A 43,451-nucleotide genomic window follows, 5' to 3' on the forward strand; every position below is an offset into this window, starting at 1 on the left:
TTAGTGGTGCATTATGTGAATGGTGAAGAGGTTTTACGGTATGAAAGACCACAGTCTGACCCCGTTGGCGGAGCCGAAGAAGGTGCGCTCATAAAAGGCGGCAGCATTTCCCTTCAAAGCGAAAGCCATCCTGTAGATTTCAGGAAGGTAGAGCTCATAGATCTTGAAAAGTACGCCAAAAATCCGGCAGAATTACAAGAGGTGATCAAAAAACTAATGGCAGAAAAGAGGGTTGCCAAACAATAATTTTTGGCTTATTCCATCCCGAAGGTTTGATTCTTGTAATTAATCGTTTGAATTTTACAATGCTTTGCTTCGGGTTTCATTTATTTTTACATCAATAATTAGCATATTATGATAGCAGCAAAAGCATACGCGGCGCAAAGCCCCGAAACGAATCTGGCTCCCTGGAATTTTGAAAGACGTGAAGTAGGGCCTCACGATGTACAATTTGACATTTTATTTTGCGGCGTTTGCCACTCGGACCTGCACCAGATCAAAAATGACTGGTTTCCCGGAATATTCCCGATGGTTCCCGGTCATGAGATCGTTGGCCGTGTGACTAAGGTAGGTAATCATGTAAAAAACTTTAAAGTGGGTGACCTGGCTGGCACAGGATGTATGGTTGATTCCTGTCAGGTCTGTGAAAACTGTAAACAAGACCTCGAACAGTACTGCCTGGAAGGCAATACACCAACTTACAACGGTTTTGAACGGGACGGTAAAACGCCCACATATGGCGGCTATTCAAACACCATTGTTGTCAGAGAAGAGTTTGTGCTGCACATATCAGATAAACTGAACCTCGCAGCTGTAGCCCCCTTATTGTGCGCTGGTATTACCACCTACTCACCACTGAGATACTGGAAGGTAGGTAAAGGTCATAAGCTTGCGGTATTGGGCCTGGGCGGACTTGGCCATATGGCGGTTAAATTTGGAGTGGCTTTTGGTGCCGAGGTAACCGTACTCAGTACCTCACCTAAAAAAGAGGAAGATGCGCGAAAACTTGGCGCCCATCATTTCGTAGTGACCACAGATCCTGACCAGGTAAAGGCAGCCGGAGGTACATTTGATTTTATACTGGACACGGTGTCTGCTCCCCACGATTTTAACATGTACCTCTCTTTACTCAGAACCAATGGCACTATGATTTGTGTAGGCGTGCCACCTGAACCGGCGCAAGTGGCTGCATTTAGTTTACTCGGCGGTCGTAAAAGCCTGGCGGGATCTGGTATTGGCGGTATTGCCGAAACCCAGGAAATGCTGGATTACTGTGCGGAGAACAACATTGTCTCGGACATAGAAATGATTGATATGAAAGATATTCAAACTGCTTATGATCGAATGATAAAGGGAGATGTCCGTTACCGGTTTGTAATTGACATGGCTACTTTATAGCGCTGGTTTATTTATTTACGAAAGCTATTGCCATCCCATCGTATTCCTTAGCTCCTACGGTTTGCAATATGGTGGCAGTAACTTTCGTATTTTCAGACAGCACCTGGTTTAGACGCCTTACTCCTGCTACCCGGTCATCGCTGCTATTCTCGTCCAACACTTTTCCTTCTCTGATCACGTTGTCACAGATAATCACTGCTCCTGGTCTTGCCAGATCTAGCGCAGCTTCAAAATATTCTTTATAAGGCGGTTTATCGGCGTCGATAAATATCAGATCAAAGTTTGTTTCACCGGACTCTTTGAGCTGCTCCATCACTTCAGATGCTTTTCCAACGCGTAAATCCACCTTCTCCAAAAGTCCCGCATTTTCTATATTTTTCCGGGCAATACTGGCATGATGGGGATCGAACTCAACTGTAACGATCTTGCCACCTGCAGGAAGTGCCCTGGCCATCCATATTGTACTATACCCGCCGAGAGTTCCAAGCTCCAGTATTTTTTTAGCATTGCACATTAATGCAATGACCTGCAAAAATTTTCCCTGGTTTGCGGTGACGCTGATTTGTGGCATATCAGCTTCATCCAGTGACTTTATCGTCTGCTGAAGAACTTCATCTTCAGGCGCCAGCAACTGGCTGATATAAAGGTCTACTTTTTCAAACATTTGTTGATCCATACACAAATATAAAATTCAATCATTAAATTGCCTTTATAATTATGAAAAAGTCATCGCTCTTCTTGTTCGTTTGTATCGTGTTGCTGATGACAGGATGTGATCAGAAATCTCAAAAAGAAAGGATCTCGGGCATTCCGGACCCCAAAAAGCTCAATGAAACTTATGTAAGTAATCCGGATCAGTTGCTTAGCCCGGAAACTGTTTCTGGTCTCAATGCAAAGTTAAGTGCCCTTGATCAGGCAGGGACTGCACACATTGATGTCGTATTTGTAAAAACCATCGGAGAACTCGTTCCAAAAGAAGTTGCGCATGAGTTATTCAATACCTGGAAGATCGGAGACAAAGAAACCAATAATGGTCTGCTGATCCTGATTGTTCAGGATCAGAAACGGATTGAGTTTGAAACAGGTTATGGCCTTGAGGGTGTTCTTCCTGATGTAATCTGCTACCGGATCCAGCAGCAATATATGATCCCATACGCAAAGCTAAATGACTTTAACAGCGCTGTTAAACAAGGAGTTGATGCAGTAATTAGCCATCTCACTTCCAGTCCGGCTCCCAATTCGCCCGACACAACGGGTTCGCAGGAGTTAACGATAGTGCCGCCGGAGTCTCTGCAAAGCCTGACAGATACGGATCTCGCCTATAACAGTCAGGAGCCAGGTGATGTTTATTCATTGATTTTAGCTGTGATCTACTTTGTAATCTCGATCATAACAGGAATTGCCCTTGTCAAAAAAGCGAGTCTGAGAATTCTGATCATTTTGTTTATTTTCATAGCGCCGGTTCTTTTTGTCGTTCACCTGAATCTTAATTATCCGGTTTCCTGGCATAATCTCAGGGCATTAATGATCGCCTATATCTTTCTGCTGATCTATACTCATATTCATATCTTCTTACTCAACTGGATATCAGCACCTTCATTTAAAGCGGGAAACCAGCATGAACAGTATCTGATGCGGCGCAACACTTTTGCGTCTATGGAATGGGTAGTAAAGGTATTTGCTTTTCCTTTCTTGTGGCTGTTCTGGAAAAAACATCAGGATCGATTGGAATCATTGAGGTATGAAAACATCAATTGTGAGCATTGCGGAAGGATAATGATTTTAACGAACGAGGCAAAGGATGATGAATTTCTATCAAAGGGACAGGCAAAAGAGGAGGAAATCCTTTCGGTTGACTATGATGTATGGGTGTGCAAAGATTGCGGATTAAACAAAATTCTGGATTACAGTAATTTGAAATCAAAAGCCAGGGAATGTACACAATGTCATTTCATTACTGCATTATTTTCAAGACGTGAAACAATAGAACCGGCCACCACGTCCAGTCAGGGCTACGGATACGACTATTTTGGCTGCGCGAATTGCGGAAAAGAGACCCATGAACAGTTTATCATACCAAAAATATCTACGTCGAGCAGTTCCTCCTCTTCTTCCGGAAGTTCGTCGGGCAGCAGTTCATCAAGCAGCGGGGGTTCTTCGGGTGGAGGCGGTGCGGGAAGCAGTTGGTAAGCGCTTTATTCCTTCTTCTTAAAGAGACCTTTCAGTTTATCAGACAACGCGCTTTTTACCTTTTCCGTTGCCTGGGTCTTAAGTGTATCTGCTTTAGCCTGCACAACGGCCTTAAGTTCTTCCTTTTTCTCGGAAATGACCTGACTGGCCATAGTTTTAGCTTCTGTTTTAGCATCACCTGCGGCGTACTTCAAGCTGATGGTAGGTTTCAATATGGTACCACCCAGCGTCGCATTCACTTTTATAGTTTCACTGAGCGCCACACTTGTCCCCGCTTTGTTGTTTAGCTTGGAGATGAAGGCATTTGCTGTCTGATTGGCTTTGGCACCAAGCAATGCCCGGGGCACATTTAAACCCAATTGATAATCGATACTCTGATCCAGGCCGTTTGACCCCTGGACGTTCATGACTATACCTTCTTTCTTTATGTCAAACGGGGATACATTTAACCGGCCGTTTTCAATCCTGAACTTAGTAAGTACATTGTTCAGTTCCAGCTTCTTAAATTTATCAGCGCTTAATGCAGAAGCAAGCTTATTCAGTGGCTCAAATCCATCGAGTACCGCCTGGATGATATTCGTTAGTCCTGCTGCATTAATCGACGAATACACCGGCATCATGTGCTCATCAAGGTCTGAATTAAACTTCAGATTGGTAGAAAAAACGCCCTTCGCAAATTTAGCTACAGGAGCGAGCAATTTAACAGTATTAAATGCATTGAATGCTTTTTGAATGTCCATTTTTTCAATGCCAAAATCTATGTCGACCTTAGGTTTTTTAGGATCAATCGTTGCGTAAGAACCATTCATATTGATTTTACCATCCAGCATATTCATGCCCATATCTTTAAAGTATATGGTTTTATCTTTTACAACCAACGTACCCTTTGCATTACTGATATCGTAATTATCATATAAAATACGGCCGGCGTTTGCCGTAAGATTAAAATCTATGTTTCCGGGAACCTCAAACACGGAAAGCTTCGCATCGCTTTTCACTCCCTTTTCCCCCTTCTCCGGAGTACCAACCAATTCATTGACATCAATCAATCCTGATGATACATTGAAATTTCCCTGTAAAGCCTGGTTCTTTTTAAAGAAATAGCTCAGGTAATTATTTACAGATCCATTTGCCTTAAAGTCACTTCTTCCGACCTTAGCTGTTAGTCCGGACAGGATGATATTTTTCGGGCTAAAATTCATTTTTGCAGATGATATGCTTACCGGCATGGGTACATTTTTTCCTGAGTAGTTGAAATTGCCGGCCAGCATCTGTCCCGACGCCTTAAACGCTTCATACCGCCCATTGTCAATTGCTGACTTCCGCCCGGCGGCCTGCACATCGGCATCCAGAATACCGCTCAAAGTCATGTCTTTCATTGGAAAGATGGCCGTCAATTGTTTCAAATCCAGCTTGCCTTTTAATGCCAGATCGACAAAAGGATCCGTGACGGGATTTTTAAGTAACAACCGTCCATCTATAGGTGCCACACCAAATTCCAAATGGAAAGCCGGCACGTTTACTACGGTATGGTCTATTATTCCGTCCAGGTTACTGATCTGAGATTTAACCCGGATGTTATTAATTGCCGAAGGCAAGGAAGGATATTTGATTTTACCGTTTTCTATCGAAAGGTTTACATGAAAAGCCGGAAGTGATTTTTCATTATAGGTTCCCTTGGCTGTACCATCCATCGCAAATTTACCGGTCGCTTCCATATCTTTAAAATTGCTTGCATAAATTGCAGGGATCAGCGAGAGGAAGTTCTTAAGTTCGGACTGCTTTGCGTCAAACTTAAAGTCCATCACTATGTCTGTTTCATTAGGCATGGACAGATAGCCCACAGCCGACAATAACAATTCATTTAACTGAATTTTATTCTCCGCAAAGCTGAATTTCATGTTTTTCATATCCATGTCAATGGGCAGCGCCGCGTTTAACTCTACCTTATTGAGATATGGAATGCCACCATATTTAACCGTCAGTTTTTCTATATCTGACAAGGTCTGCAACTTAAACAGATCTTCTGTAAAGTCACCCTTACCCGAGTGATTCAGGTTTTCCATCTGCATGAAAAAGTCTAATGAAGCATCATCATAGATTACATTTCCTTTTTCAATCGCATATTTCTGCAATGCCACTTTAAAGTTGGCTTTAGCCGTATCGGCATCTGGGGAAGTTAAACTGTCAGGCTTTGCGATGTCCCAGTTTGCTTTTCCGCTTTTTAAAACTTTAGCTAAAATAGTTGGTTGATCCAGATTAATAGAATTAATCTGGTAAGTGTCTCCCTTGACTACACTCATCAGATTGACATTCAATTGCAGCTGTTTGATGTTTGCGAGTGTGTCTTTGGCAAAACTATCCACACCAACAACAGTCAGGTTATTAATCTTAATTCCTAAATCAGGAAAAGTGCTGATCAGACTTAGATCAAGATCTTTAAAATCAACTTTCGCATTGACGCTTTCATTGATCGATGATTTGATCTTTGCATTAATTTCCTTTTTAAAAAATAAAGGAACGGCTACAGCAGCCGCAATTAACACGGCGAATATGACAGCAACGATAATAACTATTTTCTTAAACATGGCTTTCTTACAATAAAAGTTGCAAGATAGGCATATTTACCTTTGTTCAAACTGCTGGCGCAAACGCTGAATTTCTCTCAATGCATCAGCTATGCCCGCCCGCTGCGTTTTCAGCAGATTCAAATGATCTGCGTGTGTTTCGGGATCAACTATAAGCTGGTCATACTTATCCAACGCCTCGTTTTCGCCTGTTTCTACAGCACTTAGAATGGCAACATCTTCTTTAATACTCAAGGCTTGTTTAATCTCGATCCAGGTGCGGTGTATCGCCCCCAGCAGCCCCCCGGTTTCGTTATCGGAGTCACCTCCATGCTGTGCGATGTGGTCTTTCAATTCCATGGCATAGCCCGCCCTCTGGGCCGAAAATTTTAAAAAAACACCTTTTAATTCAATACTGTCTGTATTTTCACTGGCCGTTTCATAGCCTTCTTTTCCGTCATTCAGGATATTTATCAATCCTTTCAGATCGCTGACAATTTCGCTGTCGTTTTCCATAACTTCTGATTTATAATTCAATAACCCCTTTTGCACACTAATGGTTTTGATTAGCTTTACCCGATGGAAAACGTTAACGACAATCCGTATGTGCAGTTCAATGCAAAAATCTGGAATGACTGGAAAAAAGATGGGGTTAAATATGTCAAACTGGTAGAATTGGAAACAGACCTTTCTGTTAAATTTTTTGAACTGATACCAGACTCTGAAATCCCGGATTCAGACGAGACGATTTACCCCATTCATTCAGAAGATATTGAAGAGCTGCTGGAACCGCTCCCTAAGGTCAAATTCCTGGTGCATAAAATATACCTCGACGAAGAAGGGTAAACTTAATCAAATGATTTTTTAGTACTCTTTATCTTGTGCAGGTCCTCCGCAGCATCAATAGAGTGTGATTTATGAATATCTTCATCTTTCTCTGAGATCTCAGCCAGTTTTTCATAATACTTGTGCAGCACATCGAGTTCAGATTCTGTAAGGTCTTCTATATCCACCATCCTGTTACTGGCGTGCCTGCTTGCTGCAATCAACTCGTTCAGTTTCAGCTGTATCGCTTTTGAATCCTTATTTTGTGATTTTTGAATCAAAAAGACCATCAGGAATGTAATGATGGTAGTGCCGGTATTGATCACCAGCTGCCACGTATCAGAATAATTGAATATAGGGCCCGTAATCACCCAAACGATAATGACCAATGAGGCTACACCAAAAGCCACAGGACTGCCTGTCCAATTGGTAATTTTGGTGGAAATATGCTCAAAAAAATTGTGTTTGCTTCTTTTCATTTATTCCTGGTGTTAGAAGATATTTTACAATAACGTCTAATTTTTATTCATAAACAAAGCCCTTTGTATTTTGTTCTAACTCTAAATTATATTTAATGGAACCACATGTTTACTGGATGTTTATTTTGGCTCTTCCTGTCGCCTGCATTGCATGGACGGTAACAAAGGAAGAAGTGTTTAAGGAAATAAGGGAGTACTGCGTCAACAAGTCCAAAACCTGTCGGTATATTTTTGAAAGGAAATTCTTTTATCTTTTCACCTGCGAATACTGCTTCAGTCATTATGTAACCGTCCTGGTATTGTTCATTAGCAAATATACTTTACTCTACCCCGACTGGAGGGGGTATTTTATTGCCGGCTTTTCAATCGTGTGGATCGCTAATGTTTACATGAGCATTTACAACCTTATCCGCATTGATCTGAAAAAAGAAAAGCTTCAGGCTCAAAAAGAAGAGGAAAAATTAAAGAATGGTGACCTTAGCCCCTGATGATTGGTAACAGGTTATTTTATATCTTTATATGGTTATTTTGATTGTAGCGTTACAAATCGTTAATGTGTACGTCTAACATAGAAACAGAATTGTATAAAGAGATATGAAAAAGACCATACTTGATCTTTCTGAAAGTAAGGGGTGTCCTATTGAAGTGGATTCCGCAATCTCTTTTGTACCCTTTATTGAGTATTTAAGGAGAAAAGTCAAGGAAGAAAATACTGTTAAAGCATTCCTTTATAAAAACGCACTCCAGGAATTTGAAGCGCAAATTTCAGATGAGGAAGATATTTCGCTGGATAACATCTATAAGTTTGAGCTGCTGCTTGAGCACATGTATGCCTGTCTGTCTCCTACGCTTGCAACCGAAGACACACTTGCCTGGGGATTATGTTTTCCTGTCCAGCCCATTACCTTTTATGGTACCGATCTGATGTACCATTTACTCGAAACCAAAAACCATGATCACAATGCTTATGTGATATCAAAAACTCCTGAAGAACATTATAAAGAACGCCTGCAGCTTTTGTATTCGTTTATACTTAAAAAACTGTACAATTTTCAGCCTCCGGTCAAAACACACCAGTTTCATACAGGCATAAAAACTGATACTGGTCTGCAGGAATTTTTCCACGTACAGATCAACACCGACTTTATTGACGTAAAGGCTAAAGAAGAGCTGCCGCAATTGACCATCAGAGAGTTACAACAATACCTCTCAGATGAATCGGGGCTTGATACACTTCAGCATCTGCTGCCTTTAAGTCTTTTTGAATTTCGGGGCATTTCAGTGCTTACAGTATCCGATGTAACCGCCTTGCATGCTGTTGAAAATATAAAAAAAGTAAGGCTTACACGGAGCCCGGGTGCCGAAGAGGCATCTTATGCTGAAGTGATCCAATCACTAAAAACCCTGGTACAAAACAACAATATCCATTTTGACCTTTTCCCCTTTGTAAAAGTCAACAATAAAATGGTTTACGGATATGTAAAGGGCGGTAGCGGTGTATTGTTTTCTGTCTGGGGAGAGCAAACCCTCAGTCCTGAAACTTTTCAGCAATATGCAGAAGGTTATGCCGCAAATCCCAACTCTTTCTATTCTCCCGATATTTTGGCAGAAAGCAAGGAAATGTTTCCCTGGCTGGACAAATTCATAGCTCTCGGTGTCAGGTCTCTTGCCCTTATACCCGTATTTTATGACCATGCGGTAGTTGGTGTACTCGGCATGCACACCTGGTCAGGTGAAGCTTTTGACGAAACAACATTATCTCTTCTGGAACCGGCATTGAATCCGATAGCGCAGCTGCTGCAGGTTTATATTGACGAGTTCAACCTGGAAATTGAAAATATAATTAAAGAAAAATATACTTCTATTCAGCCGTCGGTACAGTGGAAATTTAATGAGGCTGCGTGGCATCACCTGCACGACAAGAAAAAACACCTGCCGGCAAGGAATGAAAGTATTGGTTTCAACAATGTATACCCTTTTTATGGAGCCATAGACATTCGAAATTCTACTGCAGAAAGAAACAGTGCCAGCAAAGCAGACCTGGGATTACACCTGAGTATGCTGGAGGAAACTTTGCTGTCTCTAAGATCCCATGATCAATCCTCATTAATTGAAGAAATGTTGTTCAATTGCAAAAAATGGAATGGGATCCTGAAAGAGGGAGAGCTCAATACCACGGAAGAAAATAATCTGAACATATTTTTAAAGGAAGAAACTACTGAATACCTGCGTCACGTAGCCCAAACCCAGCCAAGGGCAAAAGAAATGATTCAAAAATATTTGGAGATCATGTCGTCAGGCAACGGAGAGGTCTACAAAAACAGGCAGGCTCTGGAAGTTTCGATGCAGATGATCAACACCGCCATCAACAATTATTTTGAGGCGGAAAAAGAAAAACTGCAATTGACTTATCCGTGTTATTTCGAAAAATTCAGGACTGATGGCGTAGAATATGATATTTATATTGGTCAGTCCATTGCCCCGGATAGACCGTTTAGCAATTTTCACCTTAAAAATCTCCGGCTCTGGCAACTTTCTTCAATGACCCATGTAGTTAAAATGATGAAACAACTCTTGCCTGATCTGCCTGTTAAGCTGTCAACAACACAATTGATTTTCATACACAATCATACCATTGACATCAGCTTCAGGGCAGACGAACGAAAGTTTGATGTAGAAGGAGCGTACAACATCAGGTACCAGATGATCAAAAAAAGGATAGACAAGGTATTAATAAGGGGCTCGCAGGAAAGACTGACACAGCCGGATAAGCTTGCTTTGATCTATTTTAACAGGAGGGATATTGAAGATTACCTTCCTTTTGTGAAATACTTGCAGGAAACAGGTGTTTTACATGCGGACACAGAAGACCTCGAACTCGAAGATCTGCAGGGACTAAGCGGATTGAAAGCGCTGCGTGTATTGGTACTATAGCCATAGATATGTCAATTATTTGCAAAAACCGAAACATATATAATTTTGTGTATATTTTTGACTATAATAACCATTTAGTCAGAACTTATGAAAAAAACTATATCAGTGCTTTCATTAATTTTATTGTTGACCGCTTGCAGTGAACCCAAAATGAGACTAAGGGCATCTGAACCTAAAGAAGAAAAAAAAGCAGTTGTTTTGGAAAAAAAAGACACCGTTAAAACGGTCAAACCTTAACCCGTCAATTCTTTCATCAGTTTATCGAAATCAGCACGCATGGCAGCCAGCTCTTCCTCTACCCTGGCGAGGCGCTGTTCCAGGTCGCTGGCCGGCCGGCTGTAGTGCTCGTCATCTGGTTCTTCCCGGGTTAAATCAGGTACTCCCCCTAAAAGATGAATGTACCGGGTTTCTTTTTGTCCGGCCCTTTTTGGCAATTGCATGACATACGCAGATTCCGGACCGGCAAGTTTTTCGAGTACAGACTGTACTTCTTCAAGAGATTCAAATTCATAAAGTCTTCCGGAATTGGTATTGATCTCACCAGGAGTTTGTGCCCCTCTAAGCATCAGAAGGCCAATAACCGCAACTTCTGAAGGTAATACCGGGAAGACTATTGCAAAATTATGTTTGTATTTCACTACCCTGCTCGCTCCGCCAGTGGCCGTAGAGATCAGGCTTCTGCGCTTTAAAGTATCAAGGGTAAGTGTAACTGTCTGTTCATCATACTGGACCACTGGTTTTCGCGAAGTCTTTTGGTTGCAGGCAGCAGTAATGGCATTAATGGTCATCGGATAATACTCTGGTGTAGTCCTGGACTTCTCCATCAGTACGCCCAGTACCCTGATCTCTTCGGCATTCAGTACCGGTAAAGTAAACTGTGAGTCCATAATCTTGATTAAGAATTTGATAAAATGCGATCAATATCCTTCAGTTCGGAATCACTAAAATCAATATTATTCAAACATTTCAGGGAATCTGCCAACTGTTCTGGCCTGCTGGCACCAACCAGTACAGATGTTATCCTGTCATCACGAAGGATCCAGGAAAGAGCCATTTGAGCCAATTTTTGTCCCCTGCCCTGAGCAATTGTATTCAATTGGTTCAACTGTTGCAGTACGGCTTCTGTAATCTGATCTGACTGTAAAAATCCGTGTGGTTTTGCTGCTCTTGAATCTGCAGGAATCCCTTTTAAATATTTATCAGTAAGCAGTCCCTGTGCCAATGGGGAGAAAGGGATACAGCCCACACCTTCATTGCCGAGCAAATCCAGCAGCCCATCCTCCACCCAGCGCTCGTACATTGAGTACTTGGGTTGGTGGATCACACATGGCGTACCAAGTTCTTTAAGCAACTGAATCGCTTGAGCTGCCTCTGCCGGTTTATAATTGGATATCCCTGCGTATAACGCTTTCCCCTGACGAACAATCAGGTCCAGCGCTGACATCGTTTCTTCAAGAGGGGTATCAGGATCAGGCCTGTGGTGATAAAAGATATCCACGTAGTCCAGTTCCATTCTTTTGAGACTCTGATCCAGACTTGATACCAGGTATTTTTTAGAACCCCAGTCGCCATAAGGTCCATCCCACATGGTATAACCTGCTTTTGTGGAAATGATCATTTCATCTCTGTACCCCTGAAAATCCCGCTTCATCAACCTGCCAAAATTCTCTTCAGCTGAACCCGGAGGCGGGCCATAGTTATTGGCAAGGTCGAAATGAGTAATACCACTGTCAAATGCAAGTTTTAATATTTCAGCGCAATTTTCCAATTGGTCAACATGACCGAAATTGTGCCAGAGACCTAAGGATACTGCAGAAAGCTTTAATCCGCTTTTACCGCAGCGACGGTATTGCATGTTGTTATATCGCGAAGAAGAAGGTGTATAGGGCATATATGGAAGGAAAATAAAGTAGCGGCCGGTAAAAGCCACTACTTTACTCTTATTAGATTGAAAAATTATTTACCGCTGTTTTTCTTATCAGTAACTTCAGCACGGATTTCCTGTGCAAGCACTTTCAGGTCCTGCATCGCTTTACGCACTCTCGTTCCGGCAGCGTTGTTGCCTGCACTATAAAATTTTTCAGCATCAGCCTCTACAGAAGCCAATAATTCTTTCACTTTTGAAAATTTTTCCATGTTTTTTTGTTTTGTTTTTTAGATGAATGAAAGCCGCTTACGCGGTTTCCATGTTGTTTTGTTTTTTAGTTCAATGGAATCTGCCAAAACATTAGCCCGTACATTTTTCCATGTTTTTTAATTTATAAGCCAAATATATATTATTTTATAAATAACACGGCATTATTTACATCTCATTGCCGTTTTGGTCTTTTATGCTTTTATTTCAAAAACCTTTTATGCCTTCGTTGGTTGTTTTTTAAAACGAAGACTATCAGGCTATGGATAAACTTATACATGTTGTAGAAGATGATGATGACATTAGGTTTATTGTTGAATATATACTTATTGAATCAGGATATCGGGTTGAATCATCAGCTACTGCAAAAGAGTTTAGCGCATACATGACCCATCTCCGGCCAGATCTGATACTTTTGGATGTCATGCTTCCGGACGGAAATGGAATAGAACTTTGCCGTAATCTAAAATCCGATATAGAAACGCATGAGATCAAAATCATTATCATGTCTGCTCATGCAGCAGAAAAAGCAGTATTGGAAGAAGCTTGTGCAGATGATTTTATCAGTAAGCCCTTTGATCTTGATTATCTGATAGATCATGTTAAAAAAATCCTGCCTGCCTAGAATTATTTTCTGCCTGCCATTTTGATCATTCTTTGTGAAAGGTCTTTGCCCAGATAACCGTCTATCAGGCCGTGTACCAGGTATAGGATGGGCGTCATTAATACGGCTACCACAAATTTATAAGTGTAGTTTACTAATCCTATCGCCGCAACCATTTGCCAGCTCCAGTGGTATTGGGGGTTGAGGTAAAAAGCGATAAAAATAACTACAAAGCTATCGATAAATTGAGATACCAGTGTAGACCCCGTGGCCCTGAGCCATAACGCTCTTTCGCCAGTGATCCTTTTAATTCTGTGAAAGATCATTACATCAGCGACCTGGCCTATGATAAATGCAACAATAGAGCCTACTATAATCCACATGCCCTGGCCGAAAACACCGGCGAATGCATTGTTCATGTTAATGGCTTCGCCGTTGATATTTTGCCTGATCCAGAAATCTGACGGAGTTAAATGCATGGCACCTCCAACTACAATAAATGCATAGGAAATGAGAACTGCTGTGAGTATAGAAAGATAACGAACCTGCCTGACCCCAAAATACTCATTGATAATATCCGTCATGATGAAGATAATGGGCCAGGTCAGCACACCGGCAGACATGTTGAAAGAAAGGTTGGGTACTCCGAGCAGATCGATGTCAAATTTTTTAATGCCAAGGGTGCCTTCCACAGTAAATATTTTGACCCCAATAAATTCTGAAAGAATGGCATTGGCAACGAAAAAAGCCCCCAAAACCAATAACAGTTTACTTTCCTTTGTTTTGAAACTCATAGCAGGCTGAAATTATTAAAATATTCTGATATAACGGGATAAATATTATTTCTATTTTAGCCCGGTATGATATCAATACAATCCAAATTACCCGGTGTAGGCACCACCATTTTCACGGTGATGTCCAAGTTGGCCGAAGAGTATAAGGCCATCAACTTGTCTCAGGGTTTCCCTGATTATCCATGTGATCCCAAACTCATTACCGAGGTTACCAAGGCCATGAAAAAGGGCTTTAACCAATATGCACCAATGCCGGGGCTTCCTGCATTAAGGGAACTTATTGCCGAAAAAGCACACCACCTGTACGGGGCACCTTACGACCCGGATACCGAAGTCACCATTACTGCTGGCGGCACGCAAGCGATATTTACAGCTTTGGGCGCAAGTATTAGTCCGGGCGACGAAGTCATCATTTTTGAGCCTGCCTACGACAGCTATGCTCCTGCTGTAAAACTGCTTGGGGGATTGGTAAAACCGTATGAACTTGCGCCGCCCAACTATGAGATCGACTGGGAAATGGTCCGGAAACTGTTCTCTGCCAATACCAAAATGATCATTTTAAATAGTCCGCAAAACCCTACGGGATGTATTTTGTCTGAAAAAGACATTAAGGCACTGATCAGACTGACCAGGAATACGGATATCCTGATCCTGAGTGATGAGGTATATGAGCATATTATCTTTGATGGCCAGACCCACCACAGCATCGCCTTATATCCCGAACTGAGAGAAAGGAGCTTCATTACGGCATCTTTTGGTAAGCTGCTGCATACTACCGGCTGGAAGCTCGGCTACTGCCTCGCGCCTGAGAGATTGATGAAGGAATTCAGAAAAGTACACCAGTTTAATGTATTCAGTGTAAACACTCCTATGCAGCTGGGGATTGCGAATTACCTGAAAGACCCTTCAACCTATCTTGGTCTGTCTGCATTTTTCCAGGAAAAGCGGGACTTGTTCAGATCTCTGCTAAGCGAAACCAAATTTAAATTATTACCTTGTAATGGTTCTTACTTTCAATGCATCAGCTACGCACATTTGAGTAATGAAAAAGATAATGAAATGGCTGTCAGCCTGGTAAGAGATTATGGGGTAGCCAGCATACCGGTTTCTGCTTTTTATACAAAGCATACAGACCACAGCGTTTTGCGCTTTTGTTTTGCAAAAAAGCAAGAAACGCTGGAAAAAGCCGTTCAAAGGTTAATGAAATTATAATTTTACATCCCTTTAGATTAATATATGGAACAACCAAATTACCTGAACATCAATAATCTTAAGATTACCATTTTCCAGGCTTATTTGTTTTGGGAAAATATAGACAAAAACCTCCAGAACCTTGCTTTGAGACTTTCTATGGGCATCAAGGAAAAAACGGACCTGATCATTCTACCCGAGATGTTCAACACGGGTTTTAGTATGAATGCTGAAGCGCTGGCTGAGGAGATGAACGGAAAAACCATGCTTTGGATGGCTCAGACCGCTCAAAAATACGATTGCGTACTAACAGGAAGCCTTATCATTAAAGAAAACGGACAATATTATAACAGGATGATCTGGATGCTGCCCGACGGCACGCACAGTCATTACGATAAAAGACACTTATTTGGCCTCGGCGATGAGGATAAGAATTATTCACCTGGTCAGGAAAAGGTAACCGTTGACCTGAAGGGCTGGAAGATCAGGCTTGCGATCTGTTACGACCTCCGCTTTCCTGTATGGCTACGCAACCAAAATACAGAATATGATATTTTATTGCTGATCGCCAGCTGGCCTGACAAACGTTCCGCACACTGGAATGCATTGATTCCTGCGCGGGCAATTGAAAATCAAAGTTATGTGATCGGAGCCAATCGTGTCGGTCACGATGGTAAAGAGGTTTATCACAGTGGTCACTCACAATGCATAGATCCCATGGGGAAAACAGTTTATTACAAACCAGAGGATGAAGATCTGTATACATTCAGTATCCATTACGATGAACTTGTAAAAACCCGGCGCAGCTTTCCTTTTTTAAGAGATGCTGATCATTTTAAAATTATTAAATAATGCTCAACCGTAGAAAATTTATAAAAGCGTCTGCGCTATCGGCTTCATTGCTGGCTATTGATAAAAAAAATGCACTGGCATTCACCATGGAGCCCAGTCCTGGTTCGCCTGTAGTGATTTCAACCTGGGATTTTGGAATTCCGGCAAATAAAGCAGCATGGAAGGTATTGTCTGCCGGAGGGAGGGCGTTGGATGCGGTAGAACAAGGGGTCCATGTACCCGAAGCCGACCCTAAAATTCAGACGGTTGGCTATGGCGGATTTCCTGATCGTGACGGCCACGTGACCCTTGACGCCTGCATTATGGATGAATTTGGAAACTGCGGTTCGGTTGCCGGTATAGAACACATCGTTCACCCTATTTCAGTGGCAAGATTAGTGATGGAAAAAACACCGCATGTCATGCTGGTTGGCGAGGGTGCGTTGCAGTTTGCGCTTGAAAATGGTTTTAAAAAAGAAAACCTGCTCACTAAAGAAAGTGAGAAAGCATGGAAAGAATGGCTTAAAACAGGCAAATACGAACCGGTGATGAATATTGAGAATAAGTATGACAAGGCTGCACCCAGGAAATTGCCGGGAAACCAATACAATCATGATACGATAGGAATGCTGGCACTGGATGCGAAAGGAAATCTGTCAGGCGCTTGCACCACCAGTGGAATGGCCTATAAACTGCATGGACGTGTTGGCGACAGTCCAATTATCGGAGCAGGATTATATATAGACAATGAAATTGGCGGCGCTACTTCTACCGGTGTAGGTGAAGAAGTGATCAGAAACGTGGGCAGTTTTCTGGTGGTAGAACTCATGCGGCAGGGCCGTTCACCTGAAGACGCCTGCAAAGAGGCCGTAATGAGGATCATAAAAAAGAAGCCGGATATTGCAAAAAACATCCAGGTAGGATTTCTCGCTTTAAATAAAAAAGGTGACTATGGTGCGTATGCGATCCAGAAAGGATTCAATTACGCCGTTTGCACGGCGCAAAAAGACGATTTGCTGGTTGACGGGAAAAGTTACTATTAAAATTAAGCGGGTCTCATCATGATTAATATGGAAGTATGCGCCAACTCACTGCGTTCTGCACTCGCGGCACAGGAAGGTGGTGCAATACGTGTTGAGCTTTGTGACAATTTACCTGAGGGCGGTACTACGCCCAGTTATGCTCAGATTGCGCTGGCAAAAAAAATACTGGATATACAAATCTACCCCATCATCAGGCCGAGGGGCGGTGATTTTCTATATACTGATCTGGAGTTTGAGCTGATGAAGGCAGATATATCCATGTGCAGGTCGCTTGGCTGCAATGGGGTAGTTATCGGTATTTTAAAAGCAGACGGCACAGTGGATGTCACACGGTGCAGGCAGCTGATCAACCTGGCCGGCCCTATGGGTATAACTTTTCACCGGGCTTTTGACATGAGCAATGACCTGTTTAAGGCACTGGAAGACATTATTGAACTGGGTTGCGAACGCATTCTCAGTTCCGGTGGAGAAGCTTCGGCATTGCAGGGTGCTGAAGTTCTGGCCGCGCTGATCAATCAGGCCGGACGTCGAATCAGTATCATGCCGGGCGCTGGCATATCCGCTCAAAATATTTCCGAGCTCATCAGGATGACAGGTGCCAGAGAGTTTCATGCTTCTGCCCGTAAAACGGTGAAAAGCCATATGGAATTCAGGAATCCAAAACTGAACATGGGCGCCCTTGCAGATGAATTCAGCTATGATGTGACGGACAGCCGTACGGTAAAAACCTTAATTGAACTGGCCAATAGTGTAGAATAAAATCTTATCTTTGCGCCACTGATGAAGCATATACGTAATTTCTGCATAATTGCACATATTGACCACGGGAAAAGCACTCTGGCTGACCGTTTATTAGAATACACCAAAACCATTAGCTCGCGCGAAGCTCAGGCGCAGTTGCTGGACAATATGGATCTGGAGCGTGAGCGTGGAATCACAATCAAAAGCCACGCCATACAAATGAATTATAAGGTTGGTGAAATTGAATACAATTTTAACCTGATTGATACACCGGGCCACGTGGATTTTTCTTACGAAGTTTCACGCTCCATTGCGGCCTGCGAAGGTGCCCTGCTGATCGTTGATGCTTCTCAGGGAATTCAGGCACAAACCATTTCCAACTTATACCTGGCTCTGGAGCACGATCTGGAAATTATCCCGATTCTAAATAAAATGGATTTACCAGGGGCAATGCCTGAAGAAGTGAAAGACCAGATTATTGATTTAATCGGCTGCAAACGAGAGGATATCATTCCGGCATCAGGCAAAACAGGCCTGGGTATCCCGGATATCATTCAGGCTATAGTAGACCGTGTTCCTGCTCCGGTTGGCGACCCTGAGGCTCCTTTACAAGCCCTGATTTTCGACTCTGTTTTTAATCCTTTCAGGGGAATTATCGCTTATTATAAAGTAGTAAACGGCCAAATTAAAAAAGGTGATAAGGTTAAATTCATCAATACAGGCAAACAATATTTAGCGGACGAAGTTGGTATCCTGAAACTGGATATGGCGCCACGTGCCGTAGTTAAAACCGGTGACGTAGGTTATATCATTTCAGGGATTAAAGAAGCCCGTGAGGTAAAAGTTGGTGATACGATTACTACAGTTGACAGACCATCTTTAGACTCTATTCAAGGCTTTGAAGAAGTTAAACCAATGGTTTTCGCCGGGATTTATCCCGTTGATACAGATGAGTTTGAGGAGTTACGTGAGGCGATGCATAAGCTGCAGTTGAATGATGCTTCTATTGTTTTTGAACCGGAAAGTTCTGCCGCTTTAGGTTTCGGTTTCCGTTGTGGCTTTCTTGGAATGCTGCACATGGAGATTATCCAGGAGCGCCTGGAACGTGAATTCGACATGACGGTGATTACCACCGTGCCCAATGTATCTTATATCGCACGAACCACTAAGGGCGATGAAGTTATCGTAAACAATCCATCAGATTTACCGGACCCGAGTAAACTTGATTCTGTGGAAGAGCCTTATATCAAAGCAAATATCATTACTAAAGCTGAGTTCGTCGGTCCGGTGATGTCACTTTGTATCCAAAAAAGAGGAATTATCGTCAATCAGTCTTATCTGACTTCTGATCGTGTGGAGCTTGTATTTGAAATGCCTATGGGAGAGATCGTTTTCGACTTCTATGATAAACTAAAAACGATTTCCAAGGGTTATGCTTCATTTGATTATCATCAGATCGGCTATCGCAAATCGGATCTTGTCAGATTGGATATGCTGTTAAATGAAGAACCGGTTGATGCTTTATCTTCCCTGATCCACCGCAGCAATGCCTACGATTTTGGAAAGAAAATCTGCGAAAAACTAAGAGAATTGATTCCCAGACAGCAATTCGAGATCAAGATCCAGGCATCTATTGGTGCAAAAGTTATTGCCCGGGAAACGCTGAGTGCCTTGCGTAAAGATGTTACTGCTAAATGCTATGGCGGTGATATTTCACGTAAACGCAAGCTGTTGGAAAAACAAAAACAAGGAAAGAAACGTATGCGCCAGGTCGGTAATGTGGAAATCCCGCAGACCGCATTTATGGCCGTACTGAAATTAGATTAAGAATGCAGTTACTCGACGGAAAAATCATATCAGAAAAGATAAAACAGGACATAGCAGCCGAGGCCGCTGATTTTTTAGCTTCATCAGGAAGAAAACCACATTTAATCGCCATATTGGTTGGCAATGATGGTGGCAGCGAAACCTATGTGGCCAGCAAAATGAAAAATTGTGAAAAGGTTGGCTTTCAATCTTCACTGATCAGGTACGATAATTCAGTAAGCGAGGCCGAATTGCTGGCTAAGGTAGAAGAAATTAACCAAGATGCAGGTGTAGACGGACTTATAGTTCAGCTTCCTCTTCCTAAACACATAGATCCGGAGAAGGTAACCGAAACAATCGATCACCGCAAAGATGTGGATGGCTTCCATCCCATCAACCTGGGCCGCATGATGCGTAACCTGCCTTGTTTTGTTCCGGCGACCCCTTATGGCATCATGCTGATGCTGCAGGAATATGGTATTGACACCACAGGCAAACACTGTGTCGTAGTGGGCAGGAGCAATATCGTAGGCAGTCCGATGAGTATCCTGATGGGCAGAAATGCCAATCCGGGCAACTGCACAGTGACACTAACCCATAGCAAAACTGCGAATCTAAAAGAAATGAGCCTTCAGGGAGATATCGTCATTGCCGCTATCGGCAGGAAGAACCACATAACAGCAGACATGGTAAAACCTGGTGCGATTGTAATCGATGTGGGTATGAACCGTGAGACTTCCGAAACTACAAAATCGGGTTACAAGCTATATGGAGATGTTGATTTTGAAAATGTGGCACCAATTTCTTCATGGATCACCCCCGTTCCCGGTGGTGTAGGATTGATGACGATTGTCGGCTTGCTGAAGAATACCCTGTCATCGGCAAAGAAAGAAATTTACAAATAAAGGTTAGCTCCAAAGTTTTTTCCAAAAGCTTTCTTTAATGCCTATATAAACGCCGTCAGCTCTGGTTTCAACAGGGTAAGTATCGATATAATCGCCCTGACCTTCTGCACCCCTTCCAGTCTGCAAACTGTATTCCCAGCGATGGATCGGGCAAACCAGGTAACCATTTTTACACCAGCCGCCGCTTAGGATGCCACCGGCATGCGGGCAAGTGTTCTGCACCGCAAATATTCTTTCCTGATGGCGGATCAGACAAAGCTTTTTCCCGGCCAGGTTCACCTGCATTACAAACTCATCATCCGGAATTGGTTTATCAACCTTGTGCCATCGGATCATTCCAAATAATTTTTCATTGCTTAGTCATTAAACACGTTCAATATACGAGGTTTAGCGCTCGCTTACATTATTTTATTTAACTTTGCGCCCTCATTATGGCACATCAAATACCGGAAGACGGCACATTGCTTCCTTTAATGGAAGAATTTTACACAATACAGGGCGAAGGCTTCAATACCGGAAAGGCAGCATATTTTATTCGTTTAGGCGGCTGTGATGTGGGCTGTCACTGGTGTGATGTCAAAGAAAGCTGGGATGCAGAGCTACATCCTTTGACCGCGGCGGATGATATTGTAGCCAAAGCCGATAGCTTTCCGGGCAAAGCAGTTGTGATCACGGGCGGTGAGCCCCTGATCTACAATATGGACTACCTGACTACCGAACTGCAAAAAAAAGGGATCAAAACCTTTATAGAAACTTCCGGCGCCTATCCTCTTTCCGGTACCTGGGACTGGATCTGCCTGTCTCCAAAGAAGTTTAAAGCGCCAAGACCAGACATCACTCCTTTTGCGCATGAACTGAAGGTGATCGTTTTCAATAAGAGTGATTTTGAATGGGCAGAGAAATATGCAGAGACCGTTTCGGACAACTGCAAACTGTACCTGCAGCCTGAATGGTCAAAATCGAAAGATGTCACCCCGCTCATTATTGATTACGTAATGGCCAACCCCAAATGGGAGATCTCTTTGCAGACCCACAAATTTTTAAACATTCCATAGCATTTATTGCCTATTCTCGCTATATTTAACCTAATCGTTAATACGAGCGTTTATGAAGAAATTGTTATTTCTGTTCTTCTTATACTTTGCCGCATGCAGTGTTAACGCTCAAACCTCAGCGGTAAAGAAAGCCCAGAACAGCTTTGACAAGGCACAGGCTCATTTAAAAAATGACCAGTACAACCTTGCTGTAGCTGCGCTGGCTGAGGCCGTAAAAGCGGACCCAAATTTTCAGTTTGCTTTTATACAACTCGGAGACATTAACAGAAGGATAAAAGCGTATGACGCTTCCAGGGCAGCCTTTAAAAGTGCTATAGCATTAGGAAAAGATGCAGACCCCAGAATGTACTATGGGCTGGCCGAGGCAGACATCAATACCGGCGACTATGCTGATGGCCTGAACAATATCAAGCTATTCTTGAATAAGTACAAAGGCACAGATCCGGATTTCATCCGAAGGGCCAATAAATATTTAAAAGATTGTGAATTTGCAATTCTGGCCATTAAAGCTCCGAAGAAATATGAACCTGTAAATCTGGGGGATGCCATCAATTCTAAATACAGAGACTACTTTCCTTCTGTTACGGCAGACGGCGAAAAAATGATCTTTAGCAGAAACATCAATGACAACGAAGATTTCTATATCGCCGAAAAGAAAAGCAATAAGTGGAGTATTCCAGTACCATTAAGCAACAAGATCAATACTGAAAAATTTAATGAAGGTGCGCAGTCAATTTCGGCTGATGGCCGTTACCTTTTCTTTACAGGCTGTAATAGGCCAGATGGATTGGGCAGATGCGATATTTATGTAAGTCACAAAGAAGGCAGCAGCTGGGGAGAAGCATTCAATCTGGGTGCCCCGCTAAATACTCCTTATTGGGAATCACAGCCAACAATTAGCCCTGATGGCAACACCTTATACTTTGTAAGTAACAGGCCGGGCGGACAGGGTGGCTATGACATTTGGAAAAGCATGCTGAAAAGTGACGGCTATTGGAGCAGGCCCGAAAATCTTGGTCCGGAGATCAACACCCCTTACGATGAACATACCCCCTTTATCCATTCCGATGGAAGAACACTTTACTTTTCATCAGATGGCTGGCCCGGAATGGGCAATAAAGACATATTCCTAAGCCGTACCGGTGACAATGGCAAATGGGGTGTACCTGAGAACCTGGGTTATCCCATCAACACATTTAACGAAGAAACAGGGCTGATCGTAACGCCAGACGGAACAGAAGGATTATTCTCCTCAAACCTGAAAGGCGGGTACGGCGATATGGACATCTATCAGTTTAAAATGCCTGCCGATAAAAAACCTATGCCGATTACCTATGTAAAGGGAATAGTAAAAGACAAAGAAACCGGTAAATTTTTAGAAGCAAGGGTTCAGGTGGTAAACCTGAAAAGTAAAAACACAGAGTACGATGATTTTACATCAGCTGAAAACGGGGAATTTTTGGCTGTAATGCCAATAGGCGGAAATTACCTTTTCAATGTAAGTGCAGACGGGTACTTATTTCATTCGGAAAACTATCAGCTCAATGAAGCTTACATCAACACTCCTTTTTTATTGCAGATCACACTTGAAAAGCTAAAGGTCGGCACCAATGTAGTGCTAAAAAACATATTCTTTAATACCAGCGAATATGTGCTGTTGCCTGCCTCAGTCACCGAGCTGAGTACATTGTCGAATTTACTAAAGAACAACAGCAGGATCAGCATTGAGATCCAGGGACATACCGATAATGTAGGTAATGAAGCTGACAACAAAAAACTATCATTAATGCGGGCTAAGGCCGTTTATGATTACCTGACCGCACAGAAAATAGCACCGGAACGCATGGCTTATAAAGGCTTTGGCGAAACTGCTCCCGTTGTAAACAACGAAACTGAAAACAACAGAAAACAAAATAGAAGAACCTCTTTTGTCATTACCAGTCTGTAATACCTAGATTACCGCCTGCCTTATTCTAATGAGTTTTACCAGCAGATCTTCCAGCAAAGTAAGATGAAGCATATTTGCCCCATCTGATTTCGCATTCGCAGGATCCGGGTGAGTTTCGATAAATAAACCATCTGCGCCTACCGCTATTGCCGCCTTTGCAATGGTTTCAATAAGCTGAGGTTTCCCCCCTGTAACGCCGCTGCTTTGATTAGGCTGCTGCAGAGAATGCGTACAGTCCATTACCACCGGCACTCCAAAGCTCTGCATTTCAGGCAAGCCGCGATAATCAACGATCAGGTCCTGGTAGCCGAAAGTGTTACCCCTGTCAGTCAGGATCACTTTATTATTCCCTGCCTCCACAATCTTCTCTACCGCAAATTTCATGGAGCCTGCCGAAAGGAACTGGCCTTTCTTTACATTCACCACCTTACCTGTTTGGGCAGCCGCAATAAGCAGGTCCGTTTGCCGGCATAAGAAAGCAGGGATCTGCAATACATCCACATAGGCCGCAGCCATCGCAGCTTCACTACTTTCGTGAATGTCGGTTACCGTAGGAACGCCGAAGGTTTTGCTTACTTTTTCCAGAATCTTCAATGCTTTCTCGTCACCAATACCTGTAAAAGAATCTCCTTTTGAGCGGTTCGCTTTGCGGTAAGACCCTTTGAAAATATATGGGATATTGAGTTTATCCGTGATCGAAACTATCTTTTCAGCTATGCGAAGCGCTATTTCCTCACCCTCTATGGCACATGGACCTGCCATTAAAAAGAAATTGCCTGAATCCTGGTTTTTTAAATTATCTAACTGAAAGTTGATCATTCGTTTATTTTATTTTGATAGGGCAGAAATATTTAGTTGCCCAGCTCTGACATAAATTTAATTCGCATTAGTTGTATTTCCTCCCGGGAATAATCTGTTTCCCCCAGCTCCTTTAGCGCCTCCTCTATAGAATCGCTTTCTGCCGACTGGAAATAGTCGAACACTTCCTCCTGGCGTTCTTCCTCAATCAGTTCATCCACGAAATAACTCAGGTTAAGTTTGGTGCCTGAGTTGACAATGGCTTCAATTTCTTTTAGAATGTCATCATAGGTAATCCCTTTGGATTTTGCAATATCTTCCAAACCGATCTTACGGTCGATGTTCTGAATGATCGACACTTTCATTTGAGACTTATTGGCTTGTGTCTTTATGATCAGATCTATAGGGCGTTCAATGTCGTTGTCTTCGACATACTTCTTGATGAGCTCAAGGAATGGTCCGCCAAACTTGAGAGCCTTGCCATGGCCAACACCGGAAATCTGTTTGAGCTCATCCATCGTAATCGGATAATGTGTACACATCTCCTCCAGTGACGGTTCCTGAAAAATCACAAAAGGAGGCAGGCTTTTCTGCTTACCGATTTTCCTGGTCAGGTCTTTCAGCAATTGCAGCAATTGCATATCCAGCGTACCCGTACCATGTTTTACATCATCTTCATCATCATCTGCAGCGCTTTCTATAGGCTCATTGAGTACAAATTTCAGACTGTAAGGATTCTCTATAAAGCCGTGTCCCGCATTTGTCAAACCCAGCAAACCGTAGTTGTCAATATCCTTGGAAAGGAAATTATTTAAGACTGCTTGTCTGATGAGTGATTTCCAGTGATTTTCCCCTTCAACCACCCCTAATCCAAATTCAGGAATCTTTGCATGCTCGTAGGCAATGGTTTGTGCCGTTTCAAGGCCCAATATTACATTCAGGATGTGTGCATCATCAAACTTTTCGCCGATCTTTTGAATGAGTTTGAGCAGAATGAGAAGTGATTCTTCAGCATCGAAGAGTTTCTTGGGCTTTTTACAGTTATCACACATGCAGTTACAACCCGTTTCATTAAAGTTCTCTCCAAAATAATGAAGAATCTGCTTTCTTCGGCATACCCCTGATTCGGCATAATCTATAACTTCTTTCAGAATCTGTGTACCGATCTCACGTTCTGACACCGGCTTATCCTTCATGAATTTGGCCAGTTTATCTACATCTTTTTGAGTATAAAATGCGATACATACCCCTTCGCCACCATCCCTTCCTGCTCTTCCTGTCTCCTGATAGTAGCCTTCCATACTTTTGGGAATGTCATGGTGGATTACAAAACGTACATCCGGTTTATCAATACCCATCCCAAAAGCAATGGTTGCCACGATCACTTCCACGTCTTCCATCAGGAATCTGTCCTGAGTGTCGGCCCTTACCTTTGGCTCCAGGCCTGCATGATAAGGCAAAGCTTTAATTCCGTTGAGATTTAAAGTTTCAGCAACCTCCTCTACCTTTTTACGGCTGAGGCAATAGATGATACCGGACTTTCCCGTGTTCTGTTTGATGTACCTAATGATCTCCTTAATGACATCCCTTTTAGGTCTGATCTCGTAAAACAGGTTCGGCCTGTTAAATGAAGATTTAAACAAGGTAGCATCAGACATCTGCAGGTTTTTAATAATGTCCTGCTGTACTTTCGGAGTAGCCGTGGCAGTAAGGGCAATGATGGGAATATCCTCTCCCAAACCTTGTATCACCTGCCTGATCTTCCGGTATTCCGGCCTGAAATCATGGCCCCATTCAGAAATACAATGGGCCTCATCTACCGCCACAAAAGATATGGTGATCAGTTTAAGAAAATCAATATTATCTTGTTTGGACAAAGACTCAGGGGCTACATAGAGCAATTTGGTCTGTCCGCTTAACAAATCTGTCTTGACCTGAGTGATCTCTGTTTTATTGAGCGATGAGTTTAAAAAATGAGCGATACTGTCGCTACCCCCGAAAGCCCTTAACTGATCAACCTGATTTTTCATCAGCGCGATCAAAGGAGATATGACTATTGCAGTCCCTCCTTCCATTAAAGCTGGTAACTGGTAGCAAATGGATTTTCCCCCGCCTGTAGGCATTATGACAAACGTATTCTTTCTTTCAAGAATATTGGTGATTATTGACTCCTGATCACCTTTAAAATTATCAAAACCAAAAAAGGTTTGTAAGTTGTCAAACAACGACTTTTTCACATCCATTCCGTGTATAAAATATTCAGTGCTATTTTTACTTCAAAATAACATAATTTTGCACAAATTCAAAGCATCAATATACTAAATAATTCTGTTTGAAAAGTAAAAAATCAATTATAGACAATGCCATTAGCACTTTACAGCTCGAAGCTCAGGCCATTTTGGGACTGGTTGAGAATGTAAATGACGACTTTGTTAAAGTCGTGCACCTGATCATTCAAAGTGAGGGCAGAGTTATCGTAACCGGTATTGGCAAAAGTGCAATCATTGCCCAAAAGATTGTAGCAACCTTCAACAGTACAGGTACCCCTTCTATCTTCATGCACGCAGCAGACGCAGTTCATGGTGACCTGGGCATGATCCAGAAGAATGACATCGTAATCTGTTTGTCTAAGAGCGGTAATACCCCTGAAATAAAAATATTGGCCCCCTTGCTTAAGCAAGCGGGTAATGTCATGATCGGAATGGTCGGACAGCCGGATTCTGATCTGGGCCTGCAGGCCGATTACATACTGAACACCTATGTAGAGAAAGAAGCCTGCCCGCATAACCTGGCCCCTACAACCAGTACCACAGCACAACTGGCCATGGGTGATGCGCTCGCGGTATGTCTGCTGCATGCCCGTAATTTCAACGAGGATGACTTTGCCAGATACCATCCCGGTGGCGCTTTAGGAAAAAGGCTTTATCTAAAAGCCGGAGACATCGCTGTTAAGAACCAAAAGCCAGGCATTCATTCCTCAGCATCCGTAAAAGATGTCATCGTAGAAATTAGTCAAAACCGTTTGGGCGCAGTGGCTGTTATTGAAGGCAATTCCATTTTAGGAATAATAACAGATGGGGATATTAGAAGAATGCTTGAAAAATATTCTAATTTAGCTGACATAAAAGCGAGTGACCTGATGAACAGAAATCCTAAGACCATCGACAGGGAAATGCTGGCAGTGAACGCACTTGAACTGATCAAGGCAAACAACATCACCCAATTACTGGTCACTGAAGATAATAAGTATTTTGGCATGATACATTTACATGACCTTCTGCAGGAAGGCATAATTTAACAATACGCGGAATCAATATGAATAAAAATAATTACGCCTTAATCATGGCTGGCGGCGTCGGCAGCCGTTTCTGGCCGGTGAGCAGAACCGAATACCCCAAACAATTTATTGATTTCTTTGGGGTCGGCAAAACATTGATACAAAGCACATATGACCGCTTCCTGCGCGTTTGTCCGCCTGAGAATATTTTTATAGTCACCAATGAGATCTATACCCAGATCATTAAGGAACAGATCCCGGGCATCGGTGACAATCAGATCCTGGCTGAGCCTATTATGAGAAATACCGCACCATGCATCTCTTACGGTTCCATGAAGATCGCTCAGCTCAATCCTGACGCAACAATTGTTGTTGCCCCTTCCGATCATACCATAACCAACCAGGATGCATTTGTCGAAGCAATTGAACAATCATTGCTGGCTGCATCTCAAAATGACGTGCTGATCACGTTGGGTATAAAACCAAGCCGTCCGGATACCGGATACGGCTACATCCAGTATACCGACAACTCTCTGAAAACAGACGACCAGTTTCATAAAGTAAAGACATTCACTGAAAAACCCAACCTTGAGCTGGCAAAATCTTTTTTGCAAAGTGGTGATTTTCTGTGGAATGCAGGAATCTTCATCTGGTCCGCGAAGTCTATTAACAAAGCATTTCTGAAACACCTTCCGGATATGCATGAAATATTCCAGCAGGGAAATTCAATGTTCAATACAGATCAGGAAGTTGAATTTATAGGAAATGCCTATCAGCAATGCACCAATATTTCCATAGATTTTGGCATTATGGAAAAGGCAGATAACGTTTATGTGCTGCCTGCTGATTTTGGATGGTCTGATCTGGGTACCTGGGCATCTATATACGATATAGCAGCGCATGATTACGTCGGAAATGCGGTGATCCCATCCGAGAAAGTAATGATGTTCAATTCATCCAACTGTATGGTTAACGTACCAAAGGATAAGCTGGTGATTCTTCAGGACCTGCACAATTATATAGTTGTGGAATCAAACAACATTTTACTGATCTGTCCCCGCTCTGAGGAACAAAGTATCAAACAGATTGTAGCAGATGTCAAATCAAAGTTCGGAACTAAATACATATAGTTCCGGCCTTCTGTTTATTGACGTTGCCTGATGGCTTCATATAAGATAACTCCCGCAGAAACAGAGACGTTTAATGAGCTGATTTCGCCGGCCATTGGAATTTTGGCCAGGTGGTTGGCCATGCGCATGATCTCATTTGAAATACCTTCATCTTCAGCCCCCATTACAATCGCAGTTGGAAGTGTATAATCAGGAACATAGATCAGTTCACTCGTCTTTTCAGTACAGGCTACAATCTGCAATCCGCATTCCTGAAGGAATAAAGCAGTTTTATGTAAATTTTGATGTCTGCACACCGGAATAGTAAAGAGCGCGCCGGCAGAGGTCTTAATGGCATCAGCATTGATCTGAGCAGAATTTTTAGCAGGCACAACGATCGCATGGACACCGGCGCATGAAGCCGTTCTGGCAATAGCGCCCATGTTCCTTACATCCGTGACACCGTCAAGGATCAGCACCAGGGGAGTCTCCCCTTTTTCGTATATAACGGGGATGATGTCTTCAATTTTCTGAAAAGTGATGGCAGAGATCACAGCGATCACGCCCTGGTGATTCTTTTGCGTCATCCTGTTCAGCTTCTCCACCGGAACATTGTGAACGGGGATGTCAGAATCTTTTAATATCGTTTTTAACTCCAATATAATTGACCCGGTCAGTCCGCGTTGCACATAAATGCTTTCCACATCTCTTCCGGCCTTAATCGCCTCTATTACAGCACGAATACCAAACACAAATTCATTATTTTCTCTCGGCCTGACCGGCCTTCTGGAATTTTCCATCTCTCTTAATTTGACGCAAAAATAGTTATTCTTTTCCACATCATTCTGTTAGGAAATTTGTGAAATTTACCATACCAATACCTGGGTTCAAGTATTTCCCTCTGTTAGAATGTTCATAAAGAAATATATTACAAACTCTATTTTTGTCTATTTTTGTACCTATGAGCATCGATAACGGAAATCAGGGGCAAGACAAAGCAAGTTATACCGCAAGGAAGAACAGGATCACAAATTCCATGGGTACAATGGGAAAGATCCCTCCTCAGGCCATCGACCTGGAGGAAGCTGTGCTTGGTGCACTAATGCTTGAAAAAGACGCCCTGTCCACCGTAATTGATATTTTGAAACCTGAAGTGTTCTATCATGAAGCACATAAAAAGATCTTTGAAGCGATCCAGGGCCTTTTTCAAAAATCCAAACCAGTAGATATCCTTACCGTGACGGCTGAATTGAGAACACTGGGCTTACTGGAAATGGTAGGCGGTGCCTACTACATCACTAATCTGACCAACAGGGTGGCCTCCGCTGCAAATATTGAATACCATGCCCGTATTATTTCTCAAAAATACATCCAAAGGGAACTGATCAGGATCTCCTCAGAAATCATTCAGAATGCATACGAGGACACTACAGATATCTTTGACCTCCTGGATCACGCCGAGAAGAACTTATTTGACATTGCTCAAAACAACCTTCGCCGGGATACCCAAAAAATGGACGAGATCATCAAGCAATCACTGGCGACCCTTGAAGAGCTCAGAACCAAGAGCGACGGCCTGACCGGTGTTCCTTCGGGATTTACCGATCTTGACCGCATTACAGGCGGATGGCAGCCTTCAGATCTGGTGATCATCGCGGCCCGCCCTGCGATGGGAAAAACAGCATTCGTACTGACCTGCGCAAGAAATGCTGCAGTAGATTTCAAACGACCCGTTGTAGTATTCTCTCTGGAGATGTCTTCGGTACAACTGGTAAATCGTTTGATCTCCGGTGAAACTGAAATCGAACAGGAAAAGATCAGAAAAGGAAATCTTGCCGAATGGGAATGGCAGCAATTGCACAGCAAAATCGGTACATTAACTGAAGCACCTCTTTTGATTGACGATACTCCGGCTTTGAACATCTTTGAATTCAGAGCCAAATGCAGAAGGTTAAAATCACAATATGACCTGCAGCTCATCATTATAGATTACCTGCAGCTGATGCACGGCAAGGGCGAAGGACAAAGCGGCGGGGGGAACAGGGAGCAGGAAATTGGTAGTATTTCAAGAGCCCTTAAATCAGTTGCCAAAGAATTGAATGTACCTGTACTGGCGCTGTCTCAATTGAGCCGTGCCGTGGAAAGCAGGCCCGGAGCCAACGGTAAAAGACCAATGCTGTCAGATTTACGTGAATCCGGCTCTATTGAACAGGATGCAGATATGGTACTCTTTCTTTACAGACCAGAATATTACGGTATTACAGAGGACGAACAAGGACGTTCACAAGCTGGTGTTGGAGAAGTCATCATTGCAAAGCACAGGAACGGAGAGACCGGCATTGTGCCGCTTCGCTTCATCGGTAAATATGTTAAATTTACCGATCTGGAAGAAAGTTTCTCGGCACCGACCTCCTTCTCGATGGACAGTCCGGGTGCGGGAATGCAGCCCTCTCAGAATTTCGACAGGCCTTCAGGAAATGTAATCATTAAACCGTCACGTATGGACGACATGCACGACGAAGATGCTCCGTTTTAAACAAAATCAGAGAAAATAGCCCAGCAGAATTCCGGCAAGTACAATAACCGGAGGACTGATCTTTGTAAAATTGAGGATCAGAAAAGTGCAGATCAGGATGATGATCGCCATAACATCCAGACCAATTGGTTTGACCAGCAATATAAACGCCGCAATAATAAACCCTACACTCACCGCGTTGATCCCGGCAAGAGAATACCTGATGCGTGTGATCTTTTTCAAGTCTTCCCAAAAAGGCACGATGAGCAATACCAGGATCAATCCCGGCAGGTTTATGCCCAGTACAGCTACAGTCCCACCCCATATTTGTCCGGTTATCCCATATCCAAAATTCTTCATGCTCAGCGCACCAATATAACTGGTAAAAGAAAAAGTTGGTCCCGGCAGAGCTTGCTGCAAGGCGAAACCGGAAAGAAAACCAGAGGCATGCAGGTACTGCTTCATCTGGACAAATTCTGTGAACATCAGCGGAACCAAAACCTGTCCGCCGCCGAAAATAAAGATTCCATTACGGTAAAAATTCTCAAATAACCTGATGGGCAAGCTAAAGGGCGACGTTCTGTTGATGATGGCACCCAATAGAGCCAGAATCAATAAGACACCAAAAAAATAGATCAGTTTCCTGCGGTTGATATTGGAAAAAAGCTTTACCCTGATGTCACTCTCTTCTTTAGGTGCCTCAAGCGCCGAGGAGATCATCCCTCCCATTAAAATTGCGATCGGAAACACATAAGCATTTCTCAACACCAGTGTGCAGATAACTGCCGAAATGGCAAGAAATATAGAAAGTTGCGATACCAGCACCCGTTTTGACAAATTATAGGCGCCAAAAGCCACAATACCCAGGGCAATAGGCTGGATGTATTCCAAAATTTCGACAAATTTCTCCTTATGGTCAAATTTGGCATAACTGATAGCGGCAAAGGTCATAGCGGCAGCCGACGGAAAGATCCACAACAGGAAGGTGATGATGGACAATTTTAGTCCCCCCACTTTATAAGCAATACCAACCAGGGTCTGGGTAGATGCCGGACCAGGCAATACCTGTGCAAGCGCATTCAGTTCCAGCAATTCTTCTTCGGTGATGTATTTTGTGTTTTTCACAAAAAATTTAAGCAAAAGCGCAAGATGCGCCTGTGCCCCCCCAAATGCAGAGAATGTAAACAGGATTACATCCCTGATGAATAACAGCTGTTTTTTCCTGCTCAATCTCTTATAGATTAATCATCTTCATAATCCAAACCCGCTGCAGAATTGTATGCACCCTGCAATTCTGAGAAAGCATGCATATCCCGTTTGTTCCTGGCAGCTTCCATGCCCTTCTGGTAGATCACAATGGCCTGCGCCGTGTCATTGTGCTTTTCCAGCAGCTTACCTAAATGATAGTACGTTCCAACGTAGTCAGGGTACATGGCAACCAGTTTATTATAGTATTCAAATGCCTTATCAGTCTCATTGGATGAGTTGTATTCTGTGGCCAGTGCGTACAAGACAAACGGATCGTTCGGATCGCTCTCTAAAAATTCCAATAACTTCGCTAAACGGGTACTTTGCATTTTTTATCCCTGCTTTTTTAATTAGATTTGCAAAAAGACAATTTTAGCTGTAAACGCTATATTACCTTCAAAACAAATTTATACTTATGAAAATATTAGTTTGTATCAGTAATGTGCCCGACACAACGACAAAAATAACTTTTACCAGCAATAATACACAATTCAATACAGCAGGAGTACAATTTATTGTAAATCCTTATGATGAAATTGCCCTTTCAAGAGCCATTGAACTTTGTGAGGGCGGTAAAGGAACTGTGACTGTCATCAATGTCGGAGAAAGCCAGACAGATCCGACCATAAGAAAAGCGCTCGCCATTGGGGCAGATGATGCCGTGAGGATCAACGCAGCACCAAGAGATGCTTATTTTACCGCCTATCAGATCGCAGAATATGCCAAAAGCGCGGACTTTGACATGATCCTCTGCGGCCGTGAATCTATCGATTACAACGGCTCACAGGTTGCGGCAATGATCGGCGAGTTTTTGGACATTCCATCTGTATCTATTATAAAAAAACTGGACTATGACGGTTCCACCGCAACAATAGAACGCGAAATAGAAGGCGGCAAGGAAGTGATCACGATCAGCGGAAAGTTTGTGGCCAGCTGTTCGGAAGGTACAGCTGAACCTAAAATCCCGAACATGAGAGGGATCATGTCTGCCCGGACCAAACCGCTTGTTGCCATAGAGGCCAAAGACATTGAGGTACTGACCAAGGTACAGGAATTTGAAACGCCTGCACCGCGCGGAGCAGTCACACTGGTTCCTGCTGAAGAAACCGCAAAATTAATTGACCTTTTGCACCAGGAAGCCAAAGTGATCTAACCAGGGTTCTATTTCATTATTTAATTAAAAAACTTAAAAAAAGTCGTATGTCAGTTTTAGTATATGTAGAACAGGTAGATGGTAAATTTAAGAAATCTGTATTTGAAGCAGTATCTTATGCTAAAGCCATCGCAGATCAGCAAAGCACGAATTTAACAGCCATATCAATTGGCGGCGTAAATGAGGGTGAACTGAAAACCCTTGGCCAATATGGGGCATCTAAGGTGCTGAATGTTTCAAACGAACAATTACAGCATTTTGTAAATCAGGCCTACGCGTCAGTGATCGCGGAAGCTGCTAAAAAAGAAAATGCCGATATCATCGTACTTTCAAATTCCTTTTCCGGCAAAGGCCTTGCTCCCCGCATCGCTGTGAAGCTGAAAGCAGGCCTGGTCGATGGCGCAACAGAATTACCGAAGATTGAAGGAGGTAAATTTACAGTCAGGAAATCAGCATTTTCAGGTAAAGCGTTTGCCACTACAGAAATCAGCTCCGCCACTAAAGTGATCGCATTAAATCCCAATGCCTTCGGTGTAAAAGATTCCGGTGCTGATGCGGTAATAGAAACTTTTTCTCCTGAAGTTAAATCAACTGATTTAGCAGCGATCGTAAAAGAAATTGTCAGAGCAACCAATAAGGTCTCACTACCAGATGCCGAGATCGTCGTATCCGGCGGACGCGGCCTCAAAGGCCCTGAAAACTGGGGAATGATCGAAGAACTCGCAAATTTACTTGGCGCAGCCACTGCATGCTCCAAACCCGTATCTGACGCAGACTGGAGACCTCATTCTGAGCACGTTGGACAAACCGGGATTGCCATTAGTCCAAATCTGTATATTGCCATTGGAATCTCGGGCGCCATACAGCATTTAGCCGGTGTAAGCTCCTCTAAAGTAATCGTGGTCATCAACAAAGATCCGGAGGCACCTTTCTTTAAAGTTGCCGATTACGGGATTGTAGGTGATGCATTTGAGGTCGTTCCTAAATTAATAGAAGCATTAAAAGCACATAAAGGTTAATTATATACCCTTTGGCAGCAGATTTGATGTCAAAGGGTATTACTATATATGAAAAAAGTAAAACTCGATATTGTTGGTTTGTCTTACAGCCAAACGCAGTCAGGTGCCTATGCACTGGTACTTGGAGAAGTAAACGGGAGAAGGAGACTGCCCATTATCATTGGTGCATTTGAAGCTCAGGCAATTGCCATTGAAATTGAAAAGATGACCCCCAGCAGGCCGCTTACTCACGACCTCTTTAAAACATTTGCTCAAACTTACAATATAGAAGTCCAGGAAATCCTGATCTATAACCTGGTCGAAGGCGTTTTTTTCGCAAAACTGATCTGCACTGACGGCCAGACCACACAAGAAATAGATGCCCGTACATCTGACGCGATCGCACTTGCTGTAAGGTTCAATGCAGCCATCTATACCTACGAGTTCATCCTGTCCTCTGCAGGAATCGTAATTGAAGGAAATGATTTCCTTTTCCTCGAAAACATGGACAACATCCCAAAAGAACAAGGCTCTGAAGACATTTCCACCTCCATCCCCGGTACAAGCTACAAATCCCTCAGCATAGAAGAGCTCAACCAGAAACTTCAGGAAGCCATTACAGAAGAAGCCTACGAAAAAGCCGCAAGGATCAGGGATGAAATAAATAAGCGAAATTCGGCATAATACTATTCAAAATAGTTCTATATTCAGTCATATTTCAAACTCAACCAAACTATTATTATGAATGTTAAGGTTCGCTTAACGCTAATGAACTTTATGCAGTTTTTTATCTGGGGTTCGTGGCTCATTACCATTGGAGTTTACTGGTTTCAAAATAAAGGATGGTCAGGGGCAGAATTTGGCGCGATCTTTTCAACAATGGGCATATCTGCCATCTTTATGCCCGCCATTACAGGCATTATAGCCGACAGGTTCATCAATGCAGAGAAATTATATGGCACGATGCACATTTTAGGAGCACTGGTGCTTTTTTGTCTACCATTGGTGGACAACCCGGGCACTTTCTTTTGGGTCATTCTGCTAAACATGATATTTTACATGCCCACACTTTCCTTGTCGATAACTGTGGCCTACTCCGCACTTAAAAGCTCCGGCAAGGACGTCGTCAGGGATTACCCTCCAATAAGGATCTGGGGTACCATAGGATTCATCGCCGCGCTATGGGCCGTTAGCCTTTCGGGAAATGAAGCATCCTCCAACCAGTTCTATATAGCCTCCGCTGTTTCCTTATGTCTGGGCATTTATTCGTTCACCCTTCCAAAGTGTCCCCCTCTGGCAAACAAAGTAGATACAAAATCATTTGTTGACGCACTGGGACTGAGGGCCTTTACCCTGTTCAAGCAAAGAAAATTCGCCGTCTTTTTCCTTTTTTCTATGTTTCTTGGCGCCGCGCTTCAGCTCACGAATGCTTACGGAGACACTTTCCTGCATGATTTCAAGAATGTACCGGCTTACAAGGACCTGCTGGCAGTAAAATATCCGGCGATCATTATGTCGATTTCCCAGATCTCAGAGACCCTATTCATATTGGCCATTCCGTTTTTCCTGAGAAAATTCGGAATCAAATATGTGATGCTGTTCAGCATGCTGGCCTGGGTGCTCAGATTTGGATTTTTTGCATTTGCCGACCCGGCAGGTGGTCTTTGGATGATCATTCTGTCATGTATCATCTACGGAATGGCATTTGACTTCTTTAACATCTCAGGGTCTTTATTTGTCGAAACACAGATAGACGCCAAAATCAGGGGAAGTGCCCAGGGGCTGTTTATGATGATGGTGAATGGCTTTGGAGCATTATTCGGAAGTTTTACCAGCGGGCTGATCATCGAAAAGTTCTTTACCTTACCCGATCAAAGCAAAGACTGGCAGAACATCTGGATCACTTTCGCAAGCTACACCTTAGTACTTGCTGTTATATTTCCCTTCATCTTCAAATACAAGCACAACAAAGCAGAGCTTTCAGCAATTGAAGCAATGAGCCATTAGCTATAGCCGCTTAGACATAACATCCTGCCTTTTACGTTTGCCAGAAAAATTACCTTCTCAGAGAAGAAGGAAAAATAACCATTCTCTTCGAAGACTGGACCTTGCGCGCTGAAGGAGCGCACAAATCCTATGTCTTCTCTGAGAAGGTAATTTTTCTGGCAAACGTAAAAAAAAAGCAATTTTTCTTGCAAACGCAAAGAAGCCGGAATAAACAAATATTCCGGCTTCTTTACTATATGTCATTAAAAGTATTGCCTATCGCTTTTCAATACTTGTAAACTCTCTATTGGTATGCCCAACGTAAATCTGGCGCGGACGGCCAATTGGTTCCTTGTTTTCATGCATTTCTTTCCATTGAGCGATCCATCCCGGCAAGCGGCCTAAAGCAAACAATACAGTAAACATATCAGTCGGGAAACCAAGCGCCCTGTAAATGATACCAGAATAGAAATCCACATTAGGATAAAGTTTGCGCTGCACAAAATAAGGATCGCTTAATGCGGCCTCCTCCAGTTTTTTGGCAATCTCTAAAACAGGATCATCAATACCCAGTTTTTCCAGGATATCATCACAAGCCTTTTTAATGATCTTAGCCCTTGGATCAAAGTTTTTATAAACCCTGTGGCCAAAGCCCATCATGCGAAAAGGATCATTTTTATCCTTTGCCTTATTGATCCATTTCTCCGTATCACCCCCATCTTCTTTGATCAGCTCCAGCATTTCAATTACCGCCTGGTTTGCTCCGCCATGCAGCGGTCCCCATAAAGCCGCGATACCCGCAGAAACAGATGCGTACAGATTACAGTCTGAGGATCCCACCATTCTAACCGTAGACGCAGAGCAGTTTTGTTCATGGTCTGCATGCAGGATCAGCAGGGTATTCATGGCACTTACCACAACAGGATCAATGTCAATCTCCTCTGTGCGCTGACCAAATATCATATTTAAGAAATTGCTTACATAGTCATATTTATTCTTAGGGTAGATCAGCGGGTGACCCAATGACTTTTTATAAATGAAAGATACAATGGTCGGGAATTTTGCCAGTAATTTGATCATGGTCAGGTCCATGGTCTCAGCAGATCCATTGGCATTTAATGACTCAGGATAGAAAGTAGACAAAGAACACACCAGAGAAGCCAGCTGGGCCATAGGATGTGATTTTGACGGATAACCATCTAAAAACTTCTTCATGTCCTCGTGGATCAGCGTATGCTTGCTGATCTGGGACTGAAATCCGTCTAACTGTGCTTTATCAGGCAGGTTGCCATAGATCAGTAAATATGCCACCTCCAGAAACGTTGATTTTTCGGCCAGTTCCTCTATCTCATATCCACGGTATTTTAAAATACCTTTTTCCCCGTCTAAAAATGTAATTGCACTTTTGGTAGAACCCGTATTTTTATATCCAAAATCCAAAGTGATGTGACCTGTTAAATCTCTGAGTTTGGAAATATCAATAGCCTTTTCTCCTTCCGTACCTGTTACAACGGGGAATTCGTAAACCTTCCCATCAATCTTTATTTCTGCGATATCTGACATATATATTTTAAAATTTATAATAACAAAACTAACTAATCATTTTCGATCTGAATCCCTTTCTATTATAACAAAGCTGTTAAATAATTATTAAATATGGGTCAGCACCAGGTAAGATTACAACGCTTTAGCCGTCTTTATTTCCTCTACAACTGCTCCGCACTCCATCATTTCATCACCATAATACGGATTTTGTATTTTCTGTTCATTGGCCAGCCAGTCCCCCCCGTTACCATCATTTGCCATTGGGCAGTGCTGAACATAGATCACACCTTTTTTCAGATCCGCATGCCTGAACAAGGCGATCACATCCGAACTTAAGGCAGTAAATTCTTTTCTTTGCGCGGCAATCGCTTTAGCCGAAGAAATCTTGTCTGCGATCAGTGCCGTATTTTCGCATCCTTCACGTGCTTTCAGACTTTTGGATAAATCAGCAGCAAGCCTTTTCGCGTCCTCAAACTTTGTAGCAACCAATGCGTTCTTTAATGCAATATAGCCGTCAAATATAGCTTGCTCAACAGGTTTAGACAATTCCGTTGCGGATGACGCATCAGCCGTTTTTACAGCAGTGCTGTCTGCAATAGAACTGTCTGCAGCCGAACTTGTATTGCCGGTATTATTATTGGTACATGAGAACAAGGTTAACAAAACCAGTCCTAAAATATAATTTTTCATAAGCCTATATTTGATAATAAGTATGCTGTCCCCCGCTTTCGATCGTGTAAAGGGGATTTCATGATAGAAATTCCACAATTACACACCCCGCCCGGTTTTTTGGTTAAAATAGCATTTTAATTTTAATAAATAAAAAAGCCTCCCGATAAAATCGGGAGGCTTTAAATAAAATGTTCTATTTCAGGATTATAATTTGAATCCGTAAGCTACACGAAGTGCAACCTGGCCTAATGAACCACCACCTTTGCCTTCAGCACCTTCATAGCGCAAACCCAGGTCAAGTCCGTTATCAAATCCGTATCCAACTCCAGGAGCCCACAAAAACGAGGTACCGCCGCCATCTTTAGTAGAGAATCCGGCACCCAGTTCACCTGAAAAGTAAGCACTCTCTGCAAAAAATATCTTTGCACCTGCTTTAACAGGGATCATTCCAAAACTTCCTGCATCATCTTTTAAAGTCCAGTGGTTATAACCGGCAGAAAGCAAACCTGAAATATTTGAACTGAAATCTTTTTGCAAACGAAGATCACCACCAATCACAAAGCTCGCGCCGTCAGTAGTAGGAAGACCTGCATTTACCCCAATACCCAGTCTCAGCGCTTTCGAATCTCCTGATTGAGCATTAACATTAGTAGTAAAGAATAACGCAACTGCAGCTACTGCAGAAACTATTAATTTTGTCGAATTTTTCATTTTCATTTTTGTTTAAATTAAAACACAAATTATATCTGCATCCGGAACACCAATTGCAAATCACATGCCACACCGGAGAAATAAATTAATTGTTTTTCTTAAACCACTCAAAAAATGAAGCTAAAACCCTGTCAAACAGATCGATTGAGCCATCTTCAACATCAAACCAATTGATCTTTACCCCGTCCTTCTCCATCTTTCTAAAAAAGGTCATTTGTCTTTTAGCAAACTGGCAAATTGCTACAGCAAGTCGTTCGTTGAGGTCATTATAACTGAGCTCACCAAGAATATATGCAGTGACAAATTTATATTCCAATCCATAAAAAGAAAGCATTTCACCCGGCACACCAGCATCAAGCAGTCCCCTCACCTCATCGATCAGGCCCTCCTTCAGCCGGTCGTTCAATCTTTTGATCACCCTGCTCCTTCTGTATTCCACATCAGCGGTGAGCCCTGCTACAAATGGCTCGATAACCGGCCTGTGCACGACCTCCAGCTTGTGCTGACCCAGATATTCTGCAATCTCAATTGCCCTGATCAGCCGCTTATGAGAAGAAAGATCCGCATGAGCAGTAAATTCATCAGGATACGTTCCAAGTTTATGCTTTAAGGATCCGATGTCCCACGTCAATAAAGAATTTCTTAATGCATCATCCACCGGAATGGTGGTATACTCATGGTTCTGCAAAATGCTGTGTACATACATACCCGTCCCTCCGCAAAGTACCGGCAGGGCGCCTTTATTGCTGATCAGCTCAAAAGCCCTGTAAAAATCTTCTTTAAATGCATTGACATTATACCGCTCTCCGGCCTCCTTAATGTCAATCAAATGATGGGGAATATGCCTCCCATTAAAATTATACTCGCCCAGGTCCTTTCCCGTACCAATATCCATCCCCCTGAATACCTGCCTGCTGTCTGCGCTGATGATCTCGCCATTCAAAGCGTGGGCAAGCCTCACCGCAAGCCTTGTTTTGCCGGACGCAGTGGCACCCAACAGGACCAGTAATGGATTTTGAATCATGATTAAACGTTAGCAGGCTGCAAGTACAGCATATATTTTAAATTACCGGTATTGAAAATCTTTACATACCTGGCCGCAACACCCTCATCGAAAACAGCCACCGGCAGGCGGTGCGTAAAATACCTCCTCAGCGTAACCAGATCGAGCCAGATTTCCGCCGGCGGCGTCACCTCAGACCATACAAAACCTGCCTTTTCATAAGCCCTGCCAAGCGACCAGTCGCGGTCAGCATAGCTCATTACATCATGCGGCCGGTACAGTTCCGTAAAATGCTTCAGTAATTTTGTAAAACCACCGGTTACCGTATATCCGCTGCGTGTAGCAAAACGGATCAGTTCTGCTGACCGGTATTCCGGCCCACCTTTTTTCATATACCTGAGGTTACTGAAACCCGCAACAGCCACCAGATCCTTACCGTCATGCAATCCAAACCTGTATTTCGCTTTTGCCGTTCCCTGCAAATGATGCGCTTCCAAAAACCCATCCGCTTCCTCCTGACCAATCTTAATGACATTCGTTTTTCGTCCGTGAATGCGCTTATTGAGCCCCAGAATAGACCCAACCCTGCCCACAACCTGATCTCTTCTGCTCTGCCAGATGTCTTCCCACAGGTGAACCCGGTAAAGCCCCTTAGACTTGTATTCCTCCTGCAGCAAAACAAGGCCGGCCGCATCAGGTACGCGATCAGGAGAAAGCAGGCTCATCACCAAATTCCGCTGTCCAAACGAAAGACATACAACGGCACCAGCTTCAATAAATTCAACCTGCAAATTAAAAGCCGAAAAGCTTTCCAGCACATCCCGGTGCCACAATGGTACTATACCCAACCTTTTTCTTTATATATCTTAAACCCTTCAGCCAGCGCATCCTCTATGTGAGAAAGCAGCAATTCATCCAGCGCTTTGATGTGGAAGCACGATTTGCCCTTCAGCAGTTTCAGTAAATCCTCATCAAAAACCGTTTTCAGATCAGGCTCAGCATACACCGGCATAAAGTAAAAGCCTACGTGTCCTTTTTGAATGACCACACTGGCAAAAAAAACCTCATCCCTCTTTTTTCCCTCGATCACCACGTTTTTATTGCTCCAGAGGTCATAAGTCGTCTCACTGTTTACCCGGTTGTCAAATCCCATTACCGCATAAGGCTGCAACGAAGCCCTGATGGTTTGAAAAATCTCAACAAAGTCTGTTTTTGTCTCGTTCATGTGAATAAGGATTTAAATTACAACACGTTCTTCCCGGATATTGTTTGCGCTTCGTCCAGATCCAGCCACCATTCCTTAGCCGGATAATACTCCCCTAAAATAACAGATTCCCCCATCAAAGGAGTAGTGATCTTTAAATTTTCTTCAGCAGCCTTCTTTACTACGCGTTTTATGGGATCATTCCAGTCGTGCATGGCCAGTGTAAACTTTCCCCAATGGACCGGCAAAAGCACTTTAGCCTTCAGGTCGAGCGCTGCCTGCACGGTTTGTTCAGGAAACATATGGATGTAAGGCCAATAGGTATTGTACTGTCCGCATTCCAGAATGGCCAGATCAAAGGGTCCGTAAGCATCTCCGGCAGCCTTAAAATGACGATCATATCCTGAATCACCGCCCAGGTACAACCTTGCAGCAGCAGTCTGCAGCACAAAAGCCGACCATGCACTTTGATTTCTTTTAAATTTTCTTCCCGTAAAATGACGGGCAGGAAGCGCGGTAAAAGTCAAACCGCTTGCAGGGATCTCCTCTCCCCAGATTAGTTCAGTGATCCTGTCTGCAGGAACACCCCATCGTTCCAGGTGGGCACCAGCCCCCAGGGAAGTAATGAATCGCCTGGTCTTTCCCTTCAGCTTTAAGATACTCTGATAATCCAGGTGATCATAATGGTCATGTGTGATCAGCACAATATCCAGTTCAGGAAAATCTTCCGGCTTTACGAAATCTGTTCCCGCATACCGTTTGGTTCCAATAAAAGAAAAAGGCGAAGTCCGCTCACTAAACACAGGATCGACCAGAATATTTAAGCCGTCAGCCTGCAAAAAATAAGAAGAATGCCCAAACCAGATCACCTTCAGACCAGATGCCGGAGAGAAATCAGGAGCAACAACAGGAAGCGTTTTTTTTGGCCGCCCGTTCTTATTGCCTTTCAGCATCCCCTTTATCATGTCCCCGTAAGTGACCCCATCAGGCTTCATTGGTGTAAAAGACAGGTTTTGCAAAGCATCATCTTTATAGTTTGGCAGTGCTTTGATCCTTGCCAGGCGCGGGCCTTTTGGCAAACTGCCAAACGCAGGCAGATTGAGCACACAAACGACCAGTAAAATCAAAGCGGCAATAAATATCAGTGTATACATAGCTGCAAATCTAAGTTAATTTTTCGGCCAGTCCAGCACCAGCCATCAGCAATTCATTGGTGATCAGCCGCGTATAGTCTGTGATCTCCGCTTTAAAATCAGAAACTGAAGCCCCCGACCGAATCTCCTCCAGCCGCTTCTCCCATTGCCCGGTCAGTTCGGCCTGCGCGATCTTCTGGTCCTTTACCACATCATATACCGCCAGTCCCTTGGGCGTAGGCACCAGGTTCCGCTTTTCCCTGATGATGTACTCCCGGTTCAGCAAAGTCTCAATGATTGCCGCCCTGGTAGCCGGAGTACCCAGACCACTGTCTTTCATGGCATACCGCAGTTCCTCATCCTCTATGTCTTTGCCCGATGTTTCCAGCGCCTTCAGCAAAGAAGCCTCATTGTACATCGCTTTGGGCTTGGTCTGTTTTTCCAGCAGGGCCTTATTGACCACCGGCAAAGCCTCATCCTTCTTTACCTTAGGCAAAGAAGGGTTCTCCTCATCCTTTTTCTCCTCATCGGCCTCATTAAAAACCGAGCGCCATCCCGCAGAGCGGATCACCGTACCATTGGCCACAAAAACAGAACCCGATTCCGCAGTGATCCTGGTCACTTCCTTCACACATTCCTGGTGAAATGCCTCGA

The 43,451-nt window shown here is 43.2% G+C and carries 45 protein-coding genes; 23 read left to right on the top strand and 22 right to left on the bottom strand.

Features of this window, described 5'->3' with window-relative positions:
- Together VK541_RS19940 and VK541_RS19945 are read left to right on the top strand one after the other, a co-directional pair.
- Positions 1–246 (top strand): family 16 glycoside hydrolase (locus tag VK541_RS19940; RefSeq protein ID WP_414692632.1); only part of this gene is annotated, 246 nt, incomplete at its 5' end.
- 108 nt (positions 247–354) lie between these two features.
- Complete coding sequence (locus tag VK541_RS19945; protein ID WP_324372198.1) at positions 355–1,398, top strand: NAD(P)-dependent alcohol dehydrogenase; 1,044 nt, start codon at positions 355–357, stop codon at positions 1,396–1,398.
- A 7-nt stretch (positions 1,399–1,405) separates the two neighbouring features.
- Here VK541_RS19945 and VK541_RS19950 read toward each other — a convergent pair whose 3' ends face one another.
- The gene (locus tag VK541_RS19950; protein WP_324372199.1) at positions 1,406–2,074 is read right to left on the bottom strand and encodes an O-methyltransferase; all 669 of its coding nucleotides are present in this window, start codon (positions 2,072–2,074) and stop codon (positions 1,406–1,408) included.
- Between the two features lie 41 nt (positions 2,075–2,115).
- Here VK541_RS19950 and VK541_RS19955 point away from each other — a divergent pair, with 41 nt between their 5' ends.
- The gene (locus tag VK541_RS19955; protein ID WP_324372201.1) at positions 2,116–3,588 is read left to right on the top strand and encodes a TPM domain-containing protein; all 1,473 of its coding nucleotides are present in this window, start codon (positions 2,116–2,118) and stop codon (positions 3,586–3,588) included.
- A gap of 5 nt (positions 3,589–3,593) precedes the next feature.
- On the opposite strand, the gene VK541_RS19960 is transcribed toward VK541_RS19955, so the two are convergent.
- Both VK541_RS19960 and VK541_RS19965 read right to left on the bottom strand, forming a co-directional pair.
- On the bottom strand, positions 3,594–6,176 hold the full coding sequence (locus VK541_RS19960; protein ID WP_324372202.1) for an AsmA-like C-terminal region-containing protein: 2,583 nt from the start codon (positions 6,174–6,176) through the stop codon (positions 3,594–3,596).
- Positions 6,177–6,212: 36 nt separating this feature from the next.
- Positions 6,213–6,671, bottom strand: coding sequence for a PA2169 family four-helix-bundle protein (locus VK541_RS19965; RefSeq protein ID WP_324372203.1), 459 nt, complete (start codon positions 6,669–6,671; stop codon positions 6,213–6,215).
- 63 nt (positions 6,672–6,734) lie between these two features.
- On the opposite strand from VK541_RS19965, the gene VK541_RS19970 reads away from it, so the two are divergent.
- On the top strand, positions 6,735–7,001 hold the full coding sequence (locus VK541_RS19970; RefSeq protein ID WP_324372204.1) for a hypothetical protein: 267 nt from the start codon (positions 6,735–6,737) through the stop codon (positions 6,999–7,001).
- Between the two features lie 2 nt (positions 7,002–7,003).
- On the opposite strand, the gene VK541_RS19975 is transcribed toward VK541_RS19970, so the two are convergent.
- A complete protein-coding gene (locus VK541_RS19975; protein ID WP_324372205.1) occupies positions 7,004–7,459 on the bottom strand; it encodes a low affinity iron permease family protein in 456 nt (151 codons plus the stop codon).
- Between the two features lie 95 nt (positions 7,460–7,554).
- Between VK541_RS19975 and VK541_RS19980 the strand changes: the two genes are divergently transcribed.
- The 3 genes from VK541_RS19980 to VK541_RS19990 all read left to right on the top strand — a co-directional run bounded on the left by VK541_RS19980 (position 7,555) and on the right by VK541_RS19990 (position 10,630).
- Entirely contained in the window at positions 7,555–7,947 is a 393-nt protein-coding gene (locus tag VK541_RS19980) for a hypothetical protein (protein ID WP_324372207.1), read from the top strand.
- 106 nt (positions 7,948–8,053) lie between these two features.
- The gene (locus VK541_RS19985) at positions 8,054–10,393 is read left to right on the top strand and encodes a GAF domain-containing protein (protein ID WP_324372208.1); all 2,340 of its coding nucleotides are present in this window, start codon (positions 8,054–8,056) and stop codon (positions 10,391–10,393) included.
- An 87-nt stretch (positions 10,394–10,480) separates the two neighbouring features.
- Complete coding sequence (locus tag VK541_RS19990) at positions 10,481–10,630, top strand: lipoprotein (RefSeq protein WP_324372209.1); 150 nt, start codon at positions 10,481–10,483, stop codon at positions 10,628–10,630.
- Here the strand turns inward: VK541_RS19990 and VK541_RS19995 are convergent.
- From VK541_RS19995 to VK541_RS20005, 3 genes are all read right to left on the bottom strand, one after another.
- On the bottom strand, positions 10,627–11,280 hold the full coding sequence (locus tag VK541_RS19995) for a YceH family protein (RefSeq protein WP_324372210.1): 654 nt from the start codon (positions 11,278–11,280) through the stop codon (positions 10,627–10,629). The two genes, VK541_RS19990 and VK541_RS19995, sit on opposite strands and share 4 nt — an antisense overlap.
- A gap of 8 nt (positions 11,281–11,288) precedes the next feature.
- Positions 11,289–12,284 carry an L-glyceraldehyde 3-phosphate reductase gene (gene mgrA, locus VK541_RS20000; RefSeq protein WP_324372252.1) on the bottom strand — a complete coding sequence of 332 codons (996 nt, stop codon included), beginning with the start codon at positions 12,282–12,284 and terminating at the stop codon, positions 11,289–11,291.
- A gap of 65 nt (positions 12,285–12,349) precedes the next feature.
- The gene (locus tag VK541_RS20005; protein ID WP_285056497.1) at positions 12,350–12,529 is read right to left on the bottom strand and encodes a histone H1; all 180 of its coding nucleotides are present in this window, start codon (positions 12,527–12,529) and stop codon (positions 12,350–12,352) included.
- A 260-nt stretch (positions 12,530–12,789) separates the two neighbouring features.
- On the opposite strand from VK541_RS20005, the gene VK541_RS20010 reads away from it, so the two are divergent.
- On the top strand, positions 12,790–13,152 hold the full coding sequence (locus tag VK541_RS20010; protein ID WP_324372211.1) for a response regulator: 363 nt from the start codon (positions 12,790–12,792) through the stop codon (positions 13,150–13,152).
- Positions 13,153–13,154: 2 nt separating this feature from the next.
- Here the strand turns inward: VK541_RS20010 and VK541_RS20015 are convergent, their stop codons facing one another.
- Positions 13,155–13,925 (bottom strand): queuosine precursor transporter, encoded by a 771-nt coding sequence (locus VK541_RS20015; protein WP_324372212.1) that lies wholly within the window; start codon positions 13,923–13,925, stop codon positions 13,155–13,157.
- A 66-nt stretch (positions 13,926–13,991) separates the two neighbouring features.
- Here VK541_RS20015 and VK541_RS20020 point away from each other — a divergent pair, with 66 nt between their 5' ends.
- Genes VK541_RS20020 through VK541_RS20045 form a run of 6 tightly spaced genes read left to right on the top strand, consistent with a single transcriptional unit; the run spans position 13,992 to position 20,442 of the window.
- Positions 13,992–15,137: a methionine aminotransferase gene (locus VK541_RS20020; RefSeq protein ID WP_324372213.1), complete on the top strand. Its 1,146-nt coding sequence runs from the start codon at positions 13,992–13,994 to the stop codon at positions 15,135–15,137.
- A 24-nt stretch (positions 15,138–15,161) separates the two neighbouring features.
- Complete coding sequence (locus VK541_RS20025) at positions 15,162–15,968, top strand: nitrilase family protein (RefSeq protein WP_324372215.1); 807 nt, start codon at positions 15,162–15,164, stop codon at positions 15,966–15,968.
- On the top strand, positions 15,968–16,990 hold the full coding sequence (locus VK541_RS20030) for a N(4)-(beta-N-acetylglucosaminyl)-L-asparaginase (RefSeq protein WP_324372216.1): 1,023 nt from the start codon (positions 15,968–15,970) through the stop codon (positions 16,988–16,990). Before VK541_RS20025 ends, VK541_RS20030 begins: the two co-directional genes overlap by 1 nt.
- 18 nt (positions 16,991–17,008) lie before the next feature.
- Positions 17,009–17,749, top strand: coding sequence for a copper homeostasis protein CutC (locus tag VK541_RS20035; protein WP_324372217.1), 741 nt, complete (start codon positions 17,009–17,011; stop codon positions 17,747–17,749).
- A 21-nt stretch (positions 17,750–17,770) separates the two neighbouring features.
- Positions 17,771–19,558, top strand: a complete 1,788-nt coding sequence (lepA, locus tag VK541_RS20040; RefSeq protein ID WP_324372219.1) for a translation elongation factor 4 — start codon at positions 17,771–17,773, stop codon at positions 19,556–19,558.
- A gap of 2 nt (positions 19,559–19,560) precedes the next feature.
- The gene (locus VK541_RS20045; protein WP_324372221.1) at positions 19,561–20,442 is read left to right on the top strand and encodes a bifunctional 5,10-methylenetetrahydrofolate dehydrogenase/5,10-methenyltetrahydrofolate cyclohydrolase; all 882 of its coding nucleotides are present in this window, start codon (positions 19,561–19,563) and stop codon (positions 20,440–20,442) included.
- A 3-nt stretch (positions 20,443–20,445) separates the two neighbouring features.
- Here VK541_RS20045 and VK541_RS20050 read toward each other — a convergent pair whose 3' ends face one another.
- Positions 20,446–20,778, bottom strand: a complete 333-nt coding sequence (locus VK541_RS20050; protein ID WP_324372222.1) for a Rieske (2Fe-2S) protein — start codon at positions 20,776–20,778, stop codon at positions 20,446–20,448.
- Positions 20,779–20,873: 95 nt separating this feature from the next.
- On the opposite strand from VK541_RS20050, the gene VK541_RS20055 reads away from it, so the two are divergent.
- On the top strand, positions 20,874–21,497 hold the full coding sequence (locus VK541_RS20055; protein WP_324372223.1) for a 7-carboxy-7-deazaguanine synthase QueE: 624 nt from the start codon (positions 20,874–20,876) through the stop codon (positions 21,495–21,497).
- 52 nt (positions 21,498–21,549) lie between these two features.
- Entirely contained in the window at positions 21,550–23,445 is a 1,896-nt protein-coding gene (locus VK541_RS20060; protein WP_324372225.1) for an OmpA family protein, read from the top strand.
- A 3-nt stretch (positions 23,446–23,448) separates the two neighbouring features.
- On the opposite strand, the gene kdsA is transcribed toward VK541_RS20060, so the two are convergent.
- Both kdsA and recQ read right to left on the bottom strand, forming a co-directional pair.
- On the bottom strand, positions 23,449–24,264 hold the full coding sequence (kdsA, locus tag VK541_RS20065) for a 3-deoxy-8-phosphooctulonate synthase (protein ID WP_324372227.1): 816 nt from the start codon (positions 24,262–24,264) through the stop codon (positions 23,449–23,451).
- A 32-nt stretch (positions 24,265–24,296) separates the two neighbouring features.
- Positions 24,297–26,486, bottom strand: coding sequence for a DNA helicase RecQ (gene recQ, locus VK541_RS20070; protein ID WP_324372228.1), 2,190 nt, complete (start codon positions 26,484–26,486; stop codon positions 24,297–24,299).
- Between the two features lie 89 nt (positions 26,487–26,575).
- Between recQ and VK541_RS20075 the strand changes: the two genes are divergently transcribed.
- Both VK541_RS20075 and VK541_RS20080 read left to right on the top strand, forming a co-directional pair.
- Positions 26,576–27,541 carry a KpsF/GutQ family sugar-phosphate isomerase gene (locus tag VK541_RS20075; protein WP_324372229.1) on the top strand — a complete coding sequence of 322 codons (966 nt, stop codon included), beginning with the start codon at positions 26,576–26,578 and terminating at the stop codon, positions 27,539–27,541.
- A 17-nt stretch (positions 27,542–27,558) separates the two neighbouring features.
- On the top strand, positions 27,559–28,650 hold the full coding sequence (locus tag VK541_RS20080) for a mannose-1-phosphate guanylyltransferase (protein ID WP_324372230.1): 1,092 nt from the start codon (positions 27,559–27,561) through the stop codon (positions 28,648–28,650).
- 14 nt (positions 28,651–28,664) lie between these two features.
- Here VK541_RS20080 and rlmB read toward each other — a convergent pair whose 3' ends face one another.
- Positions 28,665–29,429 (bottom strand): 23S rRNA (guanosine(2251)-2'-O)-methyltransferase RlmB, encoded by a 765-nt coding sequence (rlmB, locus tag VK541_RS20085; RefSeq protein ID WP_324372231.1) that lies wholly within the window; start codon positions 29,427–29,429, stop codon positions 28,665–28,667.
- A 161-nt stretch (positions 29,430–29,590) separates the two neighbouring features.
- On the opposite strand from rlmB, the gene dnaB reads away from it, so the two are divergent.
- Positions 29,591–31,165: a replicative DNA helicase gene (dnaB, locus tag VK541_RS20090; protein WP_324372232.1), complete on the top strand. Its 1,575-nt coding sequence runs from the start codon at positions 29,591–29,593 to the stop codon at positions 31,163–31,165.
- A 6-nt stretch (positions 31,166–31,171) separates the two neighbouring features.
- On the opposite strand, the gene chrA is transcribed toward dnaB, so the two are convergent.
- On the bottom strand, positions 31,172–32,374 hold the full coding sequence (chrA, locus tag VK541_RS20095) for a chromate efflux transporter (RefSeq protein ID WP_324372233.1): 1,203 nt from the start codon (positions 32,372–32,374) through the stop codon (positions 31,172–31,174).
- Positions 32,375–32,385: 11 nt separating this feature from the next.
- Positions 32,386–32,721: a tetratricopeptide repeat protein gene (locus VK541_RS20100; RefSeq protein ID WP_324372234.1), complete on the bottom strand. Its 336-nt coding sequence runs from the start codon at positions 32,719–32,721 to the stop codon at positions 32,386–32,388.
- An 86-nt stretch (positions 32,722–32,807) separates the two neighbouring features.
- Here VK541_RS20100 and VK541_RS20105 point away from each other — a divergent pair, with 86 nt between their 5' ends.
- Genes VK541_RS20105 through VK541_RS20120 form a run of 4 tightly spaced genes read left to right on the top strand, consistent with a single transcriptional unit; the run spans position 32,808 to position 36,550 of the window.
- The gene (locus VK541_RS20105) at positions 32,808–33,545 is read left to right on the top strand and encodes an electron transfer flavoprotein subunit beta/FixA family protein (protein ID WP_324372235.1); all 738 of its coding nucleotides are present in this window, start codon (positions 32,808–32,810) and stop codon (positions 33,543–33,545) included.
- A gap of 47 nt (positions 33,546–33,592) precedes the next feature.
- Positions 33,593–34,564 (top strand): electron transfer flavoprotein subunit alpha/FixB family protein, encoded by a 972-nt coding sequence (locus VK541_RS20110; RefSeq protein ID WP_324372236.1) that lies wholly within the window; start codon positions 33,593–33,595, stop codon positions 34,562–34,564.
- Between the two features lie 48 nt (positions 34,565–34,612).
- The gene (locus tag VK541_RS20115; RefSeq protein WP_324372238.1) at positions 34,613–35,227 is read left to right on the top strand and encodes a bifunctional nuclease family protein; all 615 of its coding nucleotides are present in this window, start codon (positions 34,613–34,615) and stop codon (positions 35,225–35,227) included.
- 57 nt (positions 35,228–35,284) lie between these two features.
- On the top strand, positions 35,285–36,550 hold the full coding sequence (locus VK541_RS20120; protein WP_324372239.1) for a nucleoside permease: 1,266 nt from the start codon (positions 35,285–35,287) through the stop codon (positions 36,548–36,550).
- 255 nt (positions 36,551–36,805) lie between these two features.
- On the opposite strand, the gene VK541_RS20125 is transcribed toward VK541_RS20120, so the two are convergent.
- From VK541_RS20125 to VK541_RS20160, 8 genes are all read right to left on the bottom strand, one after another.
- Complete coding sequence (locus VK541_RS20125; RefSeq protein ID WP_324372240.1) at positions 36,806–38,092, bottom strand: citrate synthase; 1,287 nt, start codon at positions 38,090–38,092, stop codon at positions 36,806–36,808.
- Positions 38,093–38,206: 114 nt separating this feature from the next.
- On the bottom strand, positions 38,207–38,764 hold the full coding sequence (locus tag VK541_RS20130; RefSeq protein WP_324372241.1) for a DUF3347 domain-containing protein: 558 nt from the start codon (positions 38,762–38,764) through the stop codon (positions 38,207–38,209).
- Positions 38,765–38,950: 186 nt separating this feature from the next.
- A complete protein-coding gene (locus tag VK541_RS20135) occupies positions 38,951–39,457 on the bottom strand; it encodes a hypothetical protein (RefSeq protein ID WP_324372242.1) in 507 nt (168 codons plus the stop codon).
- Positions 39,458–39,542: 85 nt separating this feature from the next.
- Entirely contained in the window at positions 39,543–40,481 is a 939-nt protein-coding gene (gene miaA / locus VK541_RS20140; RefSeq protein WP_324372243.1) for a tRNA (adenosine(37)-N6)-dimethylallyltransferase MiaA, read from the bottom strand.
- Between the two features lie 2 nt (positions 40,482–40,483).
- Positions 40,484–41,308 (bottom strand): hypothetical protein, encoded by an 825-nt coding sequence (locus VK541_RS20145; RefSeq protein WP_324372245.1) that lies wholly within the window; start codon positions 41,306–41,308, stop codon positions 40,484–40,486.
- The gene (locus tag VK541_RS20150; RefSeq protein WP_324372246.1) at positions 41,299–41,685 is read right to left on the bottom strand and encodes a hypothetical protein; all 387 of its coding nucleotides are present in this window, start codon (positions 41,683–41,685) and stop codon (positions 41,299–41,301) included. Before VK541_RS20150 ends, VK541_RS20145 begins: the two co-directional genes overlap by 10 nt.
- A 17-nt stretch (positions 41,686–41,702) precedes the next feature.
- Positions 41,703–42,818: an MBL fold metallo-hydrolase gene (locus VK541_RS20155; protein WP_324372248.1), complete on the bottom strand. Its 1,116-nt coding sequence runs from the start codon at positions 42,816–42,818 to the stop codon at positions 41,703–41,705.
- A 10-nt stretch (positions 42,819–42,828) separates the two neighbouring features.
- A partial coding sequence (locus VK541_RS20160) for a DNA topoisomerase (protein WP_324372250.1) occupies positions 42,829–43,451 on the bottom strand: 623 nt, incomplete at its 5' end.

The organism is Pedobacter sp. (assembly GCF_035317785.1).
Lineage (GTDB): Bacteria > Bacteroidota > Bacteroidia > Sphingobacteriales > Sphingobacteriaceae > Pedobacter.

What these genes read in the sequence shown, in the direction of transcription:
- VK541_RS19945 (WP_324372198.1), top strand. Translation starts at nt 355, where the DNA reads ATGATAGCAGCAAAAGCATACGCGGCGCAAAGCCCCGAAACGAATCTG.
- VK541_RS19950 (WP_324372199.1), bottom strand. Translation starts at nt 2,074, where the DNA reads ATGGATCAACAAATGTTTGAAAAAGTAGACCTTTATATCAGCCAGTTG.
- VK541_RS19955 (WP_324372201.1), top strand. Translation starts at nt 2,116, where the DNA reads ATGAAAAAGTCATCGCTCTTCTTGTTCGTTTGTATCGTGTTGCTGATG.
- VK541_RS19960 (WP_324372202.1), bottom strand. Translation starts at nt 6,176, where the DNA reads ATGTTTAAGAAAATAGTTATTATCGTTGCTGTCATATTCGCCGTGTTA.
- VK541_RS19965 (WP_324372203.1), bottom strand. Translation starts at nt 6,671, where the DNA reads ATGGAAAACGACAGCGAAATTGTCAGCGATCTGAAAGGATTGATAAAT.
- VK541_RS19970 (WP_324372204.1), top strand. Translation starts at nt 6,735, where the DNA reads ATGGAAAACGTTAACGACAATCCGTATGTGCAGTTCAATGCAAAAATC.
- VK541_RS19975 (WP_324372205.1), bottom strand. Translation starts at nt 7,459, where the DNA reads ATGAAAAGAAGCAAACACAATTTTTTTGAGCATATTTCCACCAAAATT.
- VK541_RS19980 (WP_324372207.1), top strand. Translation starts at nt 7,555, where the DNA reads ATGGAACCACATGTTTACTGGATGTTTATTTTGGCTCTTCCTGTCGCC.
- VK541_RS19985 (WP_324372208.1), top strand. Translation starts at nt 8,054, where the DNA reads ATGAAAAAGACCATACTTGATCTTTCTGAAAGTAAGGGGTGTCCTATT.
- VK541_RS19990 (WP_324372209.1), top strand. Translation starts at nt 10,481, where the DNA reads ATGAAAAAAACTATATCAGTGCTTTCATTAATTTTATTGTTGACCGCT.
- VK541_RS19995 (WP_324372210.1), bottom strand. Translation starts at nt 11,280, where the DNA reads ATGGACTCACAGTTTACTTTACCGGTACTGAATGCCGAAGAGATCAGG.
- mgrA (WP_324372252.1), bottom strand. Translation starts at nt 12,284, where the DNA reads ATGCCCTATACACCTTCTTCTTCGCGATATAACAACATGCAATACCGT.
- VK541_RS20005 (WP_285056497.1), bottom strand. Translation starts at nt 12,529, where the DNA reads ATGGAAAAATTTTCAAAAGTGAAAGAATTATTGGCTTCTGTAGAGGCT.
- VK541_RS20010 (WP_324372211.1), top strand. Translation starts at nt 12,790, where the DNA reads ATGGATAAACTTATACATGTTGTAGAAGATGATGATGACATTAGGTTT.
- VK541_RS20015 (WP_324372212.1), bottom strand. Translation starts at nt 13,925, where the DNA reads ATGAGTTTCAAAACAAAGGAAAGTAAACTGTTATTGGTTTTGGGGGCT.
- VK541_RS20020 (WP_324372213.1), top strand. Translation starts at nt 13,992, where the DNA reads ATGATATCAATACAATCCAAATTACCCGGTGTAGGCACCACCATTTTC.
- VK541_RS20025 (WP_324372215.1), top strand. Translation starts at nt 15,162, where the DNA reads ATGGAACAACCAAATTACCTGAACATCAATAATCTTAAGATTACCATT.
- VK541_RS20030 (WP_324372216.1), top strand. Translation starts at nt 15,968, where the DNA reads ATGCTCAACCGTAGAAAATTTATAAAAGCGTCTGCGCTATCGGCTTCA.
- VK541_RS20035 (WP_324372217.1), top strand. Translation starts at nt 17,009, where the DNA reads ATGATTAATATGGAAGTATGCGCCAACTCACTGCGTTCTGCACTCGCG.
- lepA (WP_324372219.1), top strand. Translation starts at nt 17,771, where the DNA reads ATGAAGCATATACGTAATTTCTGCATAATTGCACATATTGACCACGGG.
- VK541_RS20045 (WP_324372221.1), top strand. Translation starts at nt 19,561, where the DNA reads ATGCAGTTACTCGACGGAAAAATCATATCAGAAAAGATAAAACAGGAC.
- VK541_RS20050 (WP_324372222.1), bottom strand. Translation starts at nt 20,778, where the DNA reads ATGATCCGATGGCACAAGGTTGATAAACCAATTCCGGATGATGAGTTT.
- VK541_RS20055 (WP_324372223.1), top strand. Translation starts at nt 20,874, where the DNA reads ATGGCACATCAAATACCGGAAGACGGCACATTGCTTCCTTTAATGGAA.
- VK541_RS20060 (WP_324372225.1), top strand. Translation starts at nt 21,550, where the DNA reads ATGAAGAAATTGTTATTTCTGTTCTTCTTATACTTTGCCGCATGCAGT.
- kdsA (WP_324372227.1), bottom strand. Translation starts at nt 24,264, where the DNA reads ATGATCAACTTTCAGTTAGATAATTTAAAAAACCAGGATTCAGGCAAT.
- recQ (WP_324372228.1), bottom strand. Translation starts at nt 26,486, where the DNA reads ATGGATGTGAAAAAGTCGTTGTTTGACAACTTACAAACCTTTTTTGGT.
- VK541_RS20080 (WP_324372230.1), top strand. Translation starts at nt 27,559, where the DNA reads ATGAATAAAAATAATTACGCCTTAATCATGGCTGGCGGCGTCGGCAGC.
- rlmB (WP_324372231.1), bottom strand. Translation starts at nt 29,429, where the DNA reads ATGGAAAATTCCAGAAGGCCGGTCAGGCCGAGAGAAAATAATGAATTT.
- dnaB (WP_324372232.1), top strand. Translation starts at nt 29,591, where the DNA reads ATGAGCATCGATAACGGAAATCAGGGGCAAGACAAAGCAAGTTATACC.
- VK541_RS20100 (WP_324372234.1), bottom strand. Translation starts at nt 32,721, where the DNA reads ATGCAAAGTACCCGTTTAGCGAAGTTATTGGAATTTTTAGAGAGCGAT.
- VK541_RS20105 (WP_324372235.1), top strand. Translation starts at nt 32,808, where the DNA reads ATGAAAATATTAGTTTGTATCAGTAATGTGCCCGACACAACGACAAAA.
- VK541_RS20110 (WP_324372236.1), top strand. Translation starts at nt 33,593, where the DNA reads ATGTCAGTTTTAGTATATGTAGAACAGGTAGATGGTAAATTTAAGAAA.
- VK541_RS20115 (WP_324372238.1), top strand. Translation starts at nt 34,613, where the DNA reads ATGAAAAAAGTAAAACTCGATATTGTTGGTTTGTCTTACAGCCAAACG.
- VK541_RS20120 (WP_324372239.1), top strand. Translation starts at nt 35,285, where the DNA reads ATGAATGTTAAGGTTCGCTTAACGCTAATGAACTTTATGCAGTTTTTT.
- VK541_RS20125 (WP_324372240.1), bottom strand. Translation starts at nt 38,092, where the DNA reads ATGTCAGATATCGCAGAAATAAAGATTGATGGGAAGGTTTACGAATTC.
- VK541_RS20130 (WP_324372241.1), bottom strand. Translation starts at nt 38,764, where the DNA reads ATGAAAAATTATATTTTAGGACTGGTTTTGTTAACCTTGTTCTCATGT.
- VK541_RS20135 (WP_324372242.1), bottom strand. Translation starts at nt 39,457, where the DNA reads ATGAAAAATTCGACAAAATTAATAGTTTCTGCAGTAGCTGCAGTTGCG.
- miaA (WP_324372243.1), bottom strand. Translation starts at nt 40,481, where the DNA reads ATGATTCAAAATCCATTACTGGTCCTGTTGGGTGCCACTGCGTCCGGC.
- VK541_RS20150 (WP_324372246.1), bottom strand. Translation starts at nt 41,685, where the DNA reads ATGAACGAGACAAAAACAGACTTTGTTGAGATTTTTCAAACCATCAGG.
- VK541_RS20155 (WP_324372248.1), bottom strand. Translation starts at nt 42,818, where the DNA reads ATGTATACACTGATATTTATTGCCGCTTTGATTTTACTGGTCGTTTGT.